At 64.9% G+C, this 56,075-nt stretch carries 55 protein-coding genes and 1 tRNA gene (2 of these 56 running past the window's edge); 30 read left to right on the top strand and 26 right to left on the bottom strand.

All coding sequences use genetic code 11. The features are described from left to right. Both J2X54_RS01475 and J2X54_RS01480 read left to right on the top strand, forming a co-directional pair. Window positions 1–298 carry the 3' portion of a glutathione S-transferase gene (locus tag J2X54_RS01475; RefSeq protein ID WP_310176964.1) on the top strand. Its footprint begins 323 nt before the window's first position, so only the last 298 of its 621 coding nucleotides appear in the window; its start codon lies off the left edge, out of view; it ends in the stop codon at window positions 296–298. 68 nt (window positions 299–366) lie between these two features. Further along, entirely contained in the window at window positions 367–1,056 is a 690-nt protein-coding gene (locus J2X54_RS01480) for a CPBP family intramembrane glutamic endopeptidase (RefSeq protein ID WP_310176966.1), read from the top strand. Here J2X54_RS01480 and speD read toward each other — a convergent pair. Genes speD through J2X54_RS01505 form a run of 5 tightly spaced genes read right to left on the bottom strand, consistent with a single transcriptional unit; the run spans window position 1,026 to window position 4,569 of the window. Then, complete coding sequence (speD, locus tag J2X54_RS01485; protein WP_404990880.1) at window positions 1,026–1,439, bottom strand: adenosylmethionine decarboxylase; 414 nt, start codon at window positions 1,437–1,439, stop codon at window positions 1,026–1,028. The genes J2X54_RS01480 and speD overlap by 31 nt on opposite strands. A 35-nt stretch (window positions 1,440–1,474) precedes the next feature. Beyond that, window positions 1,475–1,651, bottom strand: coding sequence for a hypothetical protein (locus J2X54_RS01490; protein ID WP_310176968.1), 177 nt, complete (start codon window positions 1,649–1,651; stop codon window positions 1,475–1,477). Beyond that, the gene (locus J2X54_RS01495) at window positions 1,648–3,114 is read right to left on the bottom strand and encodes a DUF4178 domain-containing protein (RefSeq protein WP_310176970.1); all 1,467 of its coding nucleotides are present in this window, start codon (window positions 3,112–3,114) and stop codon (window positions 1,648–1,650) included. Before J2X54_RS01495 ends, J2X54_RS01490 begins: the two co-directional genes overlap by 4 nt. Before the next feature lie 10 nt (window positions 3,115–3,124). After that, window positions 3,125–4,162: an SPFH domain-containing protein gene (locus J2X54_RS01500; protein ID WP_310176973.1), complete on the bottom strand. Its 1,038-nt coding sequence runs from the start codon at window positions 4,160–4,162 to the stop codon at window positions 3,125–3,127. Window positions 4,163–4,182: 20 nt separating this feature from the next. Further along, a complete protein-coding gene (locus J2X54_RS01505; protein ID WP_229255412.1) occupies window positions 4,183–4,569 on the bottom strand; it encodes a DUF350 domain-containing protein in 387 nt (128 codons plus the stop codon). A 90-nt stretch (window positions 4,570–4,659) separates the two neighbouring features. Between J2X54_RS01505 and J2X54_RS01510 the strand changes: the two genes are divergently transcribed. From J2X54_RS01510 to J2X54_RS01535, 6 genes are all read left to right on the top strand, one after another. Beyond that, window positions 4,660–6,171, top strand: a complete 1,512-nt coding sequence (locus J2X54_RS01510) for a polyamine aminopropyltransferase (RefSeq protein WP_310176977.1) — start codon at window positions 4,660–4,662, stop codon at window positions 6,169–6,171. A 13-nt stretch (window positions 6,172–6,184) separates the two neighbouring features. Then, window positions 6,185–7,795, top strand: coding sequence for an NAD(P)-binding protein (locus tag J2X54_RS01515; protein ID WP_310176980.1), 1,611 nt, complete (start codon window positions 6,185–6,187; stop codon window positions 7,793–7,795). A gap of 34 nt (window positions 7,796–7,829) precedes the next feature. Then, window positions 7,830–8,672: a PPK2 family polyphosphate kinase gene (locus J2X54_RS01520; protein ID WP_310176982.1), complete on the top strand. Its 843-nt coding sequence runs from the start codon at window positions 7,830–7,832 to the stop codon at window positions 8,670–8,672. A gap of 18 nt (window positions 8,673–8,690) precedes the next feature. Beyond that, window positions 8,691–10,145, top strand: coding sequence for an NADP-dependent succinate-semialdehyde dehydrogenase (gene gabD / locus J2X54_RS01525; RefSeq protein WP_310176985.1), 1,455 nt, complete (start codon window positions 8,691–8,693; stop codon window positions 10,143–10,145). Window positions 10,146–10,217: 72 nt separating this feature from the next. After that, window positions 10,218–10,820 (top strand): glutathione peroxidase, encoded by a 603-nt coding sequence (locus J2X54_RS01530; RefSeq protein WP_310176988.1) that lies wholly within the window; start codon window positions 10,218–10,220, stop codon window positions 10,818–10,820. A 159-nt stretch (window positions 10,821–10,979) separates the two neighbouring features. Further along, complete coding sequence (locus J2X54_RS01535) at window positions 10,980–12,038, top strand: AI-2E family transporter (protein WP_070249689.1); 1,059 nt, start codon at window positions 10,980–10,982, stop codon at window positions 12,036–12,038. A 7-nt stretch (window positions 12,039–12,045) separates the two neighbouring features. Here J2X54_RS01535 and J2X54_RS01540 read toward each other — a convergent pair whose 3' ends face one another. Continuing rightward, the gene (locus J2X54_RS01540) at window positions 12,046–12,444 is read right to left on the bottom strand and encodes a rhodanese-like domain-containing protein (protein WP_310176994.1); all 399 of its coding nucleotides are present in this window, start codon (window positions 12,442–12,444) and stop codon (window positions 12,046–12,048) included. A gap of 91 nt (window positions 12,445–12,535) precedes the next feature. On the opposite strand from J2X54_RS01540, the gene ftrA reads away from it, so the two are divergent. The 4 genes from ftrA to J2X54_RS01560 all read left to right on the top strand — a co-directional run bounded on the left by ftrA (window position 12,536) and on the right by J2X54_RS01560 (window position 14,989). After that, the gene (gene ftrA, locus J2X54_RS01545; protein WP_310176997.1) at window positions 12,536–13,498 is read left to right on the top strand and encodes a transcriptional regulator FtrA; all 963 of its coding nucleotides are present in this window, start codon (window positions 12,536–12,538) and stop codon (window positions 13,496–13,498) included. Between the two features lie 34 nt (window positions 13,499–13,532). Then, window positions 13,533–13,784, top strand: coding sequence for an AbrB/MazE/SpoVT family DNA-binding domain-containing protein (locus J2X54_RS01550; RefSeq protein WP_070249691.1), 252 nt, complete (start codon window positions 13,533–13,535; stop codon window positions 13,782–13,784). Continuing rightward, entirely contained in the window at window positions 13,778–14,125 is a 348-nt protein-coding gene (locus J2X54_RS01555; RefSeq protein WP_310176999.1) for a type II toxin-antitoxin system ChpB family toxin, read from the top strand. Before J2X54_RS01550 ends, J2X54_RS01555 begins: the two co-directional genes overlap by 7 nt. Window positions 14,126–14,407: 282 nt before the next feature. Further along, the gene (locus J2X54_RS01560; protein WP_310177000.1) at window positions 14,408–14,989 is read left to right on the top strand and encodes a hypothetical protein; all 582 of its coding nucleotides are present in this window, start codon (window positions 14,408–14,410) and stop codon (window positions 14,987–14,989) included. Between the two features lie 89 nt (window positions 14,990–15,078). Here the strand turns inward: J2X54_RS01560 and pabB are convergent, their stop codons facing one another. The 3 genes from pabB to J2X54_RS01575 are packed head-to-tail and all read right to left on the bottom strand — an operon-like array spanning window position 15,079 to window position 18,285. After that, window positions 15,079–16,941, bottom strand: a complete 1,863-nt coding sequence (gene pabB, locus J2X54_RS01565) for an aminodeoxychorismate synthase component I (RefSeq protein WP_310177003.1) — start codon at window positions 16,939–16,941, stop codon at window positions 15,079–15,081. 14 nt (window positions 16,942–16,955) lie between these two features. After that, window positions 16,956–17,531 carry a nucleoid occlusion factor SlmA gene (gene slmA, locus J2X54_RS01570; protein ID WP_310177005.1) on the bottom strand — a complete coding sequence of 192 codons (576 nt, stop codon included), beginning with the start codon at window positions 17,529–17,531 and terminating at the stop codon, window positions 16,956–16,958. Between the two features lie 28 nt (window positions 17,532–17,559). Beyond that, window positions 17,560–18,285: a pyrimidine 5'-nucleotidase gene (locus tag J2X54_RS01575; RefSeq protein WP_310177008.1), complete on the bottom strand. Its 726-nt coding sequence runs from the start codon at window positions 18,283–18,285 to the stop codon at window positions 17,560–17,562. A 39-nt stretch (window positions 18,286–18,324) separates the two neighbouring features. On the opposite strand from J2X54_RS01575, the gene J2X54_RS01580 reads away from it, so the two are divergent. Next, window positions 18,325–19,233, top strand: coding sequence for a TraB/GumN family protein (locus J2X54_RS01580; RefSeq protein WP_084640825.1), 909 nt, complete (start codon window positions 18,325–18,327; stop codon window positions 19,231–19,233). A gap of 26 nt (window positions 19,234–19,259) precedes the next feature. On the opposite strand, the gene J2X54_RS01585 is transcribed toward J2X54_RS01580, so the two are convergent. Both J2X54_RS01585 and argB read right to left on the bottom strand, forming a co-directional pair. Further along, window positions 19,260–19,334: transfer RNA gene (locus J2X54_RS01585), tRNA-Thr, on the bottom strand. Window positions 19,335–19,400: 66 nt separating this feature from the next. Next, on the bottom strand, window positions 19,401–20,294 hold the full coding sequence (argB, locus tag J2X54_RS01590; protein ID WP_026637672.1) for an acetylglutamate kinase: 894 nt from the start codon (window positions 20,292–20,294) through the stop codon (window positions 19,401–19,403). Window positions 20,295–20,456: 162 nt separating this feature from the next. Between argB and J2X54_RS01595 the strand changes: the two genes are divergently transcribed. After that, complete coding sequence (locus J2X54_RS01595) at window positions 20,457–20,684, top strand: cysteine-rich CWC family protein (protein WP_310177012.1); 228 nt, start codon at window positions 20,457–20,459, stop codon at window positions 20,682–20,684. On the opposite strand, the gene J2X54_RS01600 is transcribed toward J2X54_RS01595, so the two are convergent. After that, complete coding sequence (locus J2X54_RS01600) at window positions 20,677–21,906, bottom strand: alpha/beta hydrolase family esterase (RefSeq protein ID WP_404990872.1); 1,230 nt, start codon at window positions 21,904–21,906, stop codon at window positions 20,677–20,679. The two genes, J2X54_RS01595 and J2X54_RS01600, sit on opposite strands and share 8 nt — an antisense overlap. A 138-nt stretch (window positions 21,907–22,044) precedes the next feature. Beyond that, a complete protein-coding gene (locus J2X54_RS01605) occupies window positions 22,045–22,461 on the bottom strand; it encodes a hypothetical protein (RefSeq protein ID WP_056142569.1) in 417 nt (138 codons plus the stop codon). An 86-nt stretch (window positions 22,462–22,547) separates the two neighbouring features. Here J2X54_RS01605 and J2X54_RS01610 point away from each other — a divergent pair, with 86 nt between their 5' ends. The 3 genes from J2X54_RS01610 (at window position 22,548) to J2X54_RS01620 (ending at window position 25,089) form a co-directional block, all read left to right on the top strand. Then, window positions 22,548–22,757, top strand: coding sequence for a DUF1289 domain-containing protein (locus J2X54_RS01610; protein WP_310177015.1), 210 nt, complete (start codon window positions 22,548–22,550; stop codon window positions 22,755–22,757). Between the two features lie 96 nt (window positions 22,758–22,853). Next, on the top strand, window positions 22,854–23,807 hold the full coding sequence (locus tag J2X54_RS01615) for a nitronate monooxygenase family protein (RefSeq protein ID WP_070250731.1): 954 nt from the start codon (window positions 22,854–22,856) through the stop codon (window positions 23,805–23,807). 76 nt (window positions 23,808–23,883) lie between these two features. Then, the gene (locus J2X54_RS01620; protein WP_310177020.1) at window positions 23,884–25,089 is read left to right on the top strand and encodes a tetratricopeptide repeat protein; all 1,206 of its coding nucleotides are present in this window, start codon (window positions 23,884–23,886) and stop codon (window positions 25,087–25,089) included. Window positions 25,090–25,092: 3 nt separating this feature from the next. Here J2X54_RS01620 and J2X54_RS01625 read toward each other — a convergent pair whose 3' ends face one another. Further along, window positions 25,093–25,677, bottom strand: a complete 585-nt coding sequence (locus J2X54_RS01625; protein WP_310177022.1) for a hypoxanthine-guanine phosphoribosyltransferase — start codon at window positions 25,675–25,677, stop codon at window positions 25,093–25,095. A gap of 86 nt (window positions 25,678–25,763) precedes the next feature. After that, on the bottom strand, window positions 25,764–26,123 hold the full coding sequence (locus tag J2X54_RS01630; protein WP_070250727.1) for an MmcQ/YjbR family DNA-binding protein: 360 nt from the start codon (window positions 26,121–26,123) through the stop codon (window positions 25,764–25,766). Between the two features lie 247 nt (window positions 26,124–26,370). Between J2X54_RS01630 and J2X54_RS01635 the strand changes: the two genes are divergently transcribed. From J2X54_RS01635 to J2X54_RS01670, 8 genes are all read left to right on the top strand, one after another. Next, the gene (locus J2X54_RS01635; RefSeq protein ID WP_310177026.1) at window positions 26,371–28,179 is read left to right on the top strand and encodes an aminopeptidase P family protein; all 1,809 of its coding nucleotides are present in this window, start codon (window positions 26,371–26,373) and stop codon (window positions 28,177–28,179) included. Further along, window positions 28,176–28,436, top strand: a complete 261-nt coding sequence (locus tag J2X54_RS01640; protein ID WP_310177028.1) for a hypothetical protein — start codon at window positions 28,176–28,178, stop codon at window positions 28,434–28,436. Before J2X54_RS01635 ends, J2X54_RS01640 begins: the two co-directional genes overlap by 4 nt. Before the next feature lie 29 nt (window positions 28,437–28,465). Beyond that, window positions 28,466–29,212 (top strand): MgtC/SapB family protein, encoded by a 747-nt coding sequence (locus J2X54_RS01645; RefSeq protein WP_070250721.1) that lies wholly within the window; start codon window positions 28,466–28,468, stop codon window positions 29,210–29,212. A 1-nt stretch (window position 29,213) separates the two neighbouring features. Beyond that, window positions 29,214–29,825: a DUF924 family protein gene (locus tag J2X54_RS01650; protein WP_310177032.1), complete on the top strand. Its 612-nt coding sequence runs from the start codon at window positions 29,214–29,216 to the stop codon at window positions 29,823–29,825. Then, on the top strand, window positions 29,825–30,649 hold the full coding sequence (locus J2X54_RS01655; RefSeq protein ID WP_310177034.1) for a DUF2520 domain-containing protein: 825 nt from the start codon (window positions 29,825–29,827) through the stop codon (window positions 30,647–30,649). The genes J2X54_RS01650 and J2X54_RS01655 overlap by 1 nt, the downstream gene beginning before the upstream one ends. 182 nt (window positions 30,650–30,831) lie before the next feature. After that, on the top strand, window positions 30,832–31,194 hold the full coding sequence (locus J2X54_RS01660) for a hypothetical protein (RefSeq protein WP_310177036.1): 363 nt from the start codon (window positions 30,832–30,834) through the stop codon (window positions 31,192–31,194). A 59-nt stretch (window positions 31,195–31,253) separates the two neighbouring features. Then, entirely contained in the window at window positions 31,254–31,853 is a 600-nt protein-coding gene (locus J2X54_RS01665; RefSeq protein ID WP_310177038.1) for an alpha-ketoglutarate-dependent dioxygenase AlkB, read from the top strand. Window positions 31,854–32,101: 248 nt separating this feature from the next. Further along, window positions 32,102–32,686 carry an outer membrane beta-barrel protein gene (locus J2X54_RS01670; protein ID WP_070250713.1) on the top strand — a complete coding sequence of 195 codons (585 nt, stop codon included), beginning with the start codon at window positions 32,102–32,104 and terminating at the stop codon, window positions 32,684–32,686. An 83-nt stretch (window positions 32,687–32,769) separates the two neighbouring features. Here J2X54_RS01670 and J2X54_RS01675 read toward each other — a convergent pair whose 3' ends face one another. The 4 genes from J2X54_RS01675 to rarD form a co-directional block, all read right to left on the bottom strand. Then, entirely contained in the window at window positions 32,770–34,302 is a 1,533-nt protein-coding gene (locus J2X54_RS01675) for a methyl-accepting chemotaxis protein (protein ID WP_310177041.1), read from the bottom strand. 49 nt (window positions 34,303–34,351) lie between these two features. After that, window positions 34,352–34,810, bottom strand: coding sequence for a cache domain-containing protein (locus J2X54_RS01680; RefSeq protein WP_310177043.1), 459 nt, complete (start codon window positions 34,808–34,810; stop codon window positions 34,352–34,354). A 199-nt stretch (window positions 34,811–35,009) separates the two neighbouring features. After that, the gene (ettA, locus tag J2X54_RS01685) at window positions 35,010–36,677 is read right to left on the bottom strand and encodes an energy-dependent translational throttle protein EttA (RefSeq protein ID WP_070250707.1); all 1,668 of its coding nucleotides are present in this window, start codon (window positions 36,675–36,677) and stop codon (window positions 35,010–35,012) included. A gap of 88 nt (window positions 36,678–36,765) precedes the next feature. Continuing rightward, entirely contained in the window at window positions 36,766–37,659 is an 894-nt protein-coding gene (gene rarD, locus J2X54_RS01690; protein ID WP_310177046.1) for an EamA family transporter RarD, read from the bottom strand. Between the two features lie 249 nt (window positions 37,660–37,908). Between rarD and J2X54_RS01695 the strand changes: the two genes are divergently transcribed. Together J2X54_RS01695 and J2X54_RS01700 are read left to right on the top strand one after the other, a co-directional pair. After that, window positions 37,909–39,789 (top strand): potassium transporter Kup, encoded by a 1,881-nt coding sequence (locus J2X54_RS01695; protein ID WP_310177049.1) that lies wholly within the window; start codon window positions 37,909–37,911, stop codon window positions 39,787–39,789. 129 nt (window positions 39,790–39,918) lie between these two features. Next, window positions 39,919–40,965 carry an FKBP-type peptidyl-prolyl cis-trans isomerase gene (locus tag J2X54_RS01700; protein ID WP_310177051.1) on the top strand — a complete coding sequence of 349 codons (1,047 nt, stop codon included), beginning with the start codon at window positions 39,919–39,921 and terminating at the stop codon, window positions 40,963–40,965. A gap of 63 nt (window positions 40,966–41,028) precedes the next feature. On the opposite strand, the gene J2X54_RS01705 is transcribed toward J2X54_RS01700, so the two are convergent. The 4 genes from J2X54_RS01705 to J2X54_RS01720 are packed head-to-tail and all read right to left on the bottom strand — an operon-like array spanning window position 41,029 to window position 47,946. Then, window positions 41,029–43,524, bottom strand: a complete 2,496-nt coding sequence (locus J2X54_RS01705; protein ID WP_310177053.1) for an ABC transporter permease — start codon at window positions 43,522–43,524, stop codon at window positions 41,029–41,031. 18 nt (window positions 43,525–43,542) lie between these two features. After that, window positions 43,543–45,975: an FtsX-like permease family protein gene (locus J2X54_RS01710; protein ID WP_310177056.1), complete on the bottom strand. Its 2,433-nt coding sequence runs from the start codon at window positions 45,973–45,975 to the stop codon at window positions 43,543–43,545. 4 nt (window positions 45,976–45,979) lie between these two features. Beyond that, entirely contained in the window at window positions 45,980–46,660 is a 681-nt protein-coding gene (locus tag J2X54_RS01715; protein WP_310177060.1) for an ABC transporter ATP-binding protein, read from the bottom strand. Between the two features lie 41 nt (window positions 46,661–46,701). Continuing rightward, complete coding sequence (locus tag J2X54_RS01720; protein WP_310177061.1) at window positions 46,702–47,946, bottom strand: efflux RND transporter periplasmic adaptor subunit; 1,245 nt, start codon at window positions 47,944–47,946, stop codon at window positions 46,702–46,704. A gap of 241 nt (window positions 47,947–48,187) precedes the next feature. Here J2X54_RS01720 and J2X54_RS01725 point away from each other — a divergent pair, with 241 nt between their 5' ends. Beyond that, window positions 48,188–49,609, top strand: coding sequence for a sigma-54 dependent transcriptional regulator (locus J2X54_RS01725; RefSeq protein ID WP_310177063.1), 1,422 nt, complete (start codon window positions 48,188–48,190; stop codon window positions 49,607–49,609). After that, a complete protein-coding gene (locus J2X54_RS01730) occupies window positions 49,599–50,837 on the top strand; it encodes an ATP-binding protein (RefSeq protein WP_310177065.1) in 1,239 nt (412 codons plus the stop codon). Before J2X54_RS01725 ends, J2X54_RS01730 begins: the two co-directional genes overlap by 11 nt. Here J2X54_RS01730 and J2X54_RS01735 read toward each other — a convergent pair. Then, complete coding sequence (locus J2X54_RS01735) at window positions 50,834–51,304, bottom strand: GNAT family N-acetyltransferase (RefSeq protein WP_310177068.1); 471 nt, start codon at window positions 51,302–51,304, stop codon at window positions 50,834–50,836. The genes J2X54_RS01730 and J2X54_RS01735 overlap by 4 nt on opposite strands. Before the next feature lie 127 nt (window positions 51,305–51,431). Beyond that, window positions 51,432–51,857, bottom strand: coding sequence for an organic hydroperoxide resistance protein (locus J2X54_RS01740; RefSeq protein ID WP_310177070.1), 426 nt, complete (start codon window positions 51,855–51,857; stop codon window positions 51,432–51,434). 263 nt (window positions 51,858–52,120) lie between these two features. Here J2X54_RS01740 and J2X54_RS01745 point away from each other — a divergent pair, with 263 nt between their 5' ends. Continuing rightward, window positions 52,121–55,357: an ATP-binding protein gene (locus J2X54_RS01745; RefSeq protein WP_310177072.1), complete on the top strand. Its 3,237-nt coding sequence runs from the start codon at window positions 52,121–52,123 to the stop codon at window positions 55,355–55,357. On the opposite strand, the gene J2X54_RS01750 is transcribed toward J2X54_RS01745, so the two are convergent. Continuing rightward, window positions 55,347–56,075 carry the 3' portion of an ATP-binding protein gene (locus tag J2X54_RS01750; RefSeq protein WP_310177074.1) on the bottom strand. The gene runs 759 nt beyond the window's last position, so 729 of the gene's 1,488 nt are visible here — the last part of the coding sequence; its start codon lies beyond the right edge, outside the window — the gene reads right to left on this strand; its stop codon occupies window positions 55,347–55,349. The genes J2X54_RS01745 and J2X54_RS01750 overlap by 11 nt on opposite strands.

The following is a 56,075-nucleotide window of genomic DNA, read 5'->3' on the forward strand; positions in this document are numbered from 1 at the left end:
GGCGCTGATCGACAACTGGATGCAGCGCGCAGCGGTGGACAAGACCATGAACGGCTATGGCGATTTCGACGACGTTTTCAATACCCTGGTCGCGCAACTGGCGCGTGGCCCGTGGATGCTGGGCGACCAATTCACTGCGCTCGACGTGTTGTGGGGCACCTCGCTGGCCTGGATGACCAAGCTGCCCAAGCGCGACGAAATCCTCGATTACGTCGCCCGTGTCAAAGCGCGTCCGGCGATCCAGGCCGCGCAGCGGAAGGACCAGGAACTGGCCGCAACCCAACCCGACCAGGCCTGAGCGCTCACACGTTGATTTCTGCGACGGCGCATGACATCATCGGCGCCCGTCCAGTCTGAAAGGTGTCGATGATCGCGGTCCCCGTTGCCACCATGGCCGGCTTGCTCGTTGCGTTCGGCGGCACGTCGGCGTTCGCGCTCATCAAGTCGCAACACAAGCACGCGCCGATCCAGGCCGTGTTTCACCTGTCGTCGATGTGGGGCCTGGCGCTGGCGGTGGTGGCGATCGTGCTGTTCTGGGAAGGCCGCCCGCTGGCCAGCATCGGCATCGAAGGGGGCCAATACGGCGCCTGGGCGGCGGGCGCCATGATCGGACTGACCATGGTGACCTTTACCGTGCTGTCGCTGCACCTGGGTCTGCAGCGCGGACGCAGCGCGATTCCCGAGGGTTCGGCCCAGGGCCTCAAACGCCTGACCGACATGCCGCTGTGGTTCCGCTACGCGGCCGTGATCACGGCCGCCGTCACCGAGGAAATCCTGTTTCGTGGCTATCCGATCGAACGTTTGCAGGAGATCACCGGCAATGCCTGGCTGGCTGCCGCGATTCCCTTATTCGTGTTCGTGGTGGCGCACCTGGGCGGCTGGTCGGCGGGGCACCTGGTGGGCGTGCTGTTCGGTGGCTTGCTGCTCACTGCCATTTATCTCGTCACACGCGACCTGATCGCCTGCATGATCACACACGCGCTGATCGACTCGACCATCATCTTTTTGCCGGCGCTGCTGCGCCGCTATGGCAATCGGCCGGGCGGCGATCTGTAAATCGATTGCACGCTGTGTGACGCCGGTTGCAAAGCCTCCATCACGATAGCAAGCGCTAACTCAGGCTGCGCATCACCGCACATGAAGATGTCGGCAGCGGCAAAGCCGCACTCGGGCCAGGTGTGGATCGAGATGTGCGATTCGGCCAGCAGCACCACGCCGGTCACGCCCTGGCCGTCGCCGAAACCATGGAAGTGGCTGTGCAGCACGCGCGCGTTGGCAGCTTGCGCAGCTGAACGCAGCAACGTGTCGAGCCACTCGCAGCTGCATAATTTTTCGGCAGCAATGCCACCGAGGTCGGCCAGCACATGGGTGCCGGTCGGGCGGTGCTCGAGCGTATTGTCAGCCGCAGCCGCAGCCGCAGACGAGACCGGGCCAGGCACACTGTCGGGCACGCGGTTGGGTAACACCTCGCGCTTCACTTGTGCCCCCCGCCACCGGAGCCATTGCCAAAGCTGCCGCCACCGCCGCCGACCGAACTCCAGGTGCTGCCGCGATAGTTGGACTTGTCGCGGTCGCCCGAGACAGCGCGCACCCACGAGGCGCCCGACGTGGCCAGGGTGACGATGACGGCGTACAGGAAGAATTTGCTCATGGCTTGTCGTTGTTATCGAGGAAGGTGGCCGGCAAATAGATGGCCAGCGCGCCCAGCGCGCTCAGGTACCAGGTCGATGAGAAATTCATCAGCATCGGCAGGGCGTTCACTACCAGCATGAACATGATGATGTACTTGGCCGCGTCGCGGTGGCGGCTGCGCGCGAATGGCTTGGGGCCGGGGGCGGCGTTGACCTTGCCGTGGAACTGGGCGCCGAACCAGGCTTTCATCTGGTCGGCCGGCACCGGGGCCGAGCGCGACCAGGTCATTTCGTGCTCGGTGGTTTCACGCGCCAGCCTGATCCGGCCGGCCTTGTATTCCTCGACCTGGGTTACATCGCCGACGGCCACGCGCCAGTTGAAGGCGCCGGCGGCCCAGGTGACGGTCGAACCATATTGGTACAGGCTTTTGTATTTGGTCCGATTCACCACGACGTTGTTCTCGCCGGGTTGATACTGCAGCGGCCACTCGGCCATGACGCTGGCGCCGGACCAGCCTTCGTCGGTCTCCACCAGCCATGAAAAGCCCGCGCGGGCGCCGTACAGCAGGTACTCGGTCCACTCGGTGCCCTCGTCGTCGGCGCGGCGCATCACGCCGATGATGGTGAAGTCCTGGCCGTTGATTTTTGTGGTGGCGCCCAGGTCGATCGTCGTGGTCACCCTGGCGATTCGTTCGCCGGCGGCCAGCACCTGCGCCTTGGGGCTGGTGGCGTCGATCTGGGCCTGGCAGGCCGCGCAGACCAGCGTATTGGTCACGCCGGGCAGGTACTTGATGGCGCTGCCGCACGACGGGCAGTCGAGGGCGGCCAGCTTGCCGCGATAGCGGCCGGCTGCGCGCAGTATCGTGTCGTCGTCGCGCAGCAGCTGCGGTTGCAGGCTGTCAAGCGTGACGGCCGCGCCGGTGTAGACCACCGGCGCGCCGTCGGAATAATCGAGGGTGATGAATTCCGCACCTTTGCGGAAATCGGCGACCTTCGACTGGTAGCCGTCGCCCACGCGGAACGGCAGCTCGCCCTGGCCGCCGACGCAATCGGCCACGCGGATTTCGGCGGCGGTGTACGACGCGCCGTTGATGTCGTAATTGTGGCCCGGTTGCAGCTGCTCGAATGCCGGCAGTGTGGCGTCGCCCTTGAATTCGGCGGTGATCGTGTACAGGCCCGACGAATCGCCGAGCCACGACGTGGCGCCGTCGTCGAACAGCAAATACCACTCGTTCCACATGCCGGCCGCATAGCGCAGCTGGATGCGGCCGATGACCGTGAACGGCCGCCCGGCCAGCACGCCTGCGGTACCGATCTGGATCGGCGAATAGTCTTCCAGCACCGCCGACATCTTGCCGAAGTACTTGACCGTGTCGGCATCTTTGAGCACGGTGGTGGCGCAGTACTCGCACACGGCCACCACCGACGCGTGCGAGCGGAACTTGACTTCCGCGCCGCAGCTGGGACAGGAGACGATTTGCATGTGGCTCTGGTTAACCGATCAGTTTTTTCAGCAGTTCGGCCTTGGTGCTGTCGTAGTCGGCAGCCGAGATCAGGCCCTTGTCGAGCAGGCCCTTGAGCTTTTGCAGGCGCGCTTCCACGGAGTCGTCGGCAGCAGCAGGTGCAGCAGGTGCAGCGGGAGCCGCAGCCGGAGCCATCGACGCCCCCATCGCGTTGCCCATGGCCTGGCCCACCGTCATGCCCGCGCCGAGGCCGGCGCCTATGCCCGCCAGCCCGCCTTCGTTTTGCGCGGCCAGCGGAATTGCCGTCGCCGTCTGGTAGCGCGTAAAGCCGGTCATCTTGTCGGCCGAGAGGCCGCCCTTCATGCCGGCCGAGATGCGGTCGTCGAGCGCCTTTTGCAGTTCCTCCGGCAGGCTCACGCTGGCGACGTTGAATTCATCGAGACCGATGCCGTAGCGGCCGAACGCTTCGATCAAATCGCCCTTGACCTGCTGCGCCATCAGCGCCTGGTTGGCTGCCATGTCGAGGAACGGCACGTTGGAGCTGCCCAGCGAGCTGGCCATGGAGGCCATCAGGATCCCGCGCAGCTGTTCTTCGACCTGGTCGCGCGTGTAGGTTTCTCGCGTGCCGCTGATCTCCTTGAAGAACTGGCGCGGATCGCTGACCCGGTACGAGTACATGCCGAAGGCGCGCACGCGGATCATGTCGAAGTCCTTGTCGCGGATCGTGATCGGCTGCGGCGTGCCCCATTTGCGGCCGGTCTGCACGCGGGTGCTGAAAAAATACACATCCGACTTGAATGGCGAATCGAACAGCTTGTCCCAGTTTTTCAGGTTGGTCAGCAGCGGCAGGGTTTGCGTGGTGAGCTTGTGGGTGCCGGGGCCGAACACGTCGGCGATCTGCCCCTCGTTGACGAACACCGCCATCTGCGACTCGCGCACGACCAGCACACCGCCGTTTTGAATCTCCTGGTCCTGCATCGGGAAGCGCCAGGCCAGCACGCCGTCCACTTCCTCGTTCCATTGCAGTACGTCGATAAACTGCTTCTTGATAAAGCTGCCGATGCCCATGATGGACCTCCGTTCAAATGTCAGGAAATGCAGGCGCCGTTGATGACGCCGATGGAAATGGCGATGGCGCCCAGCAGGCCGCCGAACGCCGTGTTGTTGCCCTCGATCTGGTCCTTGGCCATGTTCAGCACGCGGGTGGTGATGGCATACGCCAGGATCTGCACCACCATCGCGCCGAACGCCCAGGCGAAGAACTGCTGGTAACCGAGGGTATGCATCAGCGCGGAACCGACCGTGATCGAAAAGCCGATCAAGGCGCCGCCCAGTGACAGGGCTGCGGCCTGGTTGCCCTGGCGGATCAGCAGCACCTCGTTGTACGGCGTGATGCGCGTGTACACGGCAAAGAACACGGCCAGCAGCATCGCGGCCAATAAAAGATGGATCAGATAATTGAGGATAGCTGGCACGGCGCGCTCTCGCAGGTTAAAGTGACGACTAACTTTACTAACTTGCTAACAAAGCAGCATGGTAGTGCATAACAGGCCCGAATAAGCGTAATGAACAAAAAAATCCTGATCCTGTCCGTGTTTGTGGTCGCCTCGTGCGGCCTGGCGTATGAACTGATTGCCGGCGCCCTGGCCAGCTACCTGCTCGGCGACTCGGTGCTGCAGTTCTCCACCATCATCGGCTGCTACCTGTTTGCCATGGGCGTGGGCGCGCACTTTTCCAAGTACGTGCGCGACGAGGACGTGATGGCGCGCTTTGTCGACATCGAACTGGCGGTGGGACTGGTGGGCGGCATTTCGGCGGCGGTGCTGTTCCTGACGTTTTCGTGGAGCGCCGCGCCGTTTCGCGCCATGCTCTACACGATGGTGTTCTTGGTGGGCGCCTTCGTGGGCATGGAAGTGCCGCTGGTGATGCGCGCGCTCAATGCGCGCCAGACCGACTTCAGTGAACTGGTCAGCCGCGTGCTCACGTTTGATTATCTCGGTGCGCTGGCGGTCTCGCTGCTGTTCCCGCTGGTGATGGCGCCCAAGCTGGGACTGGTGCGCAGCGGTTTCGTGTTCGGCATGCTCAACGTGGGTGTGGCCCTGTGGACCATCCGGGTGTTTCGCACAGAGCTCACCAACGTTACCGGCCGCATGCTGCGCGCCAGCGCCGTGTTGTTCCTGCTGGTGTGCGGTTTCATTTCTGCCGACCGCCTGACCTACTGGGGTGAACACGGCCTGTTCGGCGACGAAATCGTGTTTGCCACCACCACGCCGTACCAGCGGCTGGTGGTCACGCGCTGGAAGGACGACCTGCGCCTCTACATCAATGGCAATTTGCAGTTCTCGTCGCGCGACGAGTATCGCTACCACGAGGCGCTGGTGCACCCGGTACTGGAACCGCTGCCGTGGGCCAGGCGCGTGCTGGTGCTGGGCGGCGGCGACGGCCTGGCCCTGCGCGAGATCCTGCGCTATAAAAATATCGAGCATGTCACCCTGGTCGATCTCGATCCGGCCATGACCGGCGCCTTTGCCAGCCGCGCGGAACTGGTCAAGCTCAATCACGGCTCGCTCACCGACAAGCGGGTTACCGTGGTCAATGCCGATGCGGCGATCTGGCTCCAGCATAACGACGACATGTTCGACGCGGTGATCGTCGACTTCCCCGACCCGTCCAGTTTTGCGCTGGGCAAGCTGTACTCGGTGCCGTTCTACGGCATGGTGAAAAAGCACCTGGCGGCCAACGGCCTGATGACGGTGCAATCCACGTCGCCGTTTTTTGCGCCGCACGCCTACTGGACCATCGACGCCACGCTGCGCGAAGTGGGCATGAAAACCTCGCCGTACCACGCCTACGTGCCGTCGTTCGGCGAATGGGGTTTTGTGCTGGCCAGCCCGCAGGCCGACTACACGCCGCCGACCAGGTATCGGCTGCCGATGCGGTACCTGAACGAGGAAACCACGCGCGAGATGTTCATCTTCCCGCCCGATATGCCGGCACTGCCGATGGCGCCCAACCGCCTCAACACGCAGTCGCTGGTGCACGAGTTCGAGCAGGACTGGCGCCGGGTGATCCGATGATGGAAGCCTGCTGATGCTGCGCCGATCTTTTTTAGTATGGGGCGGCATGGCTGGCCTGGCTGCTGCCGGCAGCGTGGCCGGTTTCCAGCGCTGGCAGGAGATCACGCCGGTGCTGCACTACCCGGGCCGCGACGAGGGCCATTATCTGCGCGACCGCAAGGCGCTGCCGCCGCCGTCGGAAGTGATTACCACCGACATTGCCATCCTCGGCTCCGGCGTGGCGGGCCTCACCGCCGCCTGGAAGCTCAATCAACTGGGCAGGACCGACATGCTGATGATCGATGGTCCGCAAGCGTATGGCAATGCCGCCGGCGGTGCCTTTGGCGACCTCGAATACCCGACCGGCGCCCACTACCTGCCGCTGCCGTCACCCGAGTCGGTCCATGTGCGCGAAATCCTGGCCGACCTGGGCATCATTGAAAAAGACGCTTTCGGTGACAAGCCGTACTACGACGAGCGCTTCCTCCTGCACGCGCCCGAAGAGCGGCTGCTGCACGACGGCCACTGGCAGGAAGGCTTCATGCCCACCGAGGGCGTGCCGCAGTGGGAGCTCGACGAACATACGCGCTTCTTCAAGGAAGTCGAACGCCTGCGCCAGCTGCACGGCAGCGATGGCCGCCGCGTGTTCGTGTTCCCGACCGTGATGTCGTCGGAGGACCCGGCATGGACGGCGCTCGACCGCATCACGCTCAAGGTGTGGCTCGAGCAGAACGGCTACCGTTCGCCCACCTTGCACTGGTACCTGAACTACTGCTGCCGCGATGATTACGGCACCCGCTACGACCAGGTGTCGGCGTGGGCCGGCCTGCACTACTATTGCAGCCGCTGGGGCAAGGCGGCCAACGCCAACGACGGCACCTGGCTCACCTGGCCTGGCGGGCTGCAACCACTGGTGCGCGGCATGGAGCGCTCGTCCGGCATCAAGCGCCGCGCCGGCACCTGCATCTCGCTCAAAAAGACCGCCACCGGCGTGGAGGCGCTGTGCTTCCGGTTCGATGCCGGCAAGCCCACCACCTACCTGGTGCGCGCGCGCAAAGCCATCTGCGCCATGCCCACCTACGTCGCTGCGCGGGTAGTGGAAAACATCGCCGGCTACGGCTTCGACCCGGCCAGACACATTCCCGAGTACGCGCCGTGGATGGTGGCCAATTTCCTGCTCAAGCGCTTTCCCGACGAGCTGCCCGGCCAGCCGCTGTCGTGGGACAACGTGGTGTACAGCGAACCGGGGCTGGGGTTTGTCGTCTCCACCCACCAGGATATCCGCGTGCGCCCGCCCGAGAAAACCGTGTTCAGTTCCTACGTGGCGCTGTCGGACCGCAAGGCGGTCAATGCGCGGCGCTGGATGGTGGCGGCCAGTCCGCAAGAGCTGCTGGCGCTGGCCTGCGCCGATCTGAAAGCCGCGTACGGTACGCAGTTCGCTTCGTGCGTGGAGCGGGTGGACATCACCTTGCGCGGCCACGCCATGAGCGTGCCGTGGCCGAACTTTCGCAGCAATGCCGGCATGAAGGCGCTGCGCGAGGCCGATGGCAGCATCCTGTTTGCCCATGCCGATCTGTCGGGCTTTTCGGTGTTCGAGGAGGCCGCATGGTGGGGGTATCGGGCGGCAACGCTGGCGGCAAAGTGATAAGCTGGTCCATCGACAAAACCAGAAGACAGCCATGACCCACGACGCCCGCAAGCGCTTTCTCGCCCCCGCCAAACCGAAGTTGCGCGACGAAGACGCCGGCAACAGCGTGTTCTCCAGCCGCGCCGCCAATCCCGACCTGAGCAAGGCGAAAGCCAAGGCGCTCGACAACGAACGTACGGCCGGCCTGATTCACCGCATCTCCGATTTGCAGGACCGGCTGTACGCGCTGCACCAGCACAAGGTGCTGCTGGTGTTGCAAGGCATGGATACGTCCGGCAAGGATGGCCTGGTGCGCGCGCTGTTCAGTGGCGTCAACCCGATGGGCGTGCGCGCGGTAGCCTTCAAGGCGCCAACGGACGCCGAACTGGCGCACGACTACCTGTGGCGCGTGCACCAGCACGTGCCGGTCAAGGGCGAGATCGCGATCTTCAACCGCAGCCACTACGAGGACGTGCTGATCACCCGCGTGCAGGGCATGATCGATGACGACGAATGCCAGCGCCGCTACGCCCACATCCGCGACTTCGAGCGCATGCTCACGGAAACCGGCACCGTGATCATCAAGGTATTCCTGCACATCTCGCACGAGGAGCAGCGCGAACGCCTGCAGGAGCGGCTCGACGATCCCGACAAACAGTGGAAGTTCGATCCCAACGATATCGAGCAGCGCAAGAAGTGGGGCGACTACGTCAAGGCCTACGAGCACGCGATCCGTGCCACCAATACCGACTACGCGCCGTGGTACATCGTGCCGGCCGACTCCAAGGTGCACCGCAACCTGGCCATTGCCAGCCTGTTGCTGGAAACACTGGAGAGCATGGACTTGCAGTATCCGCCGCCGCACCCGGACCTGTCCTCGTTCACGGTAGTGTAAATTCAAAGGAGAACCACGATGCTGCAACTGAAAGATCCATCGCTGCTGCGCCAGCAGGCGTACATCAACGGCCAATGGAGCGACGCCGACAACGGCGCCACCGTGGCCGTCACCAATCCCGCCACCGGCGAGCAAATCGGCACCGTGCCGGTGATGGGCGCGGCCGAAACCCGGCGCGCCATCGAGGCGGCCAATGCCGCCTGGCCAGCCTGGCGCAAGAAAACCGCCCGCGAGCGCGCGCTCATCCTGCGCAAGTGGAATGACCTGATCCTGGCCAATACCGACGACCTGGCGCTGTTGATGACGGCCGAGCAGGGCAAGCCCTTGACCGAGTCGCGCGGCGAAGTGGCCTATGGCGCGTCGTTCATCGAATGGTTCGGCGAGCAGGCCAAGCGCGTGGCGGGTGAAACCCTGGCCTCGCCGTCGGCCGGCCAGCGCATCCTGGTCACGCGCGAGCCGATCGGCGTGTGCGCCGCCATCACGCCGTGGAACTTTCCGATCGCCATGATCACCCGCAAGGCCGGCCCCGCGCTGGCAGCCGGCTGCCCGATGGTGCTCAAACCTGCGCAGGCCACGCCGTTTTCCGCGCTGGCGCTGGCCGAACTGGCGCAGCGCGCCGGGGTGCCGGCCGGCGTGTTCAGCGTCATCACAGGCAAGTCGGGCGAGGTCGGTGGCGAGATGACGGCCAACCCCATCGTGCGCAAGCTGACTTTTACCGGCTCGACCGACATCGGCCGCCTGCTGATGGAGCAGAGCGCACCCACCATCAAGAAGCTCTCGCTCGAATTGGGCGGCAATGCGCCGTTCATCGTGTTCGACGACGCCGACCTCGATGCGGCCGTGGAAGGCGCCATCGCCTCCAAATACCGCAACGCCGGCCAGACCTGCGTGTGCGCCAACCGCCTGTACGTGCAGGACGGCGTGTACGACGCCTTTGCCGAAAAACTGGTGGCGGCGGTGCAAAAGCTCAAGGTGGGCAATGGCGTGGACGACGGCGTGACGCAAGGTCCGCTGATCGACGCCAAGGCCGTGGAAAAAGTCGAGCAGCACATCGCCGACGCGCTGGACAAGGGCGCGCGCCTGCTCACCGGCGGCAAGCGCCACGCGCTCGGTCACAGCTTTTTCGAGCCCACCGTGCTGGCCGACGTCACCGGCGACATGCTGGTCGCGCGCGAGGAAACCTTCGGTCCCATGGCGCCGCTGTTCCGCTTTACCACCGAGGAAGAGGCGATCGCGCTGGCCAACGATACCGAGTTTGGCCTAGCCAGCTATTTTTATGCGCGCGACGTGGGCCGCATCTGGCGCGTGTCCGAAGGCCTGGAAAGCGGCATGGTGGGCGTGAATACGGGCCTGATCTCGAACGAGATCGCGCCGTTCGGCGGCGTCAAGCAATCGGGCCTGGGCCGCGAAGGCTCGCACCTCGGCATCGACGACTACCTGGTGGTCAAATACGTGTGCCTCGGCATCGCGTAATCGGAAAGCAGTCGGGCAAGGTACTGGCATTTGGCATAGAATGAATTTTCTTTCATTCTTGCCCACCCCACCATGTCCAAGATCCTTGCCCAGTTGTGCGCTGTTTCGTCCCTGACCCTGCTGGCGGCATCGTCCGTGCTGGCGCAGGCGCCCGCAGCCGGTGCTGCGCCTGCCGCCACCGTGGCGCCGGCCAGCTGCCCGGCCATCCTCAAGCAGAACTTCAAGCGCCTGCAGGACGAAGCCCCGCAGGACCTGTGCCAGTACGCCGGCAAGGTGATCCTGGTGGTCAATACCGCCAGCTACTGCGGCTTCACCAAGCAGTACGAGGGCCTCGAAGCGCTGTACGCCAAGTACGGCAGCAAGGGCCTGGTGGTGCTGGGTTTCCCGTCGAACGACTTCGGCCAGCAGGAACCGGGCAGCGCCAAGGAAATCGCCGACTTCTGCTACAACACCTACGGCGTCAAGTTCCCGATGTTTGCCAAGACCGTGGTGTCCGGTAAGAACCCGAACCCGCTGTACGCCGACCTGATCAAGGCCACCGGCAAGGCGCCGGCCTGGAATTTCCATAAATACCTGATCGGCCGCGATGGCAAGGTGCTGACCAACTTCGGCAGCAAGGTCACGCCCGATGACAAGCAACTGGTCGGCGCCGTCGAAAAAGCGCTCGCTTCCTGAACAACCGGCGCATAAAACCGGTTTCATGCCGCTCGTCACCAACTAGCATGTTCGCGTGGCCCTTTGTGTGCGTCCGCGCACCGGGCGCCTGCGCCTGTTTGTTATTGCCACTGGTCAATCGTGGTTTAATCGGTGGCGACTGACACCACGAGATGAACCATGCAACCATTTACCTTCCAACAAAAAGTCTTCCTTGCCCTGCTGGGCATCATCACCATCGCCTTTATCACGATCCTGGTGCCGTATGGCGGCGCGGTATTCTGGGGCGTGGTGCTGGCGATTATCTTCGCGCCGGTGTACCGCTGGCTGCTGCAACGCACGCGCAACAAGCCCAACCTGGCAGCCTTTCTGACCTTGCTGATGATACTGGTGATGGTGATCCTGCCGCTCACCCTGATCGCGGTATCGATCGTCAACCAGGCTGCCACCGTGGTCGAGATGATGCAATCGGGACAGATCTCGGTGAGCATGTTCTTTTCCAAGATCATGGCGGTGCTGCCGGACTGGATGATCAACCTGCTCGACCGCTTCCATCTCACCAGCTTGTCCAACCTGCAGGACAAGCTGACCGAAGGGGCGGCGCAGATGAGCCAGGAAGTGGCCAAGCGGGCGATCAACGTCAGCCTGTACACCATGGATTTCCTCACCAGCCTGTGTATCGCGATGTACCTGCTGTATTTCCTGCTGCGCGACGGCGACAAGCTGGCCAAGCGCATTCGCGAAGCGGTGCCGCTGAGCCGCAAATACAAGCAGCGGCTGTTCCAGAATTTCACGACCGTGATCCGCGCCACCGTCAAGGGCAACATCCTGGTGGCGATCGCCCAGGGCGCGCTGGGTGGCCTGGCGTTCTGGTACCTGGACGTGAGCGCACCGGTGCTGTGGGGCGTGCTGATGGCCTTCCTGTCGCTGCTGCCGGCCATCGGCGCGGCGCTGGTGTGGGCGCCGGTGGCGATCTATTTCCTGGCCACCGGTTCGGTCTGGGAAGGCGTGGGCCTGACCGTGTATGGCGTGGTGGTGATCGGCCTGGTCGACAACATCCTGCGCCCGCTGCTGGTGGGCAAGGACACCAAGATGCCCGACTACGTGGTGCTGTTGTCCACCGTGGGTGGCATGGCGCTGTTCGGCCTCAATGGCTTCGTGATCGGCCCGGTGATTGCCGCGCTGTTCATTGCAACCTGGGACCTGTTTGCGACGGCGCCTGAATTCCACCAGGACTGAACGCGCTTCAGGACGCCAGGTCGAATCCCTCGTCGAGCCAGCCGGTGATGCCGCCGGCCATCAGCTTGACGGGGCGCCCGAGCCGCGCCAGCCGCACGGCCGCGCGCGCCGCGCCGTTGCAGTGCGGACCGGCGCAGTACACCACGAACAAGGTCGCGGCTGGGAAATCGGCCAGCTTGCCGGCGACGATCTTGCGGTGCGCCAGGTCGAGCGCACCCGGCACATGGCCGGCTGCGTATTTTTCCGTGCCGCGCACGTCGAGCAGCACGAAATCCGGCGCGCCGCCGGCCAGCGCGTCGTGCACATCCCAACAATCGGTTTCAAAACTAAAACCGGCTTCGAAGTGGGCGAGGGCGGCGGCGCTGGGCGCAGCTGGCACGGCGGCGACGGCGGAAGGCTGGGACATGGCGAACTCCTTGAGTGGTGATGATGCATTGTGCGCCGGGCCGCAGTTAGTCGGCAGTGGCGCAACTGCCATCCTGCGTTAAGATTGCGCCATGAAAAAACACCTGGTTGTCGCACTGGCCTACGACCGCCTGTGCACTTTTGAATTCGGCTGCACGGTCGAGTTGTTCGCGCTCGAGCGTCCCGAGCTGGGCGTGGTCTGGTATGACTTTGCCGTCTGCGCCATCGAGCCGGGCACCATCCGCGCGGCCGGCGGCATCACGGTGCAGGCGCCGTATGCGCCCGAGCTGCTGGCGCTGGCCGACACCATCGTCATTCCCGGCTGGCGCGATGCCGACGAGGCGCCGCCGCCCGCGCTGCTGGACCTGCTGCGTGCGGCTCATGCGCGCGGTGCGCGCCTGTGTTCGATCTGCTCGGGCGTATTCGTGCTGGCCGCAGCCGGCGTGCTCGACGGCCAGCATGCCACCACCCACTGGCGCTACGCCGACAAGCTGGCGCAGCGCCATCCGCGCATCCGGGTCGAACCGGACCTGCTGTACGTGGACAACGGCCAGGTGATCACGGCAGCCGGGTCGGCTGCGGGCCTGGACATGTTGCTGCACCTGGTGCGGCGCGACTACGGCGCCCGTATCGGCAACATGGTGGCGCAGCGGCTGGTGATTGCACCGCACCGCGAGGGCGGCCAGGCGCAGTTCGTGCCGCGCCCGCTGGCGCCGAACGACGGCGGCCGGCTCTCGCGCCTGCTCGACTGGTTGCGCGCCAACCTGGCGCTGCCGCACACGGTAGCCGCCATGGCCGAACGGGCAGCGATGAGCCCGCGCACCTTGCAGCGCCAGTTCCAGCAGGCGACCGGGCTGGGGCCGGTGGATTGGCTGATCCGCGAACGCATCGCGCTGGTGAAGGAACTGCTGGAGTCGCCCGAGGTGGCGCTGGCGCAGGTGGCCGAGCGCAGCGGGTTCGGGTCGATGGAGTCGCTGCGCCACCATTTTCGGCGCGTGGCGGGGACCACGCCGGGAGCGTATCGCAAGCGGTTTGGGCTCGACAAAGCTGATTGAATGAATCTACAATGTATCTACATTGGGAGGCTTTATGGAATTATCAGTTCAAAAATGGGGCAATAGCGCAGCAGTGCGTTTGCCCGCCGAGTTGCTGGGTATGCTCAAAGTGACTTTGGGCGATAAGCTCAGTGTTAGCGTGCAGCCCGATGGCGTGTTGCTGAAAGCTGCACGGCCGTCGTATTGCCTGGCTGACCTGGTGGCGCAATGTGACCTGTCTGCGGCGGAACCGGCCGATATGGCAGCGTGGTCGCACCTCAAGCCGGTGGGGCGCGAAGCGTGGTGAGCCGCAGTAAATTCGGACGCGGCGACATCGTCATGGTCAGCCTCGATCCCACCGAAGGTCACGAGCAACGAGGCATGCGGCCTGCCCTGGTGTTGTCCACCAGCGCGTTCAATGCGCTGGGCGTGGTCCTGGTTGCGCCGATAACACAAGGCGGGGACTTCGCACGGCATGCGGGCTTCGCTGCGTCCCTGAGTGGCGCCGGTACCAAGACGCAAGGTGTCGCCTTGGTCAACCAGGTCCGCATGCTGGACCTGGAGGCAAGAAAGGCAAAGCGGGTCGAGACGGTGCCAGAGCACGTGGTGGAAGATGCGCTTGCCAGGCTGCGCGCCATTACCGACTAGGAAATTCAGATACGGGTTGACTAACCTGAGCAGTACTCATCCGAAAAATCTGATTTCGCCTATGTACAATGCTTTTGCCACAACGATAGTCGAGCGCATGATGGAGCGCGCGTTACCCGTGATCCTCAACGAGCTTAGCAACGTCAGTGAGCGAACCTGGCGGGCGCGGTTCGAGCGCGCTGGCAGCCAACCGAAAAGCAGGCGGCGCGGCTTGCCAAAGTCAGCAATGCAAGCCTCATTGATCTGCTGATAGCGAGAGGCCATTGGGAACCCGCTGAAGCCGTGTCTATCGCTATACGGCTGGCAACCTGGTTCGACAGGCGCTGCGCCGAGCTTGCTCAAGCGGTGAAGGAGATGCGGGTTGATGGCCCGCTTTCTCGACTTTATCGGCTGCTGATGGCGTTCCGGCGCCAAGGCGCGTTCCCGACGAGCCTGCCCCAGGTGCGCGACCTTGCCGCATGGTGCAATGAAGAGCTAACGCGGTTGGTGAGCTGGCGTGACGGCACGACGAGATTGCTCAGAACCCAGTTGGACAGCCTGCGGACCAGCGCCATCGCGCCCTCCAAGGACGGGATTTATCCTTCGCTGCCACTGTCCATGTTTATCTGCACGCACTTGTGGGATCGGTTAGTGGTGCACAACGAGGACGGAACGACCACGCTGTATGAAATACGGGCAAGTTACGAACGTGGTTGGCGATTGAACCGCGACCGCCTCGTGGCCGCCGGTCTACGCTTTGGGGTGATGGCTTGGCCAGACTACCTGGTGGACGGCACCGCCGCCGTCACCGCTAGCGGTTGTAGCGCGGACTGCTTTGGTAACGGCAGTTGGTTTGGAAGTAGTTTTTTTCATCAGGTCCTCTAAGCGATTGGTTAATTGCTGAATTCAGCAATGCCATTGTGCAGTGGATCGTTTCTCCAATCATTCCAGAATTCGGCAAAAATCTTGGGCTTTCACGGCTCCAGCGTGGCGCGCAGTGCGCCGCGCAGGGCGTTGCAGACCATCAGCTCTTCGGCGCGCGCCAGCGTCTCGCGCGTTATCACCGCCTCGCCGGCCTGCCACGCCGGATCGTCGAGCAGCACGCCGCGCATCACCCCTGGCAGCACGCCGCAGTGCAGCGCCGGCGTGAGCCACTTGCCATTTACCTTGACGAACACGCTGCTGCGGCCACCTTCGGTCAGCTCGCCGCGCTGGTTGAAAAACAGCGTGTCGAACGCGCCCTGCGCTTCGGCGTCGCGCCAGGCATTGTCGTAGCGGGTGCGCACGCTGGTCTTGTGGCGCAGGAACAGGTCGCCGGCTTCCGTGGTGTCTGGCGCCAGCAGCAGCCGTACCGGCTGCTGCAACGGCGCCAGGGGCGCGTGCTGCACGGTGAAGGCGCCCGACTGCGCCAGCGCCAGCCGCAGACGGAATTCCGCCACCGGTGCCAGGCCGTGTTGCGCCTCGTCCGCCAGCATGGCGCACGCCGCGTCCAGGTAGGCGTTGGCCGCCTTGTCGTCCCATGCGAAGCCGAAGTATCGGGCAGACGCCGCCATGCGCTGCAGGTGGCGCGCGCGGTGGCGCACGCCCTCGGTAGGCGTGACGTACATGGTCTCGAAAATCTCGAAGCTGTTGGCCAGCCCCGTCATGAAACGCGCCTTGAGGCGGCACTCGTCGTATTCGTCGCCGCTGGCGCTGTCGTACACGATGCCGGCGCCCACGCCCAGCTCGCCCTGCGCTACGCCGGTGGCAGTGTCGGGGGCGCTCAATGCCAGGGTGCGGATCGGCACCGCCAGGCAGAAGTCGCCGACCCTGTTTGCCGGCGCCGGATCGAACCAGCCGATGGCGCCCGTGTAGATGCCGCGTGGGTCGGGTTCGAGTTCGCGGATGATTTCCATGGCGCGGCGCTTGGGCGCGCCGGTAATCGAGCCGCATGGGTACAACGCCTCAAACACCTGCGCCAGCGTGGCGTCGGTGCGCAAGGTGGCGGTGATGGTGGAGGTCATTTGCAGCACGCTGCCGTAGCGCTGCACGTCGAACAGCGCTGGCACCTGCACGCTGCCGGTGGTGGCCACGCGCGCGATATCGTTGCGCAGCAGGTCGACGATCATCAGGTTTTCGGCGCGGTTTTTCGGATCTGCCGCCAGTGCGCGTGCGCGTTCGGCGTTCTCGTCTGCTTGCTGTGCCGCCGGCGCCGTGCCCTTCATCGGCCGCGCGGTCAGTAGGCCGCCCGCGTGGCGCACGAACAGCTCGGGCGACAGCGACAGCACTGCTGAACCATCGTCAAGCTGCACCAGCGCGCCGTAGGGCACCGGCTGGCGCGCGCGCAGCCGCGCATACAGCGCGTGGATGGCGCCAAAGGCGTCGAAGCGCAGCCGCATGGTGTAGTTGACCTGGTAGGTGTCGCCAGCTTCGATGTAGGCATGGATGCGCGCCAGCGCCGCATCGAACGCCGGCTGGTCGACATTGGCGCGCACGTTGGCGATGCCGGCCGGGCGCTCGATCGGAAACGAGTGCGCCGCCAGCCAGTCGCCTACTTCGGCCGCCGTTTTCAGTTCGCAGCGGCGAAACAGCAGCACCTGCGCCAGCGGCGCGGCAGGCGCCGTGGCAGCGATGCCCAGCAGCTGCTCGCCAAGTTCGTAGCTGCACAGCGTGACCGCATATTCGCCACGCGCCAGCGCCGCCTGCATGGTATCGAGCACCTGCGGCCAGTCGCCGATGGCGTTGCAGCGCAGCGTGGCTACGTGGTCGGTGTATAACCGCGACGTGGTGGTGACAGTGATGGCGCCGTCCAGCAGCGGGCTGGCGTCATCGAGCAGGGCGAAGCATTCGGCGGTCATGGACATCGCAATCGTTAACCGAGCAGCAGCGCGATCTGCAGCGCCGCGTCCTGGGTCGGGTTGTTCCTGAAGCCGCTCTTGGCGTAACGGTGCCAGCGGCCGATGACGAAGCTGGCCAGCATGGCCGCGCGCGGCGCCACTTCCGCTTCGCGGCCGTGGCCTTCGGTGGCGGCCACGCGCAAGGCCTGCTTGAGCGCGAGCTCCACCCGGTCGTAGAACTGGTTCATGCGCAGTTGCAGGCGCTCGTCTTCATTGACCAGCGCCTCGCCGATCAGCACCCGCGTCATGCCCGGGTTCTGGCTGGCGAAGTGCAGCAGCATGCCGACGATGTCGCGCGCCTGGGTCAGGCCGTCGTCGTGGCGCTCGGCGATCTGGTTGATCAGGCCAAAAACGCTGGACTCGATGAATTCGATCAGGCCCTCGAACATCTGCGCCTTGCTGGCGAAGTGGCGGTACAGCGCCGCCTCGGAAAAGCCCAGCTTGCGCGCCAGCGCAGCGGTGGTGATCTTGTCGCCCTTGGGCTGTTCCAGCATCTCCGCCAGCGCTTGCAGGATGTCCTGGCGGCGCTGGCCGGGCGGTGTGCTTGCCATGTGATCTCGCAGGTAGAAGTGAAGGTGGTCAGCGCAGGCGATGCAGCCGCGCCGGCAAGTTGCGGACAGATTTTACTTTGACATCGACGTAAGCGGGGCGGATCAGCCTTTTTTGTGGATGGGCGAGACCGGCAGTGTCGCGTAATGTCAGGTACTGCGTGACCCACGCCGTGTGCATGCCCAGCGCGTGGGCGCTGCGCAAATTGACCAGCGTGTCTTCGACCAGGATGCAGTTCGCTGGCCGCAGGCGGTGCATGCGCATCAGTTTGCGCAGCAGCAGTTTCGACGGCTTGGGTCGCAGCTGGCGATTGACCGTCATCGCTTCCACCGCCACCTGGTGGCCGAACGAACGATGCAGGCCGAGGTGGCGCAGCACCTGGGTGGCATAGCGGTGCGGCGCATTGGTGAGCAGGATCTTGCGGCCCGGCAGGCGGCGCAGCAGCTGGCGCAGTCCACGTTCGGCGCGGATCAGCGAGGCCAGGTCCTCGATGCTGTGGGTCTCGTGCAGGAAGTGCGCCGCCTGCACGTTGTGGTGCTTGACCAGTCCGAGCAGGGTGGCGCCGTAACGGCGCCAGTACTGGGTGCGCGCGGCATCGACCACGGCGTCACTGGCGGGCGTGATGCCGTCACCGAGCACGCGGGCGATGTACAGGTTCATATTGGCGACGATGGCCGGAAAAATCGCGTGCGAAGCGTTGTGCAGCGTGTTGTCCAGATCAAACAACCATACCGGCGAGGAAAGAGTAGTATTCACGAGACGATTTTTACAAAGACGAAGAGAGCCAAGACAGCCATGCGCCTGATTATAGTGATGTTCTACAGTTTGATCTGCCTCTTGGCCGGCCCGGCCCTGGCGCAAGCGCCGGCCACCACCATCCCCAATCGCGGCGCGCTGTTCAAGGTGGAGCAGGGCGCGCGCACCATGTACCTGTTCGGCACCATCCACGTGGGCGCCAGGGATTTCTATCCGCTCGAGCCGCGCCTGGCCGCCGCGTTGACACAGGCGCCGGTGCTGGCGCTGGAGATCGATCCGCTCGGCGACCAGCAGCGCCTGGCGCGGGCGCTGCAAAAATATGGGCTGGCCTTGAAGGGCGGCGCCTCGATGGCCACGCTCTCGCCCGAGTGGCGGGCGCGCCTGGACCGCCTGCTCAAGCAGTACCAGATCGCGCCGGAAGCGGTGGCCATGATGCGGCCGTGGATGTTGGCCAGCATGCTCACGGTGAGCGAGTTTGCCGCGCAAGGCTACGATCCGGCGCTGGCGGTGGACAGCTACCTGTCGCGCCAGGCCCACGACAGCGGCAAGAAGGTGATCGAGCTCGAATCGCCCGAAGCGCAGATGTCCCTGTTCGGCAAGCTGTCGGCCGCCGACCAGCTGGTGTTTTTGCAGGAGGCGATTGCCGGCATCGAAGACAAGGAGCAAGCCGACCAGTCGCGCGAGATCGCCGACGCCTGGCGCCACGCCGACGTCAAGGCGCTCGACGCGCTGGCGCAGAAGTCCGCCACCGACGACAGTTTTTCGGGACGCTTCGTGCAGAAGGTGTTGTTAGATGGCCGCAACCCGGCACTTGCGGACGCCATGGTGAAGCTGCTGGCGCGCGAAAACAACAGCGTGGCGGCGATCGGCGTGCTGCACCTGGTGGGCAAGGGAAGCGTGCCGGAACTGCTGCGCAAGCGCGGGCTGAAGGTCGAGCGGATCTACTAAAGCTGGGGGAGGGTACTGCCGGAGAGTGGTGCCCTTTACGTGGATTGAACACGTGGCCTCTCCCTTACCAAGGGAGTGCTCTACCACTGAGCTAAAAGGGCAAACTGGTGCGACGTACTACTGTGGCGACACACTTCGAAAACAGCGCGAAGTGCGTCGCCGTTTTTTCAGTGAGACCGGATCATAGTGCCAAATGCCTGTTCGGTCAACACTTCGAGCAATAAAGAGTGCTCGATGCGACCGTCGATGATGTGCACCGTGTTTACGCCCGACTTGGCAGCGTCGAGCGCTGACGAAATTTTAGGCAGCATGCCGCCCGAAATGGTGCCGTCGGCGAACATCTCGTCGATCTCGCGCGCCGACAGGTCGGTCACCAGGTTGCCCTGCTTGTCCTGGACGCCAGCGATATTGGTCATCATGATCAGCTTTTCGGCTTTCAGGATTTCGGCAATCTTGCCGGCGACGACGTCGGCGTTGATGTTGTAGGCCTGGCCGTCCTGGCCGAAACCGATCGGCGAAATGATCGGGATGAAGGCGTCGTCCTGCAGCGCCTTGACCACGGCCGGGTTAATGGCGTCGATCTCGCCGACAAAACCGATGTCGAGCGTCTGGCCCGGATTGTCCTTGTCGGGCATGGCCATCTTGCGGGCGCGGATCAGGCCACCGTCCTTGCCGGTCAGCCCCACTGCCTGGCCGCCGTAGTGGTTGATCAGCATGACGATGTCTTGCTGGACTTCGCCGCCCAGCACCCACTCCACCACTTCCATGGTTTCTTCGTCGGTGATGCGCATGCCTTGCACGAAGGTGCCTTGCTTGCCGATTTTCTTCAGGGCGTTGTCGATCTGCGGACCGCCGCCGTGCACCACGACCGGGTTCATGCCGACCAGCTTGAGCAGGATGACGTCGCGTGCGAAGCCGTGTTTCAGGCGTTCGTCGGTCATCGCGTTGCCGCCGTATTTGATGACGATGGTCTTGCCGTGGTAATTGCGGATGTACGGCAGTGCCTCAGCCAGGATCTGCGCCTTGATCTGCGGGGACACCGCGGTCAAATCGTCATTCATGCCTAAGTTAAGGTGAGAAAATTGGGTCATGGCGAGTCCGGTAAAGAAAGTGCAGCAATTTTACAGCCTGCGGCTGCGGTCAAGCACGCATTATAGGGCCATCTGGTTGTATTTTCAGCGTTCATCGGCTAGTCTGGCCGCCACCCTTGTCAAGACTGACCTATGAGCACCTGCGCGCGCTGCGGCGCCACCTTCTCCTGCGCCATGGCCGATGCCGATACGGCTGCCGCTGCGGTTACCCCGGCGGCGCCGTGCTGGTGCACCTACCTGCCGCCGGCGGTGCCGGTGCCGGACAATGCCGACGCGGCGGACCAGGTCGGCTGCTGGTGCCCGGCGTGCCTGCAACAGCACATCGCCAGCCTGCCTAAGGCTGCCCCACCAGCTAACTGACGGTGCGGAAGAACCGCAGCATCTCGCGGCTGGCGTCCGGTCCGCGCGAGTCGGTGTACGTGCCATGTTCGCTGCCGCCCGACCAGGCGTGGCCGGCGCCGTGCACCACCCAGTGTTCACCGAGCGGCGAGCCGTCTGCCTTGGTGTGGGTGGTCTGGGTATAGCGGTAGCCATTCGGTACCGCGCCCGATTGCACCGACGGATCCCCATCCTCGTCCTGGGTTTGCAAATGCTGGGCGATCACCTGCTCGCCATTGCGCGGGTTGACGGTGGTGTCGCTGTCGCCGTGGAACACGATGATCGGCTGCGAACCGTTGCCGGCCTTGGGCACGTTGATGTTGCTGGCGCCGCGCTTCATGGCCGACAGCGCCGACGACAAGTCGGTGGCCGAGGCGAACGGCAAGCCCGAATGCACGCCCACGGCTGCGAACAGTTCCGGGTACAGGGTGCCGACGATGACCGCCATGGCGCCACCGGCCGACAGCCCGGCCACGTACACCTGCTCCGGATTGACCGCGTAGTCGTCGCTGATTTTCCCGGCGATGCCGGCGATGATCGACGGCTCGCCCTGGCCGCGCTGCTGGTCGATGGCGTTGAACCAGTTCCAGCACTTGGACTGGTTGGCGCCCGATGTCTGCTCCGGGTACACCACCAGGCAGCCCGCTTCTTCGGCGACCTGGTTCATCTGGGTGCCGGCGGCGAAATCGTCGGGGTTCTGGGTGCAGCCGTGCAGCATCACCAGCAAGGGCATCGGCTGGCCGTTGTAGGTGGACGGGATGAACAGCTTGTAGTTGCGGCTGCCCGCGTGATTGGCATAGCTGCCGGTCTCGAAACGCGCGCCTTCGGGTAATGGCACTTGGGGCGTGTGCACGCCCGGGTGGCGCAAGGTGCCGAGGTCGATGCCGCGCTCGAAGCTGGCGGTCAAGTCGATCTTGATGCCCATTTTTTCCAGCATGTCCTGGGCGTAGGCGGCCGGGTTGATGGCGGGATTGGGGGCGGCGGCCGGCGCAGCGTCGGCTGCGGGCGCGGCCTTCGCTTCCGGTGCAGGCTTGGACTCCGGCGCCGGCTTGAAGGCGTGCCGCGCTTCGTCGGCAGGCGCCGCCACGGCCGCGGCTTCCGCCTGCGCAGGGGAGGCGGCTTTTGCCGAGGTGTAGTCGGGCGCGGGATTGAGGTCGCGCATGCCGCCCGGTGGTGCCTTGGGCGACGGTTGTGGGGTGTTCATTCGTTGTTCCTGAAGTTTTTGCTGCTGCTGCATCATGCTTTCGACTGCCTTGTGCAGCATCGCGGTGGCGCCCTTGCTGACGAGTTTTTGTGCTGCCTGTCGCATATGCGACATGAATGGAAGTTTCATGGTGTTCCCTTAATGGTGGATGCGGGGCGCCAGCGCGGTTTTCAGTACCGCGCTGGCATGCAGCGAACCTAAAACGAAAATCGAATCGATGGTGGCCAGCGCCAGTTCGACCGTGACGTCGCTGGCAATGCTGGCCAATCCCAGTACCTGGATGTGCAGCCGCTCGCCGGCTTCGCGGATGGCTTCGAGGTCGGCACGCGTGTAGTGCTGCATGCCGAGCACCAGGCTCTTGCGCGCCACCGTCTGCTTGACGACATCGGCGTGCTGGTTCAGCTGGTTGCGGATCGCGGTGCGGATCAAGTCCGTCCGGTTCGAATAAAAGCCCTCCTGCACCAGCAGGTCGATCTGGCCCAGGTCGATCGGGCCGAGGTTGATCGTGATCTTTTCCGAGTCGGCGGTCTTCAATTTTAATTCTTGCTTGGCCATAGTCTCCATCCGGTTACCATCTACATGGATGGTATTATAAGATCGATCTGCGGCAAATCAAGGTGCATCCGTGCATAATGTGGGTCATGAGTGCGCCAACTAACCCTATTCCTTCCCCTTGCGTAAGCCTGTGCAAGATGGACGTCGAACGCCAGTACTGCATGGGGTGCCTGCGCACCATCGATGAAATCATGGCCTGGTCCAAGGCCGACGATGCCTATAAACAGGCGGTCTGGGTGGCAATCGCCCGGCGCAGGGAAACGGTCTCGTTCGACGAAGACGGTTTCCAGCGCTGAAATAGAGCATGGCCCCTAGTTATGGCACGATCGTACTTTTTTCGATCTATAATCGTTTGACGTGTTTACCGATCAACCCATCTCAGCGAGTTCGCCATGGCCCTGCCTGCAGTGTTGCAAAACCTCTCACTTCCCGTCATCGCTTCACCGATGTTCATCGCCAGCGGTCCGGCGCTGGTGGCGGCGCAATGCAAGGCCGGCATTGTCGGCTCGTTCCCGGCGCTCAACGCCCGCCCGGCCGAACTGCTCGACGTGTGGCTGACCGACCTGAAAAAAGAGCTGGCTGACTACCAGGCGGCCAACCCCGATAAAAAAGTGGGCCCGATCGCAGTCAACCAGATCGTCCACCAGTCCAACGACCGCCTGGCCCACGACGTCGAGGTGTGCGTCAAGCACCAGGTGCCGATCATTATCTCGTCGCTGCGCGCGCCGCCGAAAGAGATGCTCGACGCCATCCACAGCTACGGCGGCATCGTGCTGCACGATATCGTCTCGATCCGCCACGCGGAAAAAGCGCTGGAAGCCGGTGTCGATGGCCTGATCCTGGTGGCGGCCGGCGCCGGCGGCCATGCCGGCACGCTGTCGCCGTTCGCGCTGGTGGGTGAAGTGCGTAAGTTCTTCAAGGGACCGATTGCGCTGTCGGGCTCGATCGCCACCGGCGACGCCATCCTGGCCGCGCAGGCCATGGGCGCCGATTTTGCCTACATCGGTTCGCGCTGGCTGGCCACGCAGGAGTCAAATGTGAGCGCTGACTATCGCGAAGCGATCGTGGAATCAACGGCTGCCGACGTCATCTACTCGAACCTGTTTACCGGCGTGCATGGCAATTACCTGAAAAAATCGATCGTCAACGCGGGCCTGGACCCGGATGCGCTGCCTGAGTCCGACAAGACCAGCATGAATTTCGGTTCGGGCAGCGCCAAGGCCTGGCGCGATATCTGGGGCGCCGGCCAGGGCGTGGGACTGATGGATGACATTCCAACCACGGCCGAGATGGTGGCGCGCCTGAAGCAGGAGTACGACGCCGCCCGCGCCCGGCTGGCGCTGTAAGGTAAATTATCTCAACGGTAATCTTTTCCGGTTGCCGTTAAGCTAAGATGGTTTCATCCAATCCGGGGAAACCATCTTGAACATTTCGCATGTTATTGCCGCCATTACCCTGGCGCTGCTGTCCACCGTGTCCACCGTTTGCGCGGCGCAGCCTGGATTGAAAATGAATGCGCAAGCTCAGGCGCTGTTCGACCAGGCCCAGGTGCTGTCGAGCCAGGGCAAGATGCAGGAGGCGCTGGCCAGGTATTCGGACGCTGCCAAGGCCGATCCGTCGTCGTCGGTCCCGCTGTCCAATATCGCCGAGCTGTTCCGCCAGGCCTCCGAGCAGGCCCAGGGCGAGCGCCAGGCCAAGCTGCGCCAGCAGGCGGAATCGCTGGTGTCCCAGATCCTGCAAAAGTTCCCCGACGAGCCGCTGGCCCACGAGGTGCAGCGCAAGCTCAGGGACAACCGGCCGCCGCCGCTGCACCAGGGCAGCCCGGCCGCGCAGGCGGAAATGACCCTGGGCGAAACCGCCTTTGCCCAGAACAAGCTGGACGTGGCGCTGGCCCACTACGAGCGCGCCGCCGCCATCGATCCCGCTTATTCCATGGCCTGGGTGTACGCCGGCGATTGCTACTATGCGCAGAAAAAATATGCCGAAGCGGAAACCCGCTACCGCAAGGGCGTGGAGATCGAGCCGCTCAATTCACAGGGCTGGCGCTACCTCTCCGATGCGCTGGCCTTCCAGGGCAAGCGCGGCGCGGCCGAGGATGCGCTGTTCGAAGGCATTGCCGCCCAGCCTAGCCAAGTACCGAACTGGATCAAGCTGGCGCAGTTGCGCGCTGCGGCCGGCTATCCTGTCACCCCGCTCAAGCTGGTGCGCAAGTCGTGGGGTAGCCTGAACCCCGACGACACGGCCGTGGTCCATCTCGACGAGGAATATGCGACGAAGGAAAAGGGCCGGCCTGCCGACGGCGCGTTCTGGTTGATGCTGGCCACCCAGCAAGTACTCGACCTGCGTGCACAAAAAGAAGGCAAGGCAGATCCTGCAACGCTGGCAGCCGAAGTGGCCAGGTGGCGCCTGGGATTGAAGGTAGTCGATGAAGTGACGGCCAATGGCGAGCCGGGGCTTGCCACGCCGGCGCTGAAAACCATGCAGATGCTCAACAAGGATGACGAGCTCGAAACAGCGTTGCTGCTGCTCGACTACCGCGAAGCGTGGCGCCCCGAGCTCGAATCCTGGAAGCGCGACCATCCGGGCGGCATCCGCAAGTTTGTCGACAAATACGGCGTGCGGCCTTAAGGATTAAGCAGGGGTTTGCAGCGCTTCCGGGCGGATCGCCCACAGGCCCGGCAGGTTGCGCCAGTAGCCGTACGCATCCATGCCGAAGCCGACCACGAAGCGGTTCGGAATGGTCAAGCCGACAATATCGGCATTGACCGGCTTGGTCTTGCCGATGGCCTTGTCGGCAAACACGGCCAGGATCACTTCGGCCGCGCCCATGTCTAGCAGGCGCTGCTTGACGTGGGCCAGCGTCTCGCCCTCGTCGAGGATATCGTCGAGCACGATCACGGTGCGGCCCGCCACGTTGGAGCGCGGCACCACTTTCCACACCACTTCGCCACCCTTGTCTTCGTCGCCGTAGCGGCTGACGTGGATGTAGTCGAACTCGAGCGGAAAAGTCAGTTGCGGCAGCAGGTTGCCGGTAAACACCACCGCGCCGCCCATCACGCCCAGCACCAGCGGAAACGCTTCGGCCTCCGGGTGGTTATAGCGGGCGTTCAGGTTGTCGGCCATGGCGGTGACGGCGGTGTCCACGGCCTGTTTGGTGAACAGTTCTTCCGCGTTTTGCAGCAGCGCGCGGGCGCGATTGTGGTGGAAATCTTGCATGATTTTCTCGGTAACAACGATGCCCGTCATTATCCTCCATCTGGCGATTTCCTGCGACGAAGTTGATTCTCTGCAACTTAGCCGTATTACGCCTGCGCGTCGCCGAGTATCTCGCGTTGGAGTTTTTTACTCAGCTTATGCAATATCAATTGATGGGCCCGCTTAATCAAGTCGATTAACTCGGCATCGCTCACGGTTTGAATATCCTCGATACGTATCCATTTGGCGCGCGCCAGATAAGGCGCGGGAATAATACCGTCCCGGCCGGTTAATCCGAGAAACAAATCGTCATCCACTTTCAAGCTCAAGCGCCTGGCGTGATGGCCGTTATCGGTGGCAGCAAACATTTTGCCGCCCACCGAAAACACCAGCGTCGATTCCCATTTCACGTCTTCGGTGGCGCCCGGCAAGGAGCGGCACAGCGCCTTGGCTTGTTGGATTTTCATCGCATTCCTCGCAGGAAGATAGTCCGGCGATTATACCGGGCAGGCCCCACGTGCCGGAATCTGGCAAACACGCGCCAATAACTGGCATAGGATGGACGAAAAACGAATGCAAAACGCCCGAAAAAAATACACGACCGCGTGGGGACAGTGATTCCAGGCGGGAACCAGTGCCTGGGCAATCGCGGTATCATAGGGGCACTGAATTGCCGCTCGCGGCGCAATGATCCCCACGCCTATGCCTACTCCTATGACTAATACCGACCACATCGCCGCGCGCCTGCTGCAATTGCGCGCCGCGATGCGCCAGCATGGTATCGACGCCCTCATGGTGCCGTCCGCCGATCCCCATTTATCGGAATATTTGCCGCCGCGCTGGCAGGGCCGTGAATGGCTCAGTCATTTCACCGGCTCGGTCGGCACCTTCATGATTACCCAGGAGTTTAGCGGTATCTGGACCGATGCCCGTTATTGGACCCAGGCCGAGCAGCAATTGGCCGGCAGTGGCATTCAGTTAATGAAGATAACATCGGGCGCCAGCGTGCAATATATCGACTGGCTGGCCGCGCATGTAAAAGCGGGGCAAACGGTGGCGGTCGATGGTGCGGTACTGGGATTATCGATTGCCCGCCTGTTACAGCAGGCGCTCGATGCGAAAGACGTCGTGCTGCGCTTCGACCTCGACCTGTTGAACGACATCTGGCACGACCGTCCCGGCTTGCCGCCAGCGCTGATCTACGAGCACCTGCCGCCGTACGCGTCCAAGAGCCGCAGCGGCAAACTGGCCGATTTGCGCAGCGCCATGCAGCAGCTGGGCGCCAACCGCCACGTCATCTCCACGCTCGACGATATTGCCTATCTATTCAATTTGCGCGGCGCCGACGTGCCGTTCAACCCGGTGTTCCTGGCCCACGCGCTGGTCACGGCCACGCGCGCCACCCTGTTCGTGGCCGACGGCAAGATCTCGCCCGAGCTGCGCGAGCAGCTGGCGCAGGAAGATATCGACGTGGCCCGTTACGACGGTTTTGGCGCCGCCCTGGCTGCGCTGGGGCCGGAGACCACCCTCTTGATCGACCCGCGCCGCATTACCTACGGCACCCGCCAGGCCATCCCGGCCAAGGCCAAGGTGGTGGAAGCGACCAATCCCACCACGCTGGCCAAGTCGCGCAAGAGCGAAGCTGACGCGGCCCACGTGCGCGCAGCGATGGAACACGACGGCGCCGCCCTGTGCGAATTTTTCTGCTGGTTAGATGCCACCCTGGCCGATCCGCAGCGCGCCACGCTCACTGAACTGACCATCGACGAGCAGATCACCGCTGCCCGGTCGCGCCGTCCCGGCTTTGTCAGCCCCAGTTTTGCCACCATCGCTGGGTACCAAGCTAACGGCGCGATCATGCATTACCGCGCCACGCCGGAACACCACGCCGTCATCGAAGGCGACGGCCTGCTGCTGATCGATTCGGGCGGCCAGTACCTGGGCGGCACCACCGACATTACCCGCGTGGTGGGCGTGGGCGCCATCTCGGCCGCGCACAAGCGCGACTTCACGCTGGTGCTCAAGGGCCTGATCGCGCTGTCGTCGGCCCACTTCCCGCGCGGGACCAGGTCGCCGATGCTCGACGCCATCGCCCGGGCGCCGCTGTGGGCGGCTGGCCTGGACTACGGCCACGGCACCGGCCACGGCGTCGGCTACTTCCTCAATGTGCACGAGGGGCCGCAGTCGATCTCGCCGTCGGCCATGCCCGAGCCGCACACGGCGATGGAGGCGGGCATGATCACCTCGATCGAGCCGGGCCTGTACCGCACCGGCCAGTGGGGCATCCGCCTCGAGAACCTGGTGCTCAACCGCACCGCCGGGCACACCGACTTCGGCGACTTTCTGCAGTTCGAAACGCTGACCCTGTGCCCGATCGACACCCGCTGCCTCGATGTCGCGCTGCTGCGCGACGACGAGCGGCGCTGGCTTAATGACTATCACGCCATGGTGCGCGAACGCCTGTCACCGCTGGTGACGGGCGCCACGCTGGCCTGGCTCAACTTACGTACGGAGACTATATGAGCGGACGCGCCACCCGCGCCACCTCGGCGCTCGATCGATTGAAAGCCCGCACCGGCAACCCGCGCTATTCGATGGCGCGCACCGGCGCCGGCCACTTTACGCTGAGCGAGGGGGCGGGCGAACCGCCGCTGTGCCCACCGCTCGAACTCGACGACTTCGTCGCGTTTGTGAACGGCATCTCACCGCTGGCGCCCAAGCGGGTGAGCAAGCTCGATATCGCTTTTGAAAAGCAGCTGACCAAGAAGCCTTCCACTTAAACCAGCTCACTTCACTCATAAGGCTGCACATGCCGGCAATCGATTTCCTGGGCGCGTACTGGTCCCAGCTGCAGGTGGCCACCAACCTGGTGATCCTGCTCAACCTGCTGGGGGCGCTGGCGCTGGGCCTGCTGGTCGGCTACGAGCGCTCGTACCACGGCCGCGCGGCCGGCATGCGCACCTATGGCCTGGTATGCATGGCGTCGGCCGCGCTCACCGTCATCGGCGGCTATCCGGGCCACTGGTTCGGCGGCCACGTGTCGCAGTACCTGATCAACTCCGATCCCACCCGCATCGTGCAAGGCATCGTCACCGGCATCGGTTTTCTCGGCGCCGGCGTGATCATGCGCGAAGGGTTCAATATCAGCGGCCTGACCACGGCCGCGTCGATCTGGGCCTCGGCCGTGATCGGCGTGATGGTGGGCGTGGGCTTTTACCTGGGCGCGATCGGGTTGGCCATCCTGTGCGCCGGCTCGATGATCCTGCTCACCCGGGTGGAGGCGTGGCTGCCGTCGCGCCACGCGATCGCCATTACCATGCGCTTCAAGGCCGGCTACCGGCCGCAGGAACAGGCGCTGCGCGACATGGCGCTGCAACGCGGCTATGAAATCGCCGGCGGCTCGCTGATGATCGGCAGCGACGGCGGCATGCAGGAGTGGCGCTTTGTTGCCATCGCCTTCAGCAAGCGCAGCGGCGCGCCGATGTCGGTGCTGTCGGCCGAACTGGCCGATTTCGACGGCATCCACAGTTTCCAACTCTCGCATGCAAGGAATTAACGTGACAGCACAGGCTCAGGAAGTACTGGATTTCTGGTTCACCCCCGACCCCGGCCAGCCGGCAGACGCCATGCGCACCGCCTGGTTCAAGAAGGACGCCGCCTTCGATGCCAAGATCCGCGACCGTTTCGGCGCACTGATCGACCAGGCCATCGGCGGCGGCTTGCAGGACTGGGACCAGCAGGACCCGGCCGGCGCGCTGGCGCGCATCCTGTTGCTCGACCAGTTTACCCGCAACGTCTACCGCGGCACGGCGCTGGCGTTTGCTGGCGATGCGCTGGCGCTGGCTGCCGCCCAGGCGCTGGTCGCTGCAGGCGACGACTTGGCGCTGGCGCCGCTGCAACGCAGCTTCGTGTATTTGCCGTACGAGCACGCCGAAGACCTGGCGCAGCAAGATTTGGCGGTGGCGCTGTATGCGCGCCTGGCCGCCGACCCGGCAGTGACCGCCTCGGCGGAACTGGCCAAGGGCATCGCCGGCATGCTCGACTACGCCCACAAGCACCATGCAGTGATTGCCCGCTTCGGCCGCTTCCCGCATCGCAACGCCATTCTGGACCGCCCGTCCACGCTGGAGGAGCAGGAATACCTGCGCCAGCCGGGCGCCGGTTTTTGATGGCGACCACGCTGAACCTGGTGGGCGCGGGGCACGTGGGCCGGGTGCTGGGTCGCTTGCTGGCGCGCCAGGGCGGCTTTGCCATCGGCCAGGTGCTCACGCGGTCGCCCGCCTCGGCGCGTCAGGCGGTGGGCTTCATCGGCGCCGGCCAGCCGGTCAAGCGCTACGACCAGTTGCAAGCGGCGGCTATCCACGTGCTGGCGGTGGGCGACGACCAGGTGGGGGCAGCCTGCGCGGCGCTGGCGGCGGCGGTGCCACTGGCGGGCAGCATCGTGTTCCATTGCAGCGGCGCGCTGGCCTCGAGCCACTTGCAGGCCGCGCGCGACGCCGGCGCGCTGGTGGCCAGCGTCCACCCGATCCGCAGCTTTGCCGATCCGGCGGCGGTGGCCGGCCACTTCGACGGCACCTATTGCGGCGTGGAAGGCGATGCTGGCGCGCTGGCGGTGCTGATGCCGATGTTGACCGCGATCGGGGCGCAGCCGGTGCCCATCGACGCCGGCGCCAAAACCGTGTATCACGCGGCGGCCGTGTTTGCCAGCAACTACCTGGTGACGGTGCTCGATGCGGCCCTGCGCGCCTACCAGGCGGCCGGGGTGCCCGAGGACGTGGCGCGGCGCATGGCGCAGCCACTGGCCACCGAATCGCTGGCCAATGTGTTCCGGCTCGGCGCCGCAGCCGCGCTCAGCGGGCCGATCGCGCGCGGCGACATGGCCACCGTCGCGCGCCAGCAGCAGGCGGTGTCGGCATGGGATGGGCCCACCGGCGCGCTGTATGGCAATCTGATCGAACCGACCACGGCGCTGGCGCGCAGAAAATCCCGTTGAGGGCAGAACGGTGCGGCGTTGCAGTTGAAATGCCACGAATTGTGAAATAACGATCGGAAACTACCCGGATTGATCGACAAACGCCTTGATAAGCAATAAGCTTGTTTCTCAGAATGTTTTTTCTAAGAAATTAGGCAGTTCACAAAAATGCCGAGCTTGCGTCAATTGTATAGGGGTACACCATGTTATTTTTGAAAAGCACCACCGTGACGAAAGCGCCGGGCATTTACGACGTCGACATCGCCGCCAAGCCGCCAGGCAAGACCTTCGGCGTCTTCATCGCCACCGATCCCGACCATCCACCGACCGCCGTGCTGGAAAAGCTGGCGGAGCTCGGTTTCAAGAATACCTATAGCGGCGGCTACACCCACAAGGACCGCGGCAAGGTGCTGGACCTGCATTTCCAGAAAGACGGCACCGACCTGTTCCAGGGCTGGAAAGCCGAAGAACTGGAAGGCAATATGGCGGCGATCACCGCCTTGTTCTCCAGCATCGGCATCGTCATCACCCCGCGCGTGATGTCGCTGGCCGAAGCGTACGCTTAAAGTCATCCGCAAGCTTGCCGGCGCGGTGCCGGCGAGGTGCCGGTAGTATCATGGCGCGTATGGATTTATTCGACGACGCCACTGCACTGACCGCCATCCCGATCGAGGATGGCCGGCTCGCTTTCCAGCAGCGCCTCGACCTCGACCTTTCCCCGCAAGATGTGTTTTGCCGCCTGCGCGACGAGACCGACTGGCGCGCCGAACAGATTCAGGTGTGGGGCAAGCTGCACCTGCAGCCGCGCCTGTCTGCCTGGCATGGCACGGCGCGCTACCGCTATTCCGGCAAAACCTTCGAGCCGCAGCCGTTTACGCCGCTGCAACTGCACATCAAGCAGGCAGTGGAACTGGCCACCGGCTGCCGCTTCAACAGCGTACTGCTCAATTACTACCGCGACGAGCGCGACAGCATGGGTTTCCACGCCGACGACGAACCCGAGCTCGGCCCCGAACCGGCCATCGCCTCGGTCAGCTTCGGCGCCCCGCGCACCTTCATCCTCAAGCACCGCACCGTGCCGAAGACCGTCAAGCTGGCGCTGGGCGACGGCTGCCTGCTGTTGATGGCCGGTACCTTGCAACAGCACTGGACCCATGGCATCAACAAGGAGCGCACGGCGCGCGGCCCGCGTATCAACCTTACTTTCAGGCTGATTTCAGGCTGATCGTGTGAGTTGGCGCACCGGTCTACTCTTCTGGCAGGGGTGTTTGGCCAAACTCTTAAGCTTGCTTTAAGTTTGGTCGTAACACGATTTTACCAAGATTCGTTCGGCTCACATCTCGTTACACTTATTACTAATTCGGTCGTGACGCATGCGACTTGTGGTGGTATCTTGAACACATCGCGATTCAACACAGAGAGAATTGCGATCCCAAGCAAGCCCTACACCACTTTTGCTGAAAGATCGAGATCATGAAAAAAATTATCCTTGCCGTTATTGCTTCCGCAGCCGCCCTGGCTGGTACCTCCGCCTACGCCGATGACGCCGGCACCGGCTACGTCGGCGTTGGCGCCGTCGGCAGCAAATACGAATTCAACGCACCGGGCGCAGTCAGTGGCGAAAACCACAGCGGCTACAAGGCTGGCGGCAAAATCTACGGTGGTTACAACATCGACCCTACCTGGGCGGTGGAAGCCGGTTACACCGACTTCGGTAAAAAATCGTACAACTACACGTCCGGCGGTCTGCCAGGCGGTGTGAATACCGATGCCCACTCGTACTACGTGGCCGGTAAAGGCACCTGGCCAATCAACCAGCAAATCTCGCTGTTCGGCAAGCTGGGCGCCGCTCGCAACACCAATGAAGTCAATACCTCGGGTATCGCTTCGGTGAACGGCGATAAGAACAAGACCGCGCTGTATGCGTCGGTCGGTGCCGAGTACGCTGTGAATAACAACGTCAAAGTTTCGCTGGAATACGAAAACTACGGCAAGAACGACATCGACACCGGTCGTAAAAGCGGTGCTGTGACTGCCGGCGTGCGTTACGCTTTCTAAGCACCAGCTAGTTCAAACGAAAAAGCCACCGGTTCAGATCGAACCGGTGGCTTTTTGCGTGCCGAGGGGACTTAGTGCCGGACTTAATGTACCGTGCCCGGCAGCTGGAACATGCCTACCACCCGCAGCAGGTCGAGTGCCTGGTCGCGCATGCTCTGCGCTGCGGCCGCCGATTGCTCGACCAACGCGGCGTTGCGTTGGGTCAGGTCATCCATCTCGGTGATGGCGCTGTTGACCTCCTCGATGCCGCTGGTCTGGCGCTGGGTGGCCACCGTGATCTCGTTCATGATATCGGTGACATGGCGTACCGAGGCAACGATGTTGTCCATGGTCTGGCCAGCGGTGTCGGCCAGCGCGCTGCCGTTGGCCACCTCGGCCATGGAGTCCTCGATCAGGCCCTTGATTTCTCGCGCCGCCTGCGCCGAGCGTTGCGCCAGCGCGCGCACCTCGGTGGCCACCACCGCAAAGCCGCGCCCCTGTTCGCCAGCGCGTGCCGCCTCCACTGCCGCGTTGAGCGCCAGGATGTTGGTCTGGAAAGCGATCGCGTCGATCACGCCAATGATGTCACCCACGCGGCTCGAGCTGGCCTTGATCGAGGCCATCGTCTCGACCACCTGGCCCACGACCTGGCCGCCTTGCAGCGCCACGCCAGATGCCGACACCACCAGCTCGTTGGCGTGGCGCGCATGGCCGGCGTTCTCGCGCACCGCCCCGGTCAGCTCGTGCATGGACGCGGCGGTTTGCTGCAACGAGCTGGCCTGCGACTCGGTGCGCGCCGACAGGTCGGCGTTGCCTTGGGCAATTTCGCTCGCTTCCTGGGTGATGGTGCTGCCGACGTTGCGGATGTCGCCCAGCAGGCGTCGCCAATTTTCCACCACGGTCGAGAGCGCCCGTGCCAGCGCGCCGAGCTCGTCGTCGCTTTGCACGCTGATGTCGGTGGCCAGGTCGCCAGCAGCGAGCCGCTCGGCGGCGGCGCAGGTGGCGGCGATGGGCCGCAGCACGCTCCGCGTGACCCAGCTGGTGAGCACCACCAGGGCGGCAAAGCCGACCAGCGTGGTGAGCAGCGTAATCCAGTTGGCCCGGCGGTTGGCGTCCTTGCCTTGTTGCAGCGCCTGGTCGGTTTCGTGGTCAAGATTGGCCACCACCGTAGCCAGCAGCGTCCGTACTTTCTGGTAGTGGCCGTCAGCGCCCTGCATAGCCGCCACGCCGGTGTTCGGATCCATCGACGCCAGGTCGAGCGCCTGCGCCACGCTGGCGCGGTACTGGTCCACCAGCGGCAAGGCCTGCGCGGCGGCGGCAGCGCCCGGCAAGGCACGCAACTGGTCGAGCGCCTTGCTGATCGTGCCCAGGCTGCTGTTGGCCTGTTCGCCGTACTGTTTGAGTTCGGTTTCGGTCAGGCTGCCCGCGATGGCAATCCTGGCATACGTGGCGGCATGCACCTGGCCCAGCGCGATACTTTGCTGGCTGGCCTGCTGCAACGCCGAGAAGGTCACGTCCTTCAAGCCCTGCATCCGGCGTTCGTCTTCCTGCATGGCAAAATACGACACGCCACCGAGGAATACCAGGCCCGCCATGGCGGCTGCCGGGACTATCAGCAATTTGTGTGCGATCTTCACGATCCCTCCAGGCGTGCCGGTTGGCGGCCGCAGCCGCATGGGGAGGGGATTACAGGTAAACGCCGCCGCAGACCACGGTCTCGGTCAGCTTTTCGCAGTACATCTGCTTGGGCTCGATCTTCTTGGTTTCCGGATTGGTGAACTTGTAGTTTTGCCAGAAGCTGTTCTTGCTCTTGGCCATGTCGACGCGTTCCTTGATGAACGCCTTGCCGTCGATGTCCTTCAGTTCGATCAGGTTCTTGCCGACCATCTTGGCATTGCTGCCGTGCGCCAGCACCGTACCATCGCTGCGGTACACCACGATGTACAGGTCGCGGTCGACAAATTGCGGCGCCTTGGCGGTAAAGTCGGCATAGGCCTTGGTGTCGCCGGTACTCTTGATGTGGGCCACGGCTTTCTTGACCATGGCTTCGGCATCGGCGCGGGTGGCGCCGCCGTCGGCGGCCTGTGGCGACGACATCAACAAGAGCAGGGCGGAAGCGGCAACGAGCAGGCGGGGCTGGACCATGATGTTCTTTTCCTGGTAATGCCGGATCCTGCCGGCGATGTCTTATAGTAGCGCGGCGGAAATTTCAGTGAGTGTCTGGCGGAAGATAAGTCGCCAGATGATGCCTTTTGGCAACGCTAGCATTGCGCTAGCCATGGCGTGTGGGAGTGTACTGCTGCGGGGCCCGGCCGTGTGGCCGTGCCCGCGCGTGGTGCTGCAATTACGTCGTCAGTGGCTTGTAACGAATACGCTTGGGCTTGGCGCCTTCTTCGCCGAGGCGCTTCTTCTTGTCCGCTTCGTATTCCTGGTAGTTACCGTCGAAGAAGGTCACTTGCGAGTTGCCTTCGAAGGCCAGGATGTGGGTGGCGATACGGTCGAGGAACCAGCGATCGTGCGAGATCACCATCACCGAGCCGGCGAACTCGAGCAGCGCGTCTTCCAGTGCGCGCAGGGTTTCCACGTCCAGGTCGTTCGACGGTTCATCGAGCAGCAGCACGTTGCCGCCCTTGAGCAGGGTCTTGGCCAGGTGCAGGCGGCCGCGTTCACCACCGGACAGGTTGCCGACGATCTTTTGCTGGTCGCCGCCCTTGAAGTTGAAGCGGCCCAGGTAGGCGCGCGACGGCATTTCGAAGCGGCCCACGCTCAGGATGTCGGCGCCGCCGGACACGTCCTCGAACACGGTCTTGTTGTTGGCCAGCTCGTCGCGGCTCTGGTCCACCAGCGAGATGCGCGCGGTCTGGCCGATCGCCACTTCGCCGCTGTCCGGTTTGTCGATGCCGGCGATCATCTTGAACAGGGTCGACTTACCGGCGCCGTTGGGGCCGATGATGCCGACGATCGCGCCTGGCGGCACGGTGAACGACAGGTTGTCGATCAGCAGGCGCTCGCCGAACGCTTTCGAGACGTTCTTGAATTCGATCACTTCGTTGCCGAGGCGCTCGGCGACCGGGATGAAGATCTCCTGGGTCTCGTTGCGCTTCTGGTATTCGTGTTCGCTCAGCTCGTTAAAGCGGGCCAGGCGGGCTTTCGACTTGGCCTGGCGCGCCTTCGGATTCTGGCGCGACCACTCGAGTTCCTTCTGCAACGCTTTCTGGCGCGCCGATTCGGTCGATTCTTCCTGCTTCAGGCGGTCCTGCTTCTGTTCCAGCCACGACGAGTAATTACCCTTCCACGGGATGCCATGGCCACGGTCGAGCTCGAGAATCCATTCGGCGGCGTTGTCGAGGAAGTAGCGATCGTGGGTAATGCCGACCACGGTGCCCGGGAAGCGCAGCAGGAATTGCTCGAGCCATTCGACCGATTCGGCATCTAGGTGATTGGTTGGTTCGTCGAGCAGCAGCATGTCGGGCTTGGACAGCAGCAGCTTGCACAGCGCCACGCGGCGCTTTTCACCGCCGGACAGCACGCCGATCTTGGCGTCCCATGGCGGCAGGCGCAGCGCGTCGGCAGCCATTTCCAGTTGCAGGTTCAGGTTGCCGCCGTCGGACGAGGCGATGATCGCTTCCAGGCGGCCCTGCTCGGCAGCGAGGGCGTCGAAGTCGGCGTCTTCCTCGGCGTAGGCCGCGTACACGGCGTCGAGCTTGGCTTGTGCTTCGAACACTTCGCCCAGGCCTGATTCCACTTCCTGGCGCACGGTTTTTTCCGGGTCGAGCTGTGGTTCCTGCGGCAGATAGCCGATGTTCAGGCCCGGCATCGGGCGCGCTTCGCCCTGGATGTCGGTATCGATGCCTGCCATAATTTTGAGCAAGGTCGATTTACCGGAGCCGTTCAGGCCCAGCACGCCAATTTTTGCGCCCGGGAAGAAGGAGAGTGAAATATCCTTGAGGATCTGGCGTTTCGGCGGGACAATTTTGCCCACGCGGTTCATGGTATAGACGTAATTTGCCATTCAGTGTCTCGGTGAAATGATGAGGTGAAAATCGCGGTGGAAATCCGGGGAAGGACGACAGGATACGACAAATCCCATGTTCCGCCCACTATTTAGGGCGCGTATTGAGCCTGTTACGCCGGCTGGCCCACAGCCCTTCGGCCACGTACAGCGCCAGCGCGGTCCAGATAATCGCAAAGCCGATCAGCCGTTCTGGCGGGAACGCCTCGTGAAACACCCACACGCCCAACAGCGCCTGCAAGCTCGGCGACAGGTATTGCAGCAGCCCCAGCGCCGACATCGAAATCTTGCGCGCGCCAGCGGCAAACAGCAGCAGCGGGATCGCGGTGATCGGCCCGGCCGCCGCCAGCAGCCAGCGCGTGGCGCCCATATCGGTGTTGATAAAAGTGTTCTGGCCCTGCACGGTCAGCCAGAGCACATAGCCTAGCGCCAACGGAAACAGCAGCATGGTCTCGAGCGACAGGCCTTCGAGCGCGGCCAGTGCGGCGGTCTTGCGCAGGAGGCCGTAGCAGGCGAACGAGATGCCTAAAATTAAGGCAATCCACGGCAATTCCCCGGCCGACCAGGTCAGCCAGGCCACACCGCAGGCCGCCAGGCCGATGGCCAGCCACTGGCCCCGGCGCAAGGTTTCCTTGAGCACCAGCATGCCCAGCATGACGTTGATCAGCGGATTGATGAAGTAGCCGAGGCTGGCGTCGAGCACGTGGCCGTTGTTGACCGACCAGATGTAGACGAACCAGTTCGACGACAGCAGCAGCGCGCTGGCGATAAAGGCGCCCAGCACGCGCGGCTGGCGCACCACTTGCGGCAACCATTTCCACTGCTGGCGCACGGTCAGCACGATGGCCAGGAAGAGCAGCGACCACAACATGCGGTGGCCGAGGATTTCCAGCGGCGGTACCGCGCGGATGGCGTGGAAATACAGCGGAAAAATTCCCCACAAGATAAAGGCAGAGGCAGCGTAGAGAATTCCTGGGTTCATGGTGCGGGGCGGCGAAAGGGGGTGAAAACTTGTGGTCGGTCTGACATTATGACCTATCCGGGCGTTGCTTGCTGGCCTCAACTGCCTGGCACACTGCAAGCAGGACGCCCACGCGTCGCCGGGCGGCGTACACTGGCGTTATTGACGAATTGGAACGACTCCGATGCCATTCCCCAAGCCAAAATCTCCTTGCGTTTTGTTGGACCTTGTCCTACTGTGCAATGCAACAAAACAACAACAGGTGCAATCTTGACCGAGCAACACAAGAAAAGCAGCGTTGCCGCGCTGACCATGGCCGCCATCGGCATCGTCTACGGCGACATCGGTACCAGCCCCCTCTATACCCTCAAGACCATCTTCGATCCCGACCACGGCCTGGTCCTCAACGAGGCCAACCTGCAGGGCATTATTTCGCTGATTTTCTGGGGCCTGACGATGATCGTCTCGCTCAAGTACGTCACGCTGGTGCTGCGCGCCGATAACCGCGGCGAGGGCGGCATCATGGCGCTGATGGCGCTGGCGCTCAATTCGGTCAGCAAGGCCGCGCCGCGCTGGCATTATCCGCTCTTGGTGCTGGGGGTCATCGGCGCCACCATGTTCTATGGCGACAGCGTGATCACCCCGGCCATCTCGGTACTGGGCGCGATCGAGGGCCTGGAAGTGGCCGCGCCGGGGCTGGAACAGTACATCGTGCCGCTCACCATCATCGTACTGGTGTCGCTGTATTCGGTGCAGCACCTGGGCACGGCCGGCATCGGCCGCTGGTTCGGCCCCGTCATGCTGCTGTGGTTTACCGCGCTGGCGGTGATGGGCGTGATCAACATCGTTGCCGCACCGCAGATCCTGTACGCGCTCAACCCGATGAACGCGTTCCACTTCATGCTGGAAAACCGCATGATCGCCTTCGTTGCCCTGGGCGCCGTGGTGCTGGCGTTCACCGGCGCCGAAGCGCTGTACGCCGACATGGGCCACTTCGGCAAGAAGCCGATCCGCATGGCCTGGTTCCTGATCGTGTTCCCGGCGCTGGCGCTCAATTACCTGGGCCAGGGCGCGCTGCTGCTTACGCACCCCGATGCGGTGTCGAACCCATTCTTCAACCAGCTCGGTTCCTGGAGCGTGTACCCGCTGGTGGTCCTGTCCACGGCAGCGGCGGTGATCGCCTCGCAGGCCACCATTTCCGGCACCTTCTCGATGACCAAGCAGGCTATCGCGCTCGGCTTGTTGCCACGGATGCGCATCAACCATACGTCCGCCACCGAGATCGGCCAGATCTATATTCCGGCCGTAAACTGGCTGCAACTGGTGGTGGTGCTGATGGCAGTCGTCGGTTTCGGTTCGTCCGATAAACTCGCCGGCGCCTACGGCATCGCGGTCACCGCCACCATGCTGGCCACCACCGTGCTGACGTTCTTCGTGATCCGCTACCGCTGGCATCTGCCGCTGTGGGTGTGCATGCTGGCCACGGGTTTCTTCATCACCATCGACGTGCTGCTGTTCTCGGCCAGCACGCTCAAGCTGTTCCACGGCGGCTGGTTCCCGCTGCTGCTGGCCATCATCCTGTTTACCGTGATGATGACCTGGAAGCGCGGGCGCGAGCTGGTGTTCTCGAACCTGCAACGGCATGCGATCCCACTCGAGGAATTCATGTCGTCGCTGTTCGTCGCGCCCCCCACCCGGGTGTACGGCACCGCGATCTTCCTGCGCGGCGAGAGCGACGGCGTGCCGCACGCGCTGCTGCACAACCTGTCGCACAACAAGGTGCTGCACGAGCGGGTGGTATTCTTCACCGTCCACATCATCGAGGAACCGTATGTGCCGCTCGACGAACAGGTCAAGGTGACCGACCTCGGCCACCAGTGCTATCAGGTCAACGTCTACTACGGCTTCAAGGACGAACCGGACGTGCCGAAGGTGCTGCAGCAGTGCGAATGCCTCGGTTTGCCGTTCGAAATGATGGAAACCTCGTTCTTCATCGCGCGCCAGACCGTGATCTCGGCGCCGGACAAGGGCATGGCGCCATGGCGCGAACACCTGTTCGTCGCCATGTCGCGCAACGCCCGTGGCGCGGCCGACTACTACCAGATTCCACCGAACCGGGTGATCGAGCTCGGTACGCAGGTGGAAATCTAGCCACGCCGGCCGCCAAAAATATGTAACCGAATGTTGTGGCCCGGGCACTGGGTGCCCGGTCTGCTACACTTCTGCTCCTGAAAAGCTGCAAAGCTGCCAAGGAATACGAACTTATCCTCAAAGGTCATCATGAAATCGATGTTGAAATTCATTGCCGTCGCAGTCATTGGCGCGGCAACCCTGTCCGCGTGCGGCGGCCATTACAAACCGCCCGAGGCCGTGGTGGTGGTGCAGCCGGAGTACAAGCAGACCGATACGCTGGTGGGGACTGGTACCACCGCTGCGCTGGGCAAGCCGGAGACGATCTACGATCCCGCCGATGCCGCCCTGCCGGAAAATCAAAGGACCATACTGCTCAGCTATATGATCGATTCGCAGCTGGTGACGGTCAATTACACCGGCTACCTGTATGACAGCACCAAGGCCGATGGCAAGGGCGCGGTGGTGGAAACGTCGGCGCCGGGCGAATCGATGTTCCCCGAGTTCCCGATGCAGCCGTTCACGCTGGGCGCGGGCAAGCCGCTGGCCGGTAGCACCGCGTTGATCGGCTTCGATCAGGCAGTGGTGGGCATGAAAGTTGGCGGCAAGCGCACGGCCGTATTCCCGGCCACACTGGCGTATGGTCCGACCGCCATTCCGGCCAGGACGGCAAAAAACAATCTGCAAAAAACCTTCCCCGCAGTGCCGGCCAATTCGCCGCTGGTGTACGACATCGAGCTGGTGGCCGTGACCATGTTGCCCAATATCAGACCGGTCCCGCCGCCGACCGTCCTGACCGACCTAGTAACCCCGACCGTGGGCGCCGGCAAGCTGGCCTCGGCGGGCAAGTTCGCGCAAGTGCGCTATACCGTGTATTTCTACGATGGCACCCGCGACAGCCGCATCGGTACGCAGATCCAGACCAATGTCACCACCGACACTACCGTGAAACCGTTCTCGTTCGAGGTAAATACCCCGGCTGCTATCGCTGCCATGATCGCGGCCAAGCAGACACCGCCGGTGATCGAAGGCTTCAACAATGCCATTTTCGGCATGCAGGTGGGCGGCAAGCGCACTGTCATCATCCCGGGCAAAATGGCTTATGGCGCTCTCGGCAACGCTGGCATCCCGCCCAACACTTCGCTGGTGTACAGCCTTGAACTGGTGGACGTGCTCGATACGGCACCAGCGCCGTAATCGGTATCTCTCCAGGCAAAAACGGCGGCAGCGATGCCGCCGTTTTTTTTGGGGATACTCACCTCAATCGCGCAGCGCCTGTACCGGGGACGTGCGCATCGCCGCCAGCGTATGGCGGACGGCGGCCAGCGCCACCACCAGCAGCGCCAGCGCCAAGGCCGCCAGCGGCGCCCAGCGGCCCCACGGTGCATGCGCCACGAACGGCGCCAGGTAGCGTTCCACGCCCAGTACCGCCAGCGGCAGCCCGAGCAAGGCCGCAGCGGCGGTGAGCAGCACGAATTCGCGCGCCACCAGCGCTGCAATCGCTGCGCGGCCGGCGCCATGCAGCTTGCGCAGCACGATCTCACGCCCGCGCCGCTGCACGCTGGCCGCCGCCATTGCATACACTCCGAACGCCGCCAGCGCCAGCACCATGGCAGTCGCCCAGCCCAGCATGCGCGCCAGCCGCGCATCGGCAGCGTAGGCCTCGGCCGGGTAGCTGCCCGCGCGCCGCACCACCGGCGGCGTGCCCTGTACATAGCGCGCGGCCGTGGCAGCAATGGCAACTTGGGCTGCTACTATTTTAGACTCATCACCCCGGCCGGCCAGGCGCACTGTCAGCAGGTTGCTGTCGTCCGCCAGTGCGTACAGGATCGGCCGCACCGGCGCACGCAGGGACTCCCAGCGGATAGCGGGCGCGATGCCGACGATGCGGTAGCGGGTGCCGGTAATGCGCTGGCCGACGGCCTGCGCGGTGGACTGCCAGCCCAGCGCGCGCACTGCCGCGTCGTTGAGCACCACCGGCTGGTCTGGCTCGCCCTGCGGTGGTGCCGGCTGGTCTGCCTGCTGCCCGGCCGGCTGGCTTCGGACCCGGTCCAGACCCGGATCGAACAGCCGTCCCGCCGCCGGCGCCAGCCCATAGACGTTGAAGAAGTCGGCGCCCACGGCATACACGGTGAGCGACGCGCTGCTGCCGTCCACCCGCTGCACCGCCACGCTGCCCAGGGTGCCGGTGCCGTCGTCGCGTCCCGGCACCGAGCGGCTGTCGGCCACGCCCGCCACCCCGGGCAAACGCGCCAGCGCGTCGCGCAACGCTGCCACCCGGACCGTGGCATCGCCCGCTGGCAGCTCGACCACCAGCAGCGGCGCCGCGTCGAAGCCAGCCGGTGCGGCGGCGGCAAAGCGGGTTTGCCACAGGATCGCCAGCGCCACCGCGCCCATCGCCATGGCCGCGCTGAACTGCAGCGCCGCCAGCGCGCGCCGCAACCAAGGGCCACCGGCCGTCTCGCCGCTGCGGTGCGACAGCACCCGCGCCAGGTCGACGCCGCGCGCCAGCCAGCCCGGATAGACCCCTGCCGCCGCGCCCAGTAAAACTCCCGCTGCCAGCGCCGCCGCCACGCTGGCAGGCGTGAACAGGCCCGCCGTCTGCCACACCAGCAGGTCGGACGCCACCGGCGCCAGCAACCATGCCAGCAGCATGCCGGCCGCGGCGGCCGCGGTGGCCAGCAGCACCGATTCGGCCATGAACTGCGTGAGCAGCTGGCCGCCGGAGGCGCCCAGCACGCGCCGCATGGCGATCTCGCGCTGGCGGCGCACCACCCGCATGGCGGCCAGGTTGACGTAGTTGAGCGCAGCGAGCAGCAGGATCAACACGCCGGCGCCGGCCATCGCCAGCACCAGGCGGCGGTCGCCGCGCGGGCCTGTGCCCATGGTGCCTGCCACGCTGCGATCAAAATACGCGTCGGCCAGCGGCCCCAGGGCGATATCGACCATCTTGCGCTGGCCCAGCGCCGCCTTCATCTCGGGCGTGGCCATATTGCCCCACGGCGCGCGGTCGATCACGTTTTGCAGCGCCTGTTGCAGCGCCGCCGGTTGCACCCCGGGCCCGGTCCTGATGTAAATTCGGCCGCCAATGCCCATCCAGTTGGCCAGCGCCGCACGCCGCTCCGGTTCCGGCCACAGCGCGGTATCGACGCCGACCAGGATGCCGAATTGAATGGTGCTGTTGGCGGGACGGTCGGCCAGCACCGCGCGCACCTGCACCGTCTGGCCGTTGATCTCGACCGTGCGGCCCAGCGCGGAGGCGTTGCCAGCGGCATCGCCGAACAGCTGGCGCGCGGCCTGGCGCGTGACAGCCACGCCGTCGGGCCGGGTGAGCGCCTGCTGCAAATCGCCTTGTTCCGCCCGCAGGCCGGCGATGCTTGCGAAGGCCGGATCGACCAGCGTGATATCGACCTCGCGTGGCAGGCCTTGCAGGCGCGCGGTGGCCTGGCGTGGCCACCAGGCGCTCACGTCGAGCGGCAGGCCGCTGCGCAGCGCCACTTCGCGCAGCGCAAATGGCGTGTACTCCATCCACTGCGGCTGCGGGATGAAATTGAGCCGGTGCTTGACCAGGTACACCTGGTCGCGTGCGGGCACGTCGCGGTCATAGGTGAACGCGTAGTGCGCATACCCGAGCAGCAGGAAGCATACCGCGAAGCCGGTAGCCAGTCCCAGCAGCTCGATGGCTGATTGCAGCGGCTGGCGCGCCAGCAGGCGGGCACCGATCCGCAAGTGGCGCGGCAGGCTAAACAGGTTCATCGCAGCTCCTTGATGGGTTCAGTCGCGCAGCGCCACCACGGGCGCCACGCGCAATGCGGCGAACGTGTGACGCGTGGTGGCCAGCAGCGCCACCAGCGCCGCCAGCGCCAGCGCTGCCGCCAGCGTCCAGGCGCCGATCGGTGCGTGCTCGGTGTAGGCGGCCAGGTAGTTTTGAATGGCGAGCGCCGCCAGCGGCAGTCCCACCAGCGCACCGGCGCCAACCAGCAAGGAAAATTCGCGACCCAGCATCAGGGCGATGTCGGCACGGCCGGCGCCGTACAGCTTGCGCAGCACGATCTGGCGCCGGTGGCGTTGCACACTGTAGGCCGAGAGCACGTAGATGCCGAAACCGGCCAGCAGGATCGCCACCGCGCTGGTGATACCGAGTATGCGCACCAGGCGCGCGTCGTCGGCGTAGCGCTCGGCCAGCACGGCCCCCTGGCTTTGCAGGTCCATGATCCGGTTCGGAAAATGGCGTTGCCACAGCAACGCTACCTGGTCGTAGGCCGCCTCGAAGCTGTCGCTGGTGCGGATCGTCAGCACGCGGGCCGGCTGCACGCGGTACACGATGGCGCCGGGCGGCTGGCGCAAGTCATGAAAGCGCACGTCGGGAGCGATGCCGATGATTTGCCCGCCATCGGACAGGCGCTTGCCCACCGCAACGGCGGGCGTTGCATAGCCCAGCGCCAGCGCGGCAGCGGCACTGAGCACGACGTCGGTGCCGGGTGGCAGCTGCTGCGCCGCCGCACTGCGGCGCGGATCGAAATCCTGCGGCACCGGCAGCGGCGCCTGGCGCGGATCAAACAATTGCCCGTGCACGGGCCGCAACTGGTGCACCGCGAACCAGTTGGGGCTGACCAGTTTCCATTCCATGGGAATGTCGCGGCCATCGGCAGTGGTCGTGGTACCCGTCATTACGTTGTTGCGGCCCACCGCCTCCGAGATGGTGGCGACGCCCTGCACGCCGGGTTCGCGCGCCAGTTGCGCGATAAAGGCGCGTGCTCCCGGCTTGTCGGATGTTTCGGGCAGTGCCAGGACCAGCAACTGGCGCGGATCGAAACCGGGCGAGGCGTGGCTGGCGTACCAGGTTTGCCAGCCGACCGCCAGCGCTGTGGCGCAGATCGCCATGGCGCTGGCAAACTGCAGCACCGTGAGCAGGCGCCTCACCCACAGGCCATCGACGGTTTCGCTGTTGCCGCGTCCTGCCAGCGCCGGGCCGGGCAGCGCCGTCTGGGCGATCCAGGCCGGATACAGGCCGGCCACCGCACCGACCTGCGCACCGAACGCCAGCGCGAGCAGGCAACGCCACGGCGTAAACATCCCTTCCAGGCGGCGGTTGACCAGGTCGGAGAAGGTGGGCAGCAACAACCACGCCAGCAGCAAGCCAACAATGGCGGCCAGTACGGCGGTCAGCATCGCCTCGCTGAGGAACTGGCGCACCAGTTGCGACGTGCTTGCCCCGAGCAGCTTGCGGATGCCGATCTCGCGTTGCCGGCGCAAGGTGCGCACGGTGGCCAGGTTGACGTAGTTGACGGACGCGAGCAGCAGGATCAGCAGGCCGCCGGCCGCCATGCCGGCCACGGCGCCGCGCTGGCCGTAGCGTGCGCCGTCGCGGCTGGCAGCCATGCCCGGATCGAAATAGGCGTCGCGCAGCGGCAGCAGCGCGAAATCGGCCACCTTGCGGCCATTGAGCCCCTGGCCCAGCGCGCTGTTCAGGATAGGCTGGATCATTGGCGAATTGTGGTTGGCCTGCTCCAGCAGGGCGGTCAATGCCGCGCTGGAAGCGCCGGGCGCCAGTTTCAGATACACCGGCGCGCTGCGCCATGTGGAAAGCGCCGTGGCGCGCTGTGGCCAGGCGGTGCTGCTACTGCCCACCAGCGCCTCGTAGGTGACGCTGCCATTGGCCGGAGGATCGGGCAGGATCGCCCGCACCAGCAGCGTGGCGCTGTCCGCGCGTACCGCCTGGCCCAGCGCGGGCGTGGAGCCGAACAGCCTGGCCGCGCCGGTGCGCGTCAGCGCCAGGCCGTCGGGCCGCGCCAGCGCGGCTTCTACATCGCCCTCGAGCGCACGGACGTCGAACATGGCCGCAAACGCGGGATCGACCACGCTGAGCGCCAGCGCATGGGGCGTGCCGTTGACGCGTAGCGGCGTCTCGAGCGGCAGAACGATGGTGGCCGCCTGCGCCATGCCGCTGGCCAGCGCCACGTCCCGCAGCGGCACGAAGGCGCGGATTTGCCACTCGGGACGCGGGGCCAGATTGAAGCGCTGCTTGACCGCCACCACGCTGTCGTTGGCGGGTACCGCGCTGTTGAAGTTGAGGCAGAACGCCACGTAGCCAAACAGCAGGAAACATGATGCAAAGCCCACCGCCAGGCCGGCGATCACCACCAGCGAGTAAGCCGGCTGCTGCACCAGCAGGCGCCAGCCGATGCGAAAGTCGCGCAGGTTCATCACCTTACGCCGCCTGCAGCGCATCGACCACCACCCGGCCGTCGAGCAGGTTCAAGGTGCGCGAGGCCTGCGCCGCGTGGTCAGGCGAGTGGGTGACCATGACCACGGTGGTGCCCTCGGCGTTGATCTCGCGCAGCAGGCGCATGACCTCGTCGCCGTGGGCGGAATCGAGGTTGCCGGTCGGTTCATCGGCCAGCAGCACGGCGGGGCCGGCCACCAGCGCGCGCGCAATCGCTACCCGCTGCTGCTGGCCGCCCGACAGCTGCGATGGCCGGTGCGCGGCGCGGTGGCCCACGCCCAGCTTTTCCAGCATCGCCGCAACGCGCGTGCGTCGTTCGCGCGCCGGCGTGCCGTTGTATTCGAGCGCCAGTTCGACGTTCTCGAACACCGATAACTCTTCGATCAGATTAAAACTCTGGAAGATGAAACCCACGCGACCGCGCCGCAATTTGTTCAGTTGCGATTCGCTGCAGCCGGCGATGTTGCGGCCCTCGAACCAGTATTCGCCGGAGGTCGGTACGTCGAGCAGGCCGAGGATGCCCAGCATGGTCGACTTGCCGCAACCGGAGGGGCCGGTAATGGCGACGTATTCGCCAGCTTCGATATGCAGGTCGATGCGGTCGAGCGCCGTGGTTTGTACTTCTCCTGCCTGGTGGATCTTGCTGACGCCGACGAGTTTGAGCATGGGATAGCCTTTTTGGTTGAGAGGGGAATTTACTGCACTTTTCAGCGGTCCAGCTGCAACCGCGGCGAATTTCCGTAGGCCGCGTAACTGGAGACGATTACCTTGTCGCCGGCGGCAAGGCCGGCCAGCACTTCGATCTGGGCGTTGTTGCGGCGGCCCACGCGCAGCGCGCGGCGCTGGGCGCCGCGGCCGTCGGCATCGAGCACATACACCCAGGCGCCGCCGGAGTCGTTGATGAAGGCGCCACCGGGCAGCAGCAGCGCCGGCGCCGGCTCGCCCAGCGTGACGCGCGCGTCCAGGCTCTGGCCCGGGTTCATCACCGGCGGCTGCCCTTTCGTAAACACCAGGTCTACCGTGAAGCGGCCGTCCTTGATTTGCGGGTAGATGGCGCGGATGTCGGCCGGATAGTCGCGATCGTCCTGCTTGACGCTGCCGTGGCGGCCCACCGCCATGCGGTTGAGGTAGTACTCGTCCACGCTGGCAGCGAGCTTGAAGCGCACCGGATCGTCGATGCGGCCGATGTTCTTGCCGGTGGCGACCGACTCGCCCACTTGCAGGCGGAAGTTGGTCAGGCGCCCGTCTACCGGCGCGCGCACGGCCAACGCATCGACCGTGCCGGACACCAGTTTCAGGCCGGAGTCCAAGCCGCCGATCGCGGTTTCCAGCTGGCGTGCGGCGGCGTCGCGCACGCGCGCCTCGGTCTTGCCAGCGCGCTCCTGCAAAGCCAGCAGTTGCTGTTGCTGTTGCAGCATATCGTTCGATTCTTCCAGCGCCACGGTCGAAATAAAACCCTGCTGCGCCAGGCGCGTGTTGCGCTCGTGCCGCTTGCGGGCCTGTTCGGCATTGAAGCGCAGTTCGTCGAGGCGGCGCTGGTGGTCGCTGGCGCTGGCCTCCTGCGCCACCCGCAGGTTGGAGAGGTTGAAGATGCTCACCGCGTGTTCGGACTGGCGCGCCAGCAGCTCCAGGTGGCGCTGCGAATTGGAGATGCGAAACAGCAGCTCGCCCTGTTTGACCAGCGCGCCGTCGGTGGCCAGCACTTCCTCCACCCGCCCCGATTCGACCGCGTCGAGGATCACCGAGTGCAGCGGTTCGGCATTGGCGCGGACCACGATCTCGTCGACAAACACGCCGCGCGCCACTTGTGCGATGCGCAGGTCGGCGCCATCGACGCGCAAGCCGCGCGGCAGCAGCGCCCACAGCGCATACGCCGCCACGGCGGCGACGACCACGCCGGCGAGCGCGATGGCGATGCGCCTGCCGTGCCGGCGCGGGACGACGGTGTCCATGGCCGCGCCGCTGGCGGGAGAATTTATTTTGTTGTGCATGACCATGGTACTGCAAAGGCTGTGCCAGGTGTTGCCAACCCGGTGAAAACGTGGCTGCATGCGGCCTGCACGGGCATCGTGCGCGGCGGTGTGCGGTTATGAACACTGCCTGCTGTCCGCTTGTGAACACTGTCTCTCAACGTGCCGCCATGTGCGCAGCGGGGGCATCCCCGGCCTACCCGTGCACTGCTAGAATGCCCCCATGTCCACCCACATCCTGATCCTTGACGACGATCCCGACGTCGCCACCGCCGCCCGCCTGCTGCTGCGCCGCCGCCACGAGCAGGTGGTTACCTTGTGCGATCCGGCCGCGCTGCCGGCGCTGCTCGCACAAGGTCCCGATGCGGTGCCGGACGTGGTGCTGCTCGACCTGAATTTTACGCCGGGCTTTATCGACGGCGCCGAGGGGTTGGCGCTGCTGGACCTGCTGCTGGCGCAAACCAGCCCGCCGGCGGTGATCGCCATGACGGCGTACGCCGACGTGCCGCTGGCGGTGGCATCGCTCCAGCGCGGCGCTGGCGACTTCATCACCAAGCCGTGGGACAACGCCCGCCTGGTGGCGGCGGTGGACCAGGCGCTGGCCCGCCGCGCGGCCCGGCGCACGCCGGCCGCGCCGTCCGAATTGATGGGCGATTCGATCGCCATGCGCGAACTGGCCCACCTGATCGCCAGCGTGGCGCCCACCGAGGCCAACGTGATGGTGCTGGGTGAAAACGGCGTGGGCAAGGAGCTGGTGGCACGCGCCATCCACGCGCAGTCGCGCCGCGCGGCCGGCACCTTGCTGGCAGTGGACATGGGCGCGCTGCCCGAATCGACGTTCGAGAGCGAGTTGTTCGGCCACCGCAAGGGCGCTTTCACCGACGCCCGCGCCGATCGCGCGGGACGCTTCCAGGCCGCGCGCGGCGGCTCGCTGTTCCTCGACGAGATCGGCAACATGCCGCTCGGTGCGCAGGCCAAGCTGCTCACAGCGCTCGAGAGGCGCGAGGTCACGCCGATGGGCGCCGACAAGCCCGAAGCGATCGACGCGCGCATCATCAGCGCCACCAACCTCGACGAAGCGCGGCTGTTCGATCCGGTCGTGTTCCGGCCCGACCTGCTGTTTCGCCTCAATACCATCGTGATCCGGGTGCCGCCGCTGCGCGCGCGGCCCGGCGATATTCCGCTGCTGCTTGCGCACTACCTGAAGCTGTACGAAGCGCAGTACCAACGGCCGGCGCGCACGGTGGCTGGCGCCGCCCTGGATAGTCTGCTGCGCCACGACTGGCCCGGCAATGTACGCGCGCTGCGCCACGCATGCGAGCGCGCCGTGATCCTGGGCCAGGGTGCGCAGTACGGGCTGGCCGATTTTGCGCTGGGCGGGCCGGTGGCAGGGACTGTCGCTGCTGCTGCTGCATCACCTGCAATCGGCGCCAGTGCCAATGCCTGCGTCGGCACTGGCGCCGACACGCCGGCCAGCGGGCCGGCAACCGCTGGCGCCGACCAACCCGGCACACTCGACGCGCTCGAACGCCAGGCCATCGCCAGCACGCTGGCGCGGTTCAACGGCAACATCAGTCACGCCGCCAAAACGCTGGGCATCAGCCGCGCGGCCTTGTACCGCAAGCTGGGCAAGCATGGCATCTGAGCGCCGCCTGCAACTGGGCGCAGCGGCCAGTGTGACCGCGCTGCTGGCGCTGGCCATCGGCGCCGATGCGCTGCATGCCGAACCGCGCCGCATCGTGCTGTGTGCGCTGCTGGCACTGGCGCCGGCAGCGATGCTCTGGCAATGCCTGCGGCGTCTTGCCATGCCGCGTGCGCATATGGAAGCACCCGCGGCCATGCCGACCGCCAGCCGGGAGACGCTGGCCGATGCGGTGCAGGCGCTCGAAGCGCGCCTCGAGCACGCCCCGATCGCGCTGTTCGGCATCGACCACGCCAGCGGCGACGGCGCGCTGGCGCCACTGAACACCAGCGCGCGCCGGCTGCTGGCGCCGGGCCGCGCCAGTGCGCCGGAAGCGCTGCGCCAGCTGCTGGCGGCGCAACCGGCGGGCCAGCGGCAACTGGTCAGTTTCGACACCGAGCGCGGCGTCGAACGGGCATTGGTCGCCGTCTCTGCACTGACCTTGCACGGCGCGGCGCAGCGGCTGGTTGCCCTGATGCCGGTGGAAAGCGAACTGGAAGCCGAAGCGCTCAACGCCTGGCGCGAACTGGTGCAGGTGCTCACCCACGAGATCATGAATTCGTTGACACCGGTGGCCTCGCTCTCGCGCACCGCGTGCGGCCTGCTCGACGATGCGACAGCCATGCTGCCGGGCGACATCCATGCCGACCTGGCCACCGCGCTCGACGCCATCGCGCGCCGCGCCGCCAGCCTGGTGGACTTTGTGGCCAGCTACCGCAGCCTGTCCACGGTGCCGCCGGCGCAGCCGCAGCGGGTGGCGCTCGAAGCCATGTTTGCGCGCTTGGCGGCGCTGGTGGCGCCAGGGTGGCAAGCAATGGGCGGGCAGGTGGTATTTGCGGTGGAGCCGGCGTCGCTCGACGCGGTGATCGATGCGGGCCAGCTGGAGCAGGCCTTGATCAACCTGCTCAAGAATGCGGCCGAGGCAGCAACGGCTGCGCAGATCGCACATCCGCAAGCGAGCGTCACCGCGCGCCTGAGCCGAGGCGGGCGACTGCGCATCGAGGTGGCCGACAATGGTCCCGGCGTGCCAGCGGCGCTGGCCGCGCACATCTTCACGCCGTTTTTCTCGACCAGGAAGCAGGGGCGCGGCATCGGCCTGGCGATGGTGCGGCACCTGGTGCACGCCAACGGCGGCACGGTGCGCCATGCGCGGCCGGTAGGCGCCGGCGCGCGCTTCCTGCTGACGTTCTAGGCAGCGGCAGTAGCAGGCCTCAGCATATCGATATGCATGATGCCGTCCTCGTCGTACGGTTCGGTCACGGTCACAAAGCCGTAACCGCCGTAGAATTTTTCCAGGTGCGCCTGGGCGCCGATGCGGCAGGCGTGGCCAGGGTGCAGCGCGTCGGCCAGCGGCATGGCGCGGTCGAGCAGGGCGCGGCCGATGCCGGTGCCGCGCGCGGCCTCGGTGGTGAGCACGCGGCCGATCGACATCTCGTGGTATTTCAGACCGGGCGGCAGCACTCGCAAGCTCGCCTGCAACACGCGCTGGCCGTCGACCTCGCGCCACGCCATCAGGTGGTGGCAGTGGGGATCGAGGCCATCGATATCGGGATATAAACAGGTTTGTTCGAGGATGAACACTTGCTGGCGCTGGCGCAGCACCTCGTACCAGTCACGCCGGGAAATCTCATCAAACGCTAACCATTGCCATTCAATCATTTCTATCTCACCAAAAAGCTTCGGGGTCAGTGCCGACATTCGGACATCAGGGAACTTAATTATTGAATCATACTTCAACAATTGAGTTCAAAAATGTCCGAATGTCGGCACTGACCCCGAAGTGGGCTTAGACGATGGTCAGCGTGACGTCGATGTTGCCGCGGGTGGCGTTCGAGTACGGGCAGACGATGTGGGCGGCGTCGACCAGTTTCTGGGCTGCTTCGCGGTCCATGCCTGGCAGCGAGATTTTCAGTTCCACTTCGATGCCGAAGCCGGTCGGGATCGGACCGATGCCCACGTTGCCTTCGATCGACACGTCAGCCGGGATGGCGATCTTGTCGCGGCCGCCGACGAATTTCATCGCGCCCAGGAAGCAGGCCGAGTAGCCGGCTGCGAACAGTTGCTCAGGATTGGTGCCTGCCGCGCCCGCGCCGCCCAGTTCTTTCGGAGTGGTCAGCTTGACGTCCAGCGCGCCGTCCGACGACAGGGCCTTGCCTTCACGGCCGCCGGTAGCGGTGGCGGTTGCGCGGTAGAGAACTTTTTCGATCGACATGATGTGTACCTTTCAATGACTACGGTGAATGAGGGAACAACGTTTCAATTTTAATGCTTTGCTTCGTCTTGGCGCTGCGTCTTCAACTTTGCGCAGCGCCCATGAACAGTACTATACATAGCACGCGATTTAATAGCAAGCTATATTTGTAAGAAGTTGTGACAAGTGACCGGCCCGGCAGGAAACGCCGGGCCTGCAAGCCACCGGCCGGGCGGGGCGCGTGTGTTAGACTTTTCCATCAAGACACAACACCGGTGACCCCCATGAGTTTGCGCCACAGCCGCCGCCTGCCTGGCCTCAGCACCCTGCTGGCGATCGTGATCGCGGCTGCCACGTTGCTGGTCACGGGTTTGATGGTGTGGATCGTGGGCGGCATCGCGACCACCGACATCAAGCGCACGGTGGGCGAGATCCTGGTCGAGCGGGCCCGCACGGCAGCCGACATGATCGACGACAATATGGCCACGCGCTACCTCGAAGTGCGCCAGCTGGCCGAGCGCATCGACCGCGATCCCGCCTATGCCGGCCGCGCTGCCGAGGGTCGCCGCGAACTGCTCGAGCAAGTGCAAACCTCGGCCCCGCAATATGCCTGGATCGGCGTGGCGGACGCTCGCGGCACGGTCGTGGCCAGCACCGGTGGCATGCTCGAAGGCGTGGACGTCTCGAAGCGGCCGTGGTTCAGCGACGCCGTCAAGGGCATTTTCGTGCACGACGTCCATGACGCCAAGCTGCTGGCCAAGCACCTGCCGCTTGACCGTGGCAATCCGCAGCGTTTCGTCGATCTCGCCTTTCCAGTGCGCCTGGCCGAGGGCAAGGGTACTGCGGCCGGCGTGCTGGGCGCGCACCTGAGCTGGGGCTGGATCGGCCAGCTGGGGCGCATGTTCAACGCGCCGGTGGCCGACCGCCCGGTGGAGATCATGGTGCTCGCTGCCGACGGCACGGTGCTGATGGGTCCCGACGACGCGGTCGGCAACGTGCTCGATCGCCTGGCGCCGGGCGCGCTGGCTGCCTCGCCGGTGTCCAGCGAGCTGCAATGGGTCGATGGCAAGCGCTATATCACGGCGCGCTGCGCCACCCACGGCAAGGGCGACTACCCCGGCATGGGCTGGACCGTGCTGGCGCGCCAGCAGGCCGACAGCGCCTACGCCCACGTGGTCAACATGCAGCGCCGCATCTACCAGAGCGGCATCGCGCTCACGCTGCTGTTTTCGGTGTGCGGCTGGCTGCTGGCGCGCCGGCTGACCGCGCCGCTGTTGAAAGCGGCCGAGGCGGCGGCTGCCATCGGCGCCACTGCAGGCGACAACGTCGCCACACTGTCCGTGCGCGGCGGCTTTTACGAAGTGCACACGCTCACCCGCGCGTTCGACGCGCTGCTGGCGCGGCTGGCGCAAAAGCGCGACGAACTCAATATCCTCAACGCCGCGCTCGAACACAAGGTGGCGCAGCGTACCGAGGCGCTCGAAGCGTCGCTGGCGGCCAAGTCGCACAGCGAGGAGCAGGAGCGCGCGGCCCAGCGCAAGGCGCAGGACAGCGAAAAGTTCCTGCGCACCATCGCCGATAACAGCCCTGCGCTGATCGCGTATCTCGACCAGGACCAGATCTACCGCTTTGCCAACAACGCCCACCAGCGCGTGCTGGGCATCGCGCCCGACGCCATTCTTGGCCGCCACCTGGCCGAGGTGCTGGGCGACGACGTGTACGGCGTGCTGCGCGCGCGCATCGAGCGTGTGCTCGAAGGTGCCGCCATGCATTTCGAAGAGGCGTTCGACCGTCCGGGCTGGCCGCAGCATTTCATGATCGACTACATTCCCGACCTCGATGCCGATGGCGTGGTGCGCGGCTTCCACGTGCTGGTCACCGACATCAGCGCGCGCAAGCAGATCGAGATCGCCCAGGCGGCCAACGAAAAGCTGGCCGAGGCGGCCAACCGCGCCAAGAGCGAATTCGTCGCCAACATGAGCCACGAGATCCGCACGCCGATGAACGCGGTGCTGGGCGCCTCGCACTTGCTGGGCAATACCCGCCTGACCGGCGAGCAGCGCGGCTACCTGGACCTGATCGAATCGTGCGGCCGCTCGCTGCTGCACATCATCAACGACATTCTCGATTTTTCCAAGATCGAGGCGGGCAAGATCCAGATCGAGCGCGAAGCCTTCGACACCCACGGCCTGGTCGAGGCAGCCGAAGCGGCCATGCTGTCCTCGGGCAGCAAGCCCGCGGTGGAGCTGGCCATCGTGGTGCCGGCCGACTTCCCGGCGCGGCTGGTGGGCGACGCCATGCGCATGCGCCAGATCATCACCAACCTGGTCAACAACGCCCTGAAATTCACCGCCGCCGGCGAGGTGGTGGTGAGCCTGGCGCTGCAGGGCGACCTGCTGGAGATCACCGTGCTCGATACCGGCATCGGCATGTCGGCGGCCCAGCAGCAGCGGCTGTTCCAGCCGTTCGAGCAGGCCGACATGTCCACCTCGCGCAAGTACGGCGGCACCGGCCTGGGGCTGACCATCTCGTGCAAGCTGGTGGCGTTGATGAAGGGAAGCATCGTCGTTGCCAGCGAAGCCGGCGCCGGCGCCACCTTCGTTGTTACGCTGCCGGTGGCAGCCGCTGGCGACGGTGCCCTGCAACGTTCCGAACCGGCGCCGCCGGTCGCCGGCGCGCTGCTGTTCATCGACGCCCACCTGGCGTCGCTCAGGGCGCTGCTGTACAGCGCCGCGTTCCATGGCCTGCCGGCGCACAGCGCCAATACCATCGATGAGGCCATCGCCCTGCTCAATAACGATAACAATGCCGGCGCGCGCATCGGCGTGGCGCTGGTGAGCGCCGGCCTGTATGCGGCCGCACCCGAGCGCCTGCGCACCGCCGCGCGCGCGGCCGGTGTGCAACTGGTGCTGATGCACGCGGCAGCCGGACCGGCGTTCGACGCCGCCCTGTTCGACGGCGCCGTGGTCAAGCCTGTCACGCGCCGCGCGGTATCGCGGCTGCTGGCGCAACTGGCCGATCCTGGCCAGCGCGGCGACTCCGGCGCGCCGGCCGCCACGGCCACGCCGCAGCAGGCGCAGGCCAGGCCGCTGGCGGGCCGGCGCCTGCTGCTGGTGGAAGACAACCCGATCAACCAGCTGGTCGCGTCGCGCCTGCTGGAGCTGGCCGGCGCCACGCCCACGGTGGCGGAAAACGGCCGCGACGCGCTGGAACTGCTGGCGATGGCGCAGGCGCCGTTCGACATCATCCTGATGGACGTGCAAATGCCGGTGATGGATGGTTACGAAGCCACGCGGCTGCTGCGCGAGCGCGGCGTGCGCACGCCGATCCTGGCCATGAGCGCCGGCGTAACCCAGGCCGAGCGCGGCGAATGCCTGGCCGCCGGCATGGACGGCTTCATCTCGAAGCCGGTCGATGCCGGCCAGATGATCGCCACCATCGTCGAGTGGCTGGACCGCGCCGGCGGCGTAAATGGTACCAACGGTACCAACGGTACCAACGGCGCAAACCCTACGCGCTGACCGCCTTCAATTTGCGGATCACGTCCGACAGGCGGTACGGCTTGCCGATCAGCTGGAACTGGTCGAGGTCGGGGTGGTCCTGCTGCAGCGCCGACGTCACGTAGCCGGAAGCGAGAATCACCTTGAGCGACGGCAGGTAGTCCACCGCGCTCTTGGCCAGCTCGATGCCGCTCATGCCGGGCATGACCACGTCGCTGAACAGGATCGAAATGTCGGGATGGCGGTGCAGGGTATCGAGCGCCTCCTGGCCGTTGTTGGCGGCCAGCACCTGGTAACCGAGGCTGGCAAACAGGTGGCTGGCCATGTCCAGCACGTCGGGCTGGTCGTCGACGATCAGCACTTTTTCCGCCGCCTCGTCGCCATCGGTTTCCGGCTCCGTGTCGGCCAGCGCCGGGAAGCGCAAGGTGATGCAGGCGCCCGCGCCCGGATTGGAAACGATCGCCAGGTCGCCGCCGGCCTGCTGCATCAGGCCATAGACCTGCGACAGCCCCAGGCCCGAACCCTTGCCCACCTCCTTGGTGGTGAAGAACGGTTCGACCGCGCGCTGCGCCACGGCTTCGGTCATGCCGGCGCCGGTGTCGCGCACGGACACCACCACGCTGGCGCCATCGACCGCCGTGGCGATCGTGATCGTGCCGGCGGCCTCGATGGCGTCGCGGGCGTTGACCACCAGGTTCAATAGCGCGGACTCGAATTGCGTAATGTCGGTCATCACGTC

It is taken from the genome of Duganella sp. 3397, assembly GCF_031456625.1.
Lineage (GTDB): Bacteria > Pseudomonadota > Gammaproteobacteria > Burkholderiales > Burkholderiaceae_D > Rugamonas > Rugamonas phyllosphaerae.

Excerpts from the sequence above, each read along its gene's own strand:
- argB (WP_026637672.1), bottom strand. The coding sequence starts at position 20,294 with ATGAATGACGATTTGACCGCGGTGTCCCCGCAGATCAAGGCGCAGATC.
- rarD (WP_310177046.1), bottom strand. The coding sequence starts at position 37,659 with ATGAACCCAGGAATTCTCTACGCTGCCTCTGCCTTTATCTTGTGGGGA.
- pabB (WP_310177003.1), bottom strand. The coding sequence starts at position 16,941 with ATGACCGCCGAATGCTTCGCCCTGCTCGATGACGCCAGCCCGCTGCTG.
- gabD (WP_310176985.1), top strand. The coding sequence starts at position 8,691 with ATGCTGCAACTGAAAGATCCATCGCTGCTGCGCCAGCAGGCGTACATC.
- J2X54_RS01600 (WP_404990872.1), bottom strand. The coding sequence starts at position 21,906 with ATGAACACCCCACAACCGTCGCCCAAGGCACCACCGGGCGGCATGCGC.
- J2X54_RS01635 (WP_310177026.1), top strand. The coding sequence starts at position 26,371 with ATGACTAATACCGACCACATCGCCGCGCGCCTGCTGCAATTGCGCGCC.
- J2X54_RS01700 (WP_310177051.1), top strand. The coding sequence starts at position 39,919 with ATGAAATCGATGTTGAAATTCATTGCCGTCGCAGTCATTGGCGCGGCA.
- J2X54_RS01580 (WP_084640825.1), top strand. The coding sequence starts at position 18,325 with ATGCGCCTGATTATAGTGATGTTCTACAGTTTGATCTGCCTCTTGGCC.
- J2X54_RS01550 (WP_070249691.1), top strand. The coding sequence starts at position 13,533 with ATGGAATTATCAGTTCAAAAATGGGGCAATAGCGCAGCAGTGCGTTTG.
- J2X54_RS01530 (WP_310176988.1), top strand. The coding sequence starts at position 10,218 with ATGTCCAAGATCCTTGCCCAGTTGTGCGCTGTTTCGTCCCTGACCCTG.
- J2X54_RS01625 (WP_310177022.1), bottom strand. The coding sequence starts at position 25,677 with ATGCAAGATTTCCACCACAATCGCGCCCGCGCGCTGCTGCAAAACGCG.
- J2X54_RS01655 (WP_310177034.1), top strand. The coding sequence starts at position 29,825 with ATGGCGACCACGCTGAACCTGGTGGGCGCGGGGCACGTGGGCCGGGTG.
- J2X54_RS01480 (WP_310176966.1), top strand. The coding sequence starts at position 367 with ATGATCGCGGTCCCCGTTGCCACCATGGCCGGCTTGCTCGTTGCGTTC.
- J2X54_RS01520 (WP_310176982.1), top strand. The coding sequence starts at position 7,830 with ATGACCCACGACGCCCGCAAGCGCTTTCTCGCCCCCGCCAAACCGAAG.
- J2X54_RS01725 (WP_310177063.1), top strand. The coding sequence starts at position 48,188 with ATGTCCACCCACATCCTGATCCTTGACGACGATCCCGACGTCGCCACC.
- J2X54_RS01595 (WP_310177012.1), top strand. The coding sequence starts at position 20,457 with ATGAGCACCTGCGCGCGCTGCGGCGCCACCTTCTCCTGCGCCATGGCC.
- J2X54_RS01610 (WP_310177015.1), top strand. The coding sequence starts at position 22,548 with ATGAGTGCGCCAACTAACCCTATTCCTTCCCCTTGCGTAAGCCTGTGC.
- J2X54_RS01535 (WP_070249689.1), top strand. The coding sequence starts at position 10,980 with ATGCAACCATTTACCTTCCAACAAAAAGTCTTCCTTGCCCTGCTGGGC.
- J2X54_RS01730 (WP_310177065.1), top strand. The coding sequence starts at position 49,599 with ATGGCATCTGAGCGCCGCCTGCAACTGGGCGCAGCGGCCAGTGTGACC.
- J2X54_RS01605 (WP_056142569.1), bottom strand. The coding sequence starts at position 22,461 with ATGGCCAAGCAAGAATTAAAATTGAAGACCGCCGACTCGGAAAAGATC.
- J2X54_RS01665 (WP_310177038.1), top strand. The coding sequence starts at position 31,254 with ATGGATTTATTCGACGACGCCACTGCACTGACCGCCATCCCGATCGAG.
- J2X54_RS01515 (WP_310176980.1), top strand. The coding sequence starts at position 6,185 with ATGCTGCGCCGATCTTTTTTAGTATGGGGCGGCATGGCTGGCCTGGCT.
- slmA (WP_310177005.1), bottom strand. The coding sequence starts at position 17,531 with ATGGCAAGCACACCGCCCGGCCAGCGCCGCCAGGACATCCTGCAAGCG.
- J2X54_RS01710 (WP_310177056.1), bottom strand. The coding sequence starts at position 45,975 with ATGAACCTGCGCGACTTTCGCATCGGCTGGCGCCTGCTGGTGCAGCAG.
- J2X54_RS01740 (WP_310177070.1), bottom strand. The coding sequence starts at position 51,857 with ATGTCGATCGAAAAAGTTCTCTACCGCGCAACCGCCACCGCTACCGGC.
- J2X54_RS01745 (WP_310177072.1), top strand. The coding sequence starts at position 52,121 with ATGAGTTTGCGCCACAGCCGCCGCCTGCCTGGCCTCAGCACCCTGCTG.
- J2X54_RS01495 (WP_310176970.1), bottom strand. The coding sequence starts at position 3,114 with ATGCAAATCGTCTCCTGTCCCAGCTGCGGCGCGGAAGTCAAGTTCCGC.
- J2X54_RS01640 (WP_310177028.1), top strand. The coding sequence starts at position 28,176 with ATGAGCGGACGCGCCACCCGCGCCACCTCGGCGCTCGATCGATTGAAA.
- J2X54_RS01705 (WP_310177053.1), bottom strand. The coding sequence starts at position 43,524 with ATGAACCTGTTTAGCCTGCCGCGCCACTTGCGGATCGGTGCCCGCCTG.
- ftrA (WP_310176997.1), top strand. The coding sequence starts at position 12,536 with ATGAAAAAACACCTGGTTGTCGCACTGGCCTACGACCGCCTGTGCACT.
- J2X54_RS01680 (WP_310177043.1), bottom strand. The coding sequence starts at position 34,810 with ATGGTCCAGCCCCGCCTGCTCGTTGCCGCTTCCGCCCTGCTCTTGTTG.
- J2X54_RS01670 (WP_070250713.1), top strand. The coding sequence starts at position 32,102 with ATGAAAAAAATTATCCTTGCCGTTATTGCTTCCGCAGCCGCCCTGGCT.
- J2X54_RS01615 (WP_070250731.1), top strand. The coding sequence starts at position 22,854 with ATGGCCCTGCCTGCAGTGTTGCAAAACCTCTCACTTCCCGTCATCGCT.
- J2X54_RS01735 (WP_310177068.1), bottom strand. The coding sequence starts at position 51,304 with ATGATTGAATGGCAATGGTTAGCGTTTGATGAGATTTCCCGGCGTGAC.
- J2X54_RS01490 (WP_310176968.1), bottom strand. The coding sequence starts at position 1,651 with ATGAGCAAATTCTTCCTGTACGCCGTCATCGTCACCCTGGCCACGTCG.
- J2X54_RS01645 (WP_070250721.1), top strand. The coding sequence starts at position 28,466 with ATGCCGGCAATCGATTTCCTGGGCGCGTACTGGTCCCAGCTGCAGGTG.
- J2X54_RS01630 (WP_070250727.1), bottom strand. The coding sequence starts at position 26,123 with ATGAAAATCCAACAAGCCAAGGCGCTGTGCCGCTCCTTGCCGGGCGCC.
- J2X54_RS01660 (WP_310177036.1), top strand. The coding sequence starts at position 30,832 with ATGTTATTTTTGAAAAGCACCACCGTGACGAAAGCGCCGGGCATTTAC.
- J2X54_RS01500 (WP_310176973.1), bottom strand. The coding sequence starts at position 4,162 with ATGGGCATCGGCAGCTTTATCAAGAAGCAGTTTATCGACGTACTGCAA.
- J2X54_RS01720 (WP_310177061.1), bottom strand. The coding sequence starts at position 47,946 with ATGGACACCGTCGTCCCGCGCCGGCACGGCAGGCGCATCGCCATCGCG.
- J2X54_RS01715 (WP_310177060.1), bottom strand. The coding sequence starts at position 46,660 with ATGCTCAAACTCGTCGGCGTCAGCAAGATCCACCAGGCAGGAGAAGTA.
- J2X54_RS01540 (WP_310176994.1), bottom strand. The coding sequence starts at position 12,444 with ATGTCCCAGCCTTCCGCCGTCGCCGCCGTGCCAGCTGCGCCCAGCGCC.
- J2X54_RS01510 (WP_310176977.1), top strand. The coding sequence starts at position 4,660 with ATGAACAAAAAAATCCTGATCCTGTCCGTGTTTGTGGTCGCCTCGTGC.
- ettA (WP_070250707.1), bottom strand. The coding sequence starts at position 36,677 with ATGGCAAATTACGTCTATACCATGAACCGCGTGGGCAAAATTGTCCCG.